The following is a 57671-nucleotide window of genomic DNA, read 5'->3' on the forward strand; positions in this document are numbered from 1 at the left end:
GCGGTCGCCTCCGCATCGATCGGAGCCGCATCGGTGAGATGTCTGCTCAGGAAACGGATCTGGTGTGCGACGGCGGGCTCGAACCAGGGCCGTCCGGGGAACACATCGAAGTGATCGCACGGATAGTGCCGCACCTCGGCGCGCGCCGCGAATGCGACCTTCGCCGCGGCGTGCGGGGGCGCTGCCCGGTCGAAATCGGCGATCTGCACCAGCACCGGGGCGGCGATGCGACTCGCACGCCGCCCGACCCGAAAACCGCCGAGTTCCAGCCCCATCGCGGCGTCCACCTCGTTGCGCCAGGTCGGACCGGCCAGCGCGAGATAACCCTCGTAGTAGCCGTCACCGGTCAGCGCCGCGCGTTCCCCCGGACGGCCGACCAGCGGCATCATCACCGGCCCCCGGCCCACCCGGGACGACAGCGCACTGCGCACGGCCGTCATCGTCGATCCGGCGATCGCCCCGACCCCCGCCTGCTCGAACGCGAGCCTGCCCGCGGCCGCCCCCGACACCAGCGGCACCATCGCGACCACCGCACACACATCCGTGCGATCCGCGGAAACGGTCAACGCGTGTCCCCCTGACATCGACACACCCCACACCACCACCCGCGCCGGATCCACGCCCGGCTGCCGACCGGCAGCCGCGATGGCGGCCCGATAGTCCTGCGCCTGCTCGACCATCGAAACCCGTTGCCGCCGAGCCCCTCCCGACTCCCCGAACCCACGGTAATCGAATACGAACACGGCCAGCCCGGACCGCCTCAGAGCCCGAGCGAACGGCGCGAGACCCGAATCCTTGGTCCCCCCGAAACCATGCGCCATCACCACCACCGGACGCCCCTCGGCCCGATCGAACGGGCCGTTACCCTCGGGTTCGAAAACCCATGCGTCACAGTCCGTTCCGTGCGAATCGAATCCGACCTGCCGAAAATCCGTACTCACCGGTTCGCCTCCTGCGTCGTAGCCTGCTCATCCGTCCGCGACCGGCGCGGCATTCCCACCCCGGCGCACCGCCGCACACCAGCGTCGAATTCTCCCGGCCAGCCACAAAGGGGTCGCGACACTTCCGTCGCAGCGAGTTGCTCGAAACATGATGCATTGCAATACATTTCATTGACGTCATATATCATCTGCGGGAGGCACGCCCTCATCGGCTCACTGCCAGGCTCATGGAGCAATTCGAACGTGGTCACCGGTTCACCTCTTGTGTCGATGCCTGCTCACCGGCGTGCGACCAAGATGGCGGGCCCTGGGTCGCGGCACGGCGGGCTCCGGCGGGTAGTTCGCTGGTGCGCATGTCGTGCTCGTAGAGGAAGTAGTCGACCTGCTGGGTGTGGCGCGGGCGGTCGAGCATGTGGCCGGTGTAGCGCTGCTGGTCGGCGGCGATGACGCGGCGCATTTCGGGCTCGGCGGGTAGGCGGTAGTTGCCGGTGGCGTAGGCGCCGATCAAGCGGGCCTGGCATTCTACGAACGGGAACAGGGTCGGGGTGGACTGTGCGAACCCCGCGAACACCAGATCGTCCATGCCGGGCAGGAACATTCGCTTGTACAGGTCGATCCGGTTGTCCGGCGCGCTGATGAAGGCGGGATCGAAGAACGGGAAGGTGATGTTGTAGCCGGTGGCGTAGATGACGATATCGAACTCGTCACTGCTGCCGTCCTCGAAATGCGCTGTGCGCCCGTCGAATCGGGTGATATCAGGTTTGGGCAGCACATCACCGGAGCCCAGGCGCAGCGGCAACTCCACCGACTGCGTCGGATGCGCCTCGAAGAAGTTGTGATTCGGCGTGGGCAGTCCGTAGTTCTCCGGCCGCCCCGCGGTCAGCGGCTGGCCCCACTGGGCGATCTTGCGCTGCCAGGACAGCGGAATGTGCGGACTCGTGCGGTAGTACTTGTCGGCGGGTCGACCGGCGATGTACTTCGGCACGATCCACGCACCCGAGCGGGTGGACAGGGTGAGCCGGTTGCCCAGCGCCTTCGAGGACAGTTCGACGGCGATATCGGCCGCGCTGTTCCCCAGTCCCACCACCAGGATTCGCTGATCCCGGAAATCCATCGGCGTGCGCGGATCGATGTAATGGTGCGCGTGCATCGTCTCGCCGGTGAACTCACCCGGGAAATTCGGGTAACGCGGATCCCAGTGATGCCCGTTGGCGACCACCAGCAGGTCGAACTGCCGCGTCTCGCCGCGCTGGGTATCGAGTTCCCAGCCACCGCCGGACAGCCGCCGCGCGTGCGTGACGCCGTTGCCGAACTCGATGGCCGACGCGAGATCGAAAGCCGCGCAATAGTCGTCGAGATACTGCTTGATCTGGGTGTGGTGCGGGAAATCCGGATAACTCTCGGGCATCGGGAAGTCGCGGAAGGACAGCTGATGTTTGGAGGTGTCGATGTGCAGCGACCGATATGCGCTGGAGTGGCCGTTCGGATTGCCGAACGCCCAGTTGCCGCCGACCCGGTCCGAGGACTCGAAGCACACGTACGGCACGCCGTAATCGTTGAGCATCTTGCCAGCCGTCAACCCGCTGATACCGGCGCCGATCACGGCCGTCCGCGGTAGGTACATTCTCGATCCCTTCCGAGCAGTAGACAGATGAGGAATTCTGTCTACGGTAGACAGAATCTCAGATCTGTCTACAACTTGCTATGGTTTCGGCGGAACCAGTTGTGATCCGCCCTTCGGCGGACCTTCGACCGGAAGTGAGGCGCGTGACCGAGGCACCGACGACCCAGGTAGTGGACCGGCTCCTCGACGCCGCCCAGATCTTGCTGGCACGCAAGGGCATTCGCGCCACCACCGTCAGCGAAGTGGCCGAGGAGGCCGGGGTGTCGCGCGCCTGGTTGTACCGGCACTTCCCGGACAAGCCGGCGTTGCTGGGCGCGGCGATCGTCCGGCTCAATGATTCCTTCTGGAACGACGCGCACACCGAGCTGGACGCCTTGCCCACCCTTACCGAACAGCTCGTCGCGGGCGTGCGGATCGGGCGCAGCGTGTACGACGACCCCGGCGCACTGCCCCTGCGACTGCGTATGACCGAACCCGAGGAGTTCGCCGCCTGCGCGGGCGCGGGCGTCTCGGGGCTCGTCCCGGATCTGGCCTCGTTCTGGCTGCCCCATATTCAGGCCGCGGCGGATCGCGGCGAGATCCACCGCGACCACGACCTGGCCGAGGTATCCGAGTGGGTTGCGCGCGTCATGATCAGCCTGGGCACCATGCGGGGCGAGACGATCGACGCCGACGACCCGGACTCGGTCCTGCGTCACGTCCGCCGGTTCGTCCTGCCGAGCCTACGAGCCGATCCGTTCCAGGAATCCTGAACCGCCGCAACCGTTCCCACGGGTCAGCACGGAACGCCGTAACCGGATCGGCGACACCGCAGCCATATACACCGCTCCGCGTGCGCGGAACACCTCGGCGATCTCCACAGGTCGGTCTCTGTACATCCGAGCCCTGCAACCGGTCTCGCGAGTCAGCCCAGTGCACCCGGGACGAGATCGTGCACCGCTGCCGCGCTGCGGGCGAGCATGGTGAGGAACATGCGGTCGCCGCGTTCGGTGGGTTGTGATGCGCCGCAACCGAAGACGATGATCAGTGGGGCCTGGATGAGGGAGACGGCGTAGTCACGTCGGCACTGTTCGAGGGAGTAACCGGTGACGCCGTATGCGAGCAGGGCCTTGTGGTAGTCGGCGAGGAGACTTTCCTCCGCGGCCCGGCGGTCATCGGTGGTGAGGCTCGTCGACAGCAGAAAGGCGATGTCACGCAACGGTTGTCCGGGTGTGATGGTCTGCCAGTCGATGACGGTGGCGGTGTCGTCGGGGCCGAACATGACGTTGTCCACGCGCAGATCGCCGTGTAGCAGGGCGAAGTGCTCGATCGGGGCGACCAGCCACTCCCCCGCGGTCGCCTCGAGCCAATCCAGCAGCGCGGATTCCGGTGCGGTGAGGCGATCGGCGAATCGGTCCCGGAAGGCCGAAGCCATCGGAGCGAGAACCGATTCCATCAGCGCGCGGTCCGCGTCGGTCGGCAGGGCGAATCCGGGTTCGTGCAGCAGGGTCTCGTCACACCAGCGCGGGCCGTGCAGTCCGGCTGCGGCGACCGCGACGGCGCGAGCCTGGGTCACCGTGCAACCGGCGATCTGATCACCCTGTTCGGCGGGCGCGAGATCGTCCAGCAGCAGCAGGAATTCGCTCCCCGACTCGGACACCGCAGACGCGTGACAGCGCGGCACCGGCACTCGAACCGTCGCGGAGAGGTCGCGGTAGAAGCGCACCTCGTTGCGAAAGGCGCCGGACGCGAACTCCCGCTGCGTTTTCGGGCCAGTGGCGAGTTTGGCCACCATCCGCGACGGAAGCTCGGTGTCGCCCCGGTACGCCAGGTCCAGGCGGAAGGACCCGGCCATCTGACCCGAGCCGATCGGCGTCGCGGCCACCGACTCCACTACGACGTCCTGCCCCGCGTCGCGCAGTGACGCGGTGAGGCGTTCGGGAGTGAGTTCTGTTGCATCCGTGGGGATGTCGTCTGATTCCGTCATCGAATCTCCTCGCGATCCAGCACACGCCGCCACATAGCCCACGCAGTCCGTGCCCATATCTCCGGCACTACCGCTGAACAGTGCGTCTCTGCCGCCCAGCCGATTCATGCGGGTGACCGTAGCATAAGTCCGAACACTTATATAGACACTAGTCTGTACACTAGATCGATTCTCCTACTGCGATAGCGGTTTCGGCGGCTGCGTCGGCACGGCGGCGGTGATGGCCGCACGGGCGCTCGGCGTCGGCACGATCGTGGCGGTGGATCTGTCGGCCGAACGGCTGGAGATCGCAGTTTCCGCGACGACGACGCACTCCTCGAGCTTCGAGCGCTCACGAGTACTGCTTCAGCAATTACATTGCCCTGCTTGTTGATTCCCTATGCACACAATCCGGGACGCTGCTCCGCGACATCGAGATCGAGGACGCCGGACAGGAACGATTCAGGCGCTTCAGGAGAATTCGGCAGTGCCGACAGGTGAGCGAGAGCGTCCGCGCATGCGATCCCGTCCGGCGGCGCGCCACGGGAAGCATCCCGATGAATGCCGTAAGGCCGTCCACGGCAACCGATTTCGTTCTGGCTATACAAGCGCGGACTCGCTGGGTACCCGAGTTGTGAAAGCCTCCAGAACCCGAAAGCCCCGGCGGTGGTTGCGGTTTACTTGGCCGGGCCGGGCGCTGGTTCGTTGATGGTCGTGAAGTACTGCACCGCGGCCATTACGACGATGGGAGCGGTGACCAGCAGCTGCCCGACCGCGGTGCCCAGGGCTCCTACGGCCACGACGCCGCCGAGGCAGCCGACGACAGCGGCGGGGACGAACGCACCGAACAGGCCGACGATGGTCGCGGCCGCGACGGTCGCGCCAGCGATACCACCCAGGACACAACCCACCCCCGCGCCGGTGAGGCCGCCCACCATGGTTCCGACGGTGGCGCCGGTGGTGATCGTGCTGGCCATGCGGTTCCAGGCGGCCTGCTCACGATCGTACGAATTCTTCCAGGGCGCCTGATCCTCATACGGCAGAGCGACCGGCTTGTAGCTGGCGTGTGCGAGGTCGAACCGGGGGGTGAGTGTGGCGGTGTGGCCATTGATCTTCGCGGCGATGGGGAAGACGAAATCGTCCACCCGGAAAGACAACTCGGAGCCGGCCAGCACGGTTCCGTCGCCGCTCTTGATCTTGAATACGCCGTTGTCGACGCCCATGGTTCCCGCGTCGGTGGTGATGGCGGTCCCGGTCCGGGTAACGGCGGTCTTGTAGTGAACCACCTCCGGCGGCGGGGCGGCCTGCGCGGTTCCCGCGACACTCGTGGCTCCGGCCACCAGCACACAGGTAGCGGCGATTTTCCTCATCATTGTTCCTCTCATCCGACTCCCCGGCTCGCTGTCCGGGGAGGTGTAGCTCCGGCGTGACGCCGGTGTGGATCCACGGCCGACCACCGGCCGGACCTATTCAGGGGAGACGTGCGTCCGTCCACTCGGCGAGCGGTGCGGACTTCCGTTCGGGCGGAACGAGTTCCGGGGTTCCGACGAGCTCGACCGCCGGACGGACAGGTCCACCGTTCGTCCCCCGAGCTGATGGGTCGTCGGGCGACGACGCGTGTGGTTCGGGTGTCAGCGGGCGGCGGCGCGCACCACCGGGGGTGCGAGCAGGTCCTTCGGGATCGGGCAGACGTACGGGGTGGCGGCGGTGCTCGCCGCGTGCTCGGCGCGGGCCGCGGCGAGCAGCTCGGGCCGGGTGATCAGCTCCAGGCCGGTCGCGGCGATCACGGTGGCGGCATGGCTCACCGCCTTGTGCGCCGCGGGCAATTTGCCCTGCGCGACGTACTGCCAGGTATGCCACGGGGTACCGAAAGCGACTGCGCTGCTGAGGATCTGCACGGTTGGGGTGATCCAGCTGACATCGCCGACATCGCTGGAACCTTTGTTGAGCGGTCGATGCGCGGGGTCGCCCAGCTCGGGCACGCCGTCGTGCAGGTATTTGGGATCCTCGGCGGACATCCCGCAGGCCACCCGGGCGCGGCGGATCTCCTCGGCGGCGAAACCGGCGCAGAAGGCCGCGGCGCGCTCCTGATCCGCCGCGTCGAACGGCACACCGCCCACCTCGACAAGCGTGGCGTGCAGGGCCTCTTCCAGGACCCGGTTCGGCAAGATCTCCGCGCTGGCTCCCTCGAGCGTGACCGCTACGGTCGTGGACGTCATCAGCGCGGCGCCCTGCGCGATCGCGGCCACCCGGTCGTACAGCTCCTGCATCTCCGGGACCGTCTCGGCCCGGACCAGGTAGTAGACCTCGGCGGCGGCCGGGACGACGTTCGGAGAGGTGCCGCCGGCATCGGTGAAGGCGTAGTGGATTCGGGAACTGTCGGCCATGTGCTCGCGCAGGAAATTCACCCCGACGTTCATCAACTCGGCAGCGTCGAGCGCGCTACGGCCCAGATGCGGGGACACACCCGCGTGGCTCGCGACACCGGTGAACCGGAACCGGGCCTGCGCGTAGGCCAGGCAGCGGCCCTGGGTGGACTGCGTGCCGGTGCCGCCCGCGGGATGCCAGGTCAGGGCGGCGTCGACGTCGTCGAACGCGCCCGCCGCGGCCATGAACGTCTTGCCCGCGGCGGCCTCCTCGGCGGGGCACCCGTAGTAGCGGATCCGGCCCGGTAGGCCCTTCGCCTCGAGGTGCCGAGCCAGGGCAACGGCCGCGAGCAGCGAGCCCGCGCCCAGCAGGTGGTGTCCGCAGCCGTGGCCGTGGCCGGTGGTGTTGTCCGGGTCCGGTCGGCAGACGGCAGCGCCGGACTCCTGACTCAGCCCGGCCAGCGCGTCGTATTCACCGAGGAACGCGATGAGCGGACCGCCACTGCCCTTCTCGGCCTGGAACGCGGTCGGAATGCCGCCGACGTCCCGGGTGACGGTGAACCCCTCCTGTTCGGCCAGCGCGATGTGCCGACTCGTGGCGTCTTGTTCCTCCCAGCGCAGCTGGGGCAGGTCCCAGATGTCGTCACCGAGCTTGTGGTAGGTCGGCGACAGGGCGTCGATCAGTGGCTTCAGCTCTTGCACGGAGGTCATGGCAACTCCTTTGTCAGTCGTCGAGAGTGGTGCGGGTCGCGCCCGCGGGGCGGGACTTGTGCAGATCGAGAAGTTCGGCGCGCAGACGTTCGTCGAGCGCGACGTCGACGACGGTGAGCGCGAGCGCCTTCGCGCCGGTGAGCACGGCGGCGTCGGCCTCCGGGGTGGCGGCCACCGCGGTGAACGCGGCGTTGTGCGGCACCGCGTCCTGGCCGAGCACGGATACCAGCGGATGGATGGCGGGCAGCACCTGTGAGACGTTGCCCATATCGGTCGAGCCGCCGCCGACAACGTGGTCCGGGTCGAGCTCCCGGCCCAGGCCCACCAGGTTGCGGTCCCAGATCTCGGCGATCCCGGCGTGCGGGGCCAGCGGCGCGTAGGGATGCTCGGTGCGGCGGTGCTGCCATGAGCAGCCGGTCGCGATCGCGCCCGCCTCGAAGCAGGCCAGGACCCGTCGCCGGAGCTCACGCCACTCGTCGAGGTCGTAGGCACGGACCTCGGCCTGCACGATCGCCCGTTCCGGGATGATGTTGGTCGCCTCGCCGCCGTGCGAGACGAAGGCGTTCACGTTGACGTTCGGGCTGAGCTGCTGACGCAGCAGGCCCAGCGCGGTCAGCGCGACAGTCGCCGCTGCACCCGCGTTGACTCCCTTCGTCGGTGCGCCCGCGGCATGCGCGGCGCGGCCGGTGTACTCGATCTCCAGCCGTTCGACGGCGGTGCTGCGCATCGCGTCGGCCGGTGCGTCCGGCCCGGTGCTGCCGTGCGCCATCAGGGAGAACGTGACGTCCTCCCAGGCCCCGGCCAATAGCAGGTCGACCTTGCCGCCGCCGTGCTCCTCGGCGGGCGTGCCCAGCAGCTTGACCCGCAGGCCCAACTCCCCGGACACCTCCGCCAGCGCGCCCGCCGCGCCCACTCCCATCGCGGCGATCATGTTGTGCCCGCAGCCGTGCCCGATGTCGGGCAGGGCGTCGTACTCGGCGCACACGGCGACGGTCAGATCGCCGTCCCCTGCCACCGCCTCCACCGCGGTGGGCACGTCGTAGGCGCCGACCTCGGTCGTGAATCCGGCCTCCTCGGCGGCACGGCCGACCAGTTCGGCGGCGGAGTGCTCGCTGTAGGAGATCTCCGGGTTGGCGTGGATCTCGTGACTCAGGGCAACGAGCCGGTCGGCCCGTTCGTCGATCGCGCGCAGGACGCGGGCGCGCACCTGCTCCGCGAGTGCGGTCCGGTCGGAAACGGTGGTCATGTGCTGGGCTCCTTTGTCAGCAGTAGGGAACGGTCACCGCGAGGCCCCCATCGGAGGTCTCCTTGTAGCGGTGGGACATGTCGTGACCGGTCTGCCGCACGGTCTCGATCGCCACGTCGAGCGAGACGCGGTGCGAGCCGGTGCCGCGCAGGGCGAGCCGGGCGGCGGCCATCGCGGTACCCGCGGCGATGGCGTTGCGTTCGATGCACGGGATCTGGACCAGACCGGCGACGGGATCGCAGGTCAGGCCGAGGTGATGTTCCAGGGCGATCTCGGCGGCGTTCTCGACGACGGCGGGCGAGCCGCCGAGCACCGCGCAGTATCCGGCCGCGGCCATCGCCGCGGCCGAGCCCACCTCGCCCTGACAGCCGATATCAGCGCCCGAGATCGAGGCGTTGCGGGCCATCAGCTGCCCGATCGACGCCGCGGTCAACAGGAATACCCGGACGATTCCGGCAGTGTCGCGCGCAACGGTGCGTCCGGCGCTGTGTTGGCCGCCGCCGACGCGCTCACCGGACACCGTGAGGTGGTGGTGCAGCACCGCCGGAATGATTCCGGCGGCCCCGTTCGTGGGTGCCGTGACCACGCGGTGGCCCGCCGCGTTCTCCTCGTTGACCGCAATCGCATACGCCTGCAACCATTCCGGCGCATCCAAGGCGACACCGTCGGCACGCAGGGAGTCGGCCAGCGCTCCCGCGCGGCGCGGGGTGCCGAGGCCGCGCGGCAATGTCCCGTGCCCGGCGAGCCCCGCGATGAGGCAGTCACGCATCGCGATCCACCGCTCGGCCAGACCGCGCTCCAGCGCCTTCGCGCCGTGCTCGGCCGTCTCGTTGCGACGGACGATCTCGGCGATATCGCACCGCTGGTCCGCGCACAGCTCGAGCAGTTCGGCGGCGGAGGCGTACGGGTGCGGTACCGAGACGGTCCGGACGGCGGGCGCGACGCCCTCCTCGACGATCGCGCCGCCGCCGACCGAGTAGTAGATCCGCTCGATGGGCTCCTGCGCATCGCCGGGCCAGGCCCGCATCCGCAGGGCGTTCGGGTGCCCGGGAAGGCGAACGCCGGGACACAACCGCACATCGGTGGTTCGCAGCCACACCACGGTCCCGGTCGCCAGGGTGATCGGGCTGCCGTCGCCCAGCGTCGCCCAAACGCCGTGCACCTCCGCGGGGTCGCAGGTGCCCGGATCCAGTCCGCGCAGCCCGGCGACGACCGCGTCGGGCGTGCCGTGGCCGACGCCGGTGGAGCCGAGAGACCCGAGCAGTTCGATCTCCAGCCGGGTCACCGGCAGGCCCCGCAGCGACCGGGCGAACGCGATCGCCGCGCGCATGGGCCCCACGGTGTGCGACGACGACGGACCGATCCCGATCGAGAACAGGTCCAGCACGGAACGCAGTCCGGCCACCGCGACGGGGGCGCTCACGCCGGCTCCGCGATTCGGTGCCCGCGACGGGTCACACCGATCGCGAGAACCGCGACAATCAGCGCCAGGACCGCACAGATCAACCAGACCACGACGTAGGCGGACTCCGAGGAAACCGTCACCGTCCGGCCGCCGGGCGAGTGCCGGGTCAGTATCAGCGCCGACATGACGGCGGCGAACACCGCACCCGCGACCGAACCCGCCGCGGTGCGAGCGGTGTTGTACAGCCCGGAGACGATGCCGACCGAATCCGCGGGCGCCCGCGCGACGATGATCGTCGGCAGCGTCGCCCCCACCAGCCCGCCGCCGAGGCCGAGCCCGGCCTGCCAGATCAGGAAAACGGTGAGGTCGTGGTGGAAGGCCGCGGTCGCGAGGTAGCAGACGGCGGACAACAGCGCACCGGTGACCAGCGTGGAAGTCTCACCGATCAGGTCGGTCAGCCGGGACGCGATCGTGGTGCCCAGGAACATCGCGGCGCCGAGCACCAGCAGCGCAGCGCCCAGCGCGGTACCGGCCAGGCTCATCCCGAATCCGCCGACCGCCGGTCGGGTGCCCAGGAAGACTGCGTTGGGGGTCGAACTACCGAACAGGTGCGCCCCGAACACGAATGCGGTCAGCAGCGGCAAGCCCTGGCCGCCGCGGCGGATCGCATCCAGCGGCACGAGCGGATTCTCGGTGCGATCCTCCACGTACACCCAGATGACGAGCAGCACGACGCCGCTGAACAGGCCGCCGAGGATCCACGGATTCAGCCAGCCCCACCGGGTGCCGTTGCCGACCGCGGCGAGGAACAGCAGCAGACCGATGCCGAGCAGCGCCGCTCCCGGCCAGTCGATGCCGCCCGGTTTGCGCACGGTGGTCTCCGGGACGAGCCGGGCGAGGACCGGTGCGACGATGAGCATCATGATGGCGGGCAGCCACAGCGTGGCGGACAGGCTCAGGTACTGCCGGGCGACACCGGCGAGCAGCAGACCGAGGCTGGCGCCCACCGTCAGCGATCCGACCAGCAGGCCGATCGCGCGGCCTGCCCGGTCTCCGGCCCGTTCCCGGACGATCGCGAACTCCAGCGGCAGGAAGGCCGTGATCGCCCCCTGGAAGATCCGCCCGACCAGTAGCACGGGGAACGGCGGGGCAAGTGCGACGATCACCGAACCCAGGGCCACCAGCGTGGCGGCCGCCACCAGCAGCCGCTTGTGGCCGTAGACGTCGCCGAGCTTCGACAGCAGCGGCACGAGGACCACGGTCGCCAGCAGGGCGGAGGCGGTGATCCAGTTCGCATCGGCCGAGGTCAGCCCGTAGCGCTGGATGAAACTGGGCAGCAGGGGCGCGATCCACCCCTGCGTGATTCCCGAGGCCAGCTCGGTGACCACGAGAAACCCGACGATCGAAGTGATTCGCACCGGGGAGGAAGTGGTGAGGGCGATGGAAGGAGGACTGCTGGACATCCTGGCACGCTCCGAAGTAGATCTGACGAATAAGATCGGAGAAGTATCGAAAATCCAGCGACAATGACACATCAATCTGCAGGATCCGGCTGATATAGGCTCGATCGGTGCAGGATCCGATCTCGTTGGACGACCTAGACCGGAGAGTCGTCAACGCCCTCCAGGTAAACCCGCGAGCGTCCTGGGCGCAGGTGGGTGCGGTGCTCGGCATCGATCCGGTCACCGCCGCACGGCGCTGGGAGCGACTACACGCCGACGGAACCGCGTGGATCACCGCCTATGTCGGCTCGCCCGCCGACCGAGGTCCGGCGGCGCTCGTCGAGATCGACAGCGCGGGCCACTCCCTGGAGATCGCCGACCGTCTCATCGACGACGCGCAATGCGCCTCGATCGATATCGCCTCGGGCGGCCGCGACCTCCTGCTGACGGTCACCTCGCGCAGTCTCTCCCGGATCACCGACTACCTGCTGCACCGGCTCGGCAGCCTCGACCACGTGCGCGCCGTGCGCACGCACCCCGTCACCCGGGTGATCGCCGAGGGCGCTGGCTGGCGGCTGACCGCGCTCACCGACGCCGAACAGGCCCGGCTGCGCGAGTCGGTCGTGCCCGTGGATCGCACCCGCCCGCGCGAACTGAGCGACCAGGAGCGGGCCGTGCTGGCCGCACTGGTCGCCGACGGCCGGGCATCCGCCACCGAACTGGCCGCCACCACCGGCCTGAATCCGCGCCGCGTCCGTGACCTGGTCCGCGACCTGCTCGGCTCCGGCCGCCTCACCCTGCGCACCGAACTGCGTGCCGCGGCCAGCGGCTGGCCGATCTACGCCTGGTTCTTCCTGCGCGTCCCGGCGGCGACCGCGAACACGATCAGCCCGCGTCTCGGCTCGCTCCCCGAGATCCGCACGGTCCTGCAGATCGCCGGGCCGAGCAACGTGATCATGGCGGTCTGGTTGCGGGAACTCACCGACGTCAGCGGGCTCGAGGCCGCCATCGAAACCCATCTCCCCGACGTCCAGATCGTCGACCGCGCCGTGGTCCTGCGCACCACCAAACGTGTTGGCGTAGTACTCGATCCGACCGGCCGCAGGGTACGCACGGTGCCGATGGAATCGTAGGCCGTCGCGAGGTTCGCGATATCGACAGGAGAGTTATTCTCGGCCGGCAGAATGAATTCCATTGTGAGGAGGGCTCGTGCTCAGAGTTGTGCAGTGGGCGACCGGTGGCGTCGGCAAGGCCGCGATCGAGGCGGTGCTGCGGCATCCGGAACTCGAACTCGCCGGGTGTTACGTGCATTCGGACGACAAGAACGGCAAGGATGTCGGGGAGATCCTGGGTATCGACCCGCTCGGCGTAACCGCGTCGAACGACATCGACACGATCCTGTCACTCGACGCCGATGCGGTGGTCTACTCCCCGCTGGTGCCGAATCCCGACGAGGTCACGCGAATTCTCCACTCGGGCAAGAACATCGTCACACCGGTGGGCTGGTTCTACCCGGGCGAGCGCGACGCCGCACTCGCCCAGGCGGCCGTGGACGCCGGAGTCACCCTGCACGGCACCGGAATCAATCCCGGCGGCACCACCGAACTGCATCCCCTTGTGCTCTCGGCGATGTCCTCGGCGGTCACTTATGTTCGCGCGGAGGAGTTCTCCGATATGCGCACCTACAACGCACCCGATGTGCTGCGCTGGGTGATGGGTTTCGGCGGCACACCCGACCAGGCGCGCAAGAGCCCGATGCTCGGCCTGCTGTCCGGCGGCTTCACCCAATCGGTGCGAATGTGCCTGGACACACTGGGTTTCGCCGAGGCGGCCATCGGTACCTCGCACGAGGTCGCGGTCGCCACCGCGCCGATCGATTCGCCGATGGGCGTCATCGAGCCGGGAAAGGTTGCCGCCCAACGGTTCCAGTGGACCGCGACGGTCGGCGATCAGGTCGTCGTGCGGATCTCGGTCAACTGGCTGATGGGCGAGGAGAACCTCGAACCGGCGTGGGAGTTCGGCCCGCAGGGCGAGCGCTACGAGATCGAGATCAAGGGCGATCCGGACACCTTCGTGGTCATCCACGGCTGGCAGCCCGCGACCGTCGCCGAGGGCCTGCGCCGCAATCCCGGCATCGTGGCCACCGCCAACCACTGCGTCAATTCGATCCCCTACGTCTGTGCCGCCGAACCCGGTATCAAAACCTGCCTGGACCTGCCGGTGGTCGCCGGACGGGCGCATCCGGATCTGGCCGCCGCCCAAGGCTGATTCACCGCCGTACCCGCAGCGAATCTCACCGCGCCGCATCTGCTCGACCGGGTCGCGCTGATCGGCCCGCACGATCGCGATCGGCTCGTCGAACTCGTGATCGACCGCATAGGCTCATCCGCGACGACGGTCTGCGCGCCGGGCTGCTTACTCACACGCCGCAGTCTGCCGCCGAATTCGCCTACCAGCGCTGGCTTTTCAGCGACGACCCAGCCGGGCCGAACCTGCACCGGCTCACCGAACGCGCGCATTCGAGGGCGTGCGCGACCGATGCTGGCGGTGACGCCCGCTGTGAAGGATCCCAAACTCCCCGTGCCGCAAACACCATTCACACAACATCGGCCGAATAGGCAGCGCGCACAGCGGGCCGGGGTTATTTTCGCCCGATGATGCGCAGCGTGAGACTCTCCCGGCGCGCCGCCCTGCGCTGGGGCGGCGCACTGACCGGCGCGCTGGCGACCGGCCCGTGGACGCGGACGTCCGCGCGGGCCGATCAGCCGCTATGCCCACCCCGCTATCCGGGATACTCCGCGCAGGACTGGGCAAAACCGTTCTCGCGCTTCATGACCGGCCACACCCTCCCGGCTCCCGATCCGGTGCGGGCGGCCTGCGCCGGACCGCCCGTCCCGGCCGCGCGCATTCCCGGCTTCGCCGACCTCACCCGCGATCTCGCGCCGACGGGATACTTCCCGACCGAGACCGGCTACGGGCAGACCGCGACCGGGATCTCCTGGGTGGCATGCCGTACCGAAATGCCCCGGGTGACCGCCCGCATGTGGGACTGGTGGTTCGGCTGGCATTCGAACGATTCGGCCCGCTACAAGCTCTGGCACCCCGACGCGCACATGTACGCCTCGATCGCCGTCGACAAGACCGCCGCGCCGGTCCCCGATCGCAGCAGATACGTCGGAAACACCTCGTACGTCGACGAGTACATCGGCCCGAAACTCCAGCAGCTCGCGATCCGGTTCGACGACCCGGTCCAGCACGGATTCACCGTGCCCGACGGGCACACCGTCGTCTTCGGCCGGGTCGGCAGTTCGGTCGCGCCCGTCGACCTCGGCCGGCTGGCCCACCAGGTCCGCCCGGTGCCCGGCGGCGTGGAGATGCGCAGTCGCTTCTACCTGAACCTGTACGGATTGCACATGCCCGACGCCCGCCAGGCGCTGTGCGCCACCGAGCGCGGCGCCTCGGTCGATCCGCGCGACGTGGTGCTCGGCATGGACGTCGCGCGGAATCTACTGATGCACTGCGGCCAGGAGATGTATCACCTGTCGCGTTTCCTGCCGGAGCTGTACGCGGCATTCGGCCGCTGATCTTCCGAATCCCCCACGCCCGCATCGAGATACGTCTTCAACGCCGACAACGTCGCGGCCAGCAGCGCATCCAGTGAAGAGTCCACATCGGCCAGCCACTGCTCGTAGGCGCTCAATGCCAGCGCCAGTGTCACCTGTCCGGCGGTGCGCGGCAACAGATCCGCTGGATCCAGTCCCAGCCGCCGGGCCACGAAGTTCGTGATCACCGCGCGCCACTGCTGATAGCGCAGCACCGAATGCGCTTGCAGGGCAGGGGTATCCAGAATCAGGCGCATGCGTTGCCGATGCGAGGCGACCGCGCCGGGGTCGAGCCGGTTGAATTCGATGACCGCCCGCTGCACCGCCACGTGCACGGGGACGTCCTCGGGCATGTCGTCCAGATGCCGCGCCAGATGTACGAGGCTGGCGTCGAACTGCCCCCAGGGGATGTCGTTCTTGGACTTGTAATAGCGGAACAGCGTTCGGCGACCCACTCCCACCGCCGCGGCGATGTCGTCCAGTGACGTCGCGTCGAAGCCGCGCTCGGCGAACAGGCGGAAGGCGACCGTCTCGATCGCCGCGTGATCGGTGACGGGCGGCCTGCCCGGTGATTTGCGCACTCGATCGCTCACTCAGCGAAGTTACCAGAAATTCGCGCCGAACCCTTCCATTTTGGCCACCGGTGCCATTAATATCCATGGCACAGATCACAGTCCCCAGAAGGAGCATCATGTCCGAGCAGAACCGCATCGAATACGGCACGACCGCCCACCAGGCCCAGGAGCTCGACCCCGCCGCCGACAGCCTCGTCGAGGACGTCTCGATCGATGGCATGTGCGGTGTCTACTGAGGTGAACGAGAACGCCTGCGCCGAAGGGGCATTCGATGCCCGGTCGGCATGGCAGCTCGCCCCGACGGTCTCGCTTCGCAGCGAGCCCTTCGGGGCCCTGGCCTACGACTTCCACACGCGCAAGCTCTCGTTCCTGAAGTCCGTGCAGCTGGTCGGCGTCGTCGAGCAACTCGCCGAATGCCCCTCCGCGTTGTCCGCGATCGACCGCGCCGGAGTTCCGGCGAATGAGCAGCAACGCTATGTGTCCGCGCTCGCCGCCCTGGCGCGCAGCAAGATGATCACCCCTCGAACGCCGGAGGCCCGCACTCCATGACGACCATGCTTCCCCACCCCGCTCCCGCGCCCGTCCCCCGCCTGATCGAGCAGTTCGAACGCGGCCTCAATGCCCCGATCTGCCTGACCTGGGAGCTGACCTACGCCTGCAACCTGGCCTGCGTGCACTGCCTGTCCTCGTCCGGACGCCGCGACCCGCGCGAGCTGAGCACCGAGCAGTGCAAGGCCGTCATCGACGAACTGCAGCGCATGCAGGTGTTCTACGTCAACATCGGCGGCGGCGAACCCACCGTCCGCAGCGACTTCTGGGAGTTGCTCGACTACGCGGTCTCGCACGACGTCGGCGTCAAATTCTCCACGAACGGTGTGCGCCTGACCCCCGAGCGCGCCGCGAAACTCGCCGCCACCGACTACGTGGACGTGCAGATCTCCCTGGACGGCGCGACCGCGGAGGTCAACGACGCGGTCCGCGGCCCCGGATCGTTCGACATGGCCACGCGCGCACTGCAGAACCTCGCCGACGCCGGATTCCGCGACGCGAAGATCTCGGTCGTGGTGACCAGGCACAACGTCAACCAGCTGGACGAATTCCAGGCGCTGGCCGACAAATACGGCGCGACACTGCGCCTGACCCGCCTGCGTCCGTCCGGCCGCGGCGCGGACACCTGGGACGAACTGCATCCCACCGCCGCCGATCAGCGCGTGCTCTACGACTGGCTGATGGCCAACGGCGAATCGGTGCTCACCGGCGATTCGTTCTTCCACCTGGCCGCCTTCGGCGAGTCACTGCCGGGGCTGAACCTGTGCGGCGCGGGACGCGTGGTGTGCCTCATCGACCCGGTCGGGGACGTCTACGCCTGCCCGTTCGCCATTCACGACACCTTCAAGGCGGGCAATCTGCTCACCGACGGTGGATTCAACCGTGTCTGGCAGGAATCCGCGCTGTTCGAGGAACTGCGCGCGCCCACCGGCGGCGGCGCGTGCGCCTCCTGCAATTTCTACGACTCCTGCCGCGGCGGCTGCATGGCCGCCAAGTTCTTCACCGGCCTGCCCCTGGACGGCCCGGATCCCGAATGCGTGCAGGGATACGGCGAGTCGCTGCTGGCCGACCGCACACCCGGCGAGGCGCCCAAGCCCTCGCAGGACCACTCCCACACGGGCAAGAAGAAAAAGGCGGTAGCGCTCGGCATGCCCATCAGCATGCCCAGCCGCGCCTGCTCCGAAAGCCCCATCTAGACAAGGAATCCCACAGATGGCCAACGCCTGGTTCGAGACCGTCGCCGAAGCACAGCGCCGCGCTCGTAAACGTCTACCGAAATCCGTGTACAGCGCGCTGCTGGCCGGTTCCGAGGCGGGCGTGTCCTATGACGACAACCTCGCCGCATTCCGTGAACTCGGCTTCGCACCGCACGTAGCGGGGTTGTCGGATACCCGTGACCTGTCCACTACAGTTCTGGGACAGGACATTTCGATGCCGGTGCTGATCTCGCCCACGGGTGTGCAGGCCGTGCACCCCGAGGGCGAGGTCGCCGTGGCCCGCGCCGCCGCTGCCCGCGGCACCGCCATCGGGCTGAGTTCGTTTGCGAGCAAACCGCTTTCGGATGTGCTCGAGGCGAATCCGCAGACGTTCTTCCAGTCGTACTGGATGGGCGACCGCGACACCATGTCCCGCCGCCTGGACGAGGCCCGCACGGCCGGTGCGAAGGGGCTGATCGCGACGCTGGACTGGTCGTTCTCCAACGGCCGCGACTGGGGTTCGCCCACCATCCCCGAGAAGCTCGACTTCAAGGCAATGCGGCAGAACGCGCTGAGCGTACTGGCCCGGCCGCGCTGGGCGTACGAATTCGCCAAGGCCGGAACGATTCCCGACCTGACCACGCCGAATCTCACGCCGCCCGGCGGAAAGGCGCCGACCTTCTTCGGCGCGTACTACGAGTGGATGCAGACGCCGCTGGCCACCTGGGAAGACATCGCCTGGATGCGCAAGGAATGGGACGGCCCGTTCATGCTCAAAGGGATCTGCCGCATCGATGACGCCAAGCGCGCCGTCGACGCCGGTGTCACCGCGATCTCGGTGTCCAATCACGGCGGCAACAATCTGGACAGCACCCCGGCCCCGATCCGCTGCCTGCCGGCCATCTCCGGCGCGGTCGGCGATCAGATCGAGGTCGTCCTGGACGGCGGGATCCGGCGCGGCAGCGACGTGGTCAAGGCCGTCGCTCTGGGCGCTCGGGCGGTGATGATCGGGCGCGCATACCTGTGGGGCCTGGCCGCCAACGGGCAGGCCGGTGTGGAGAACGTGCTCGACATCCTCAGGGGCGGAATCGATTCCGCGCTGATGGGCCTGGGGAAGTCCTCCATTCACGAGCTCACCCCCGAGGACGTCATCGTGCAGCCGGGCTTCACCCGGACGCTCGGCGGCTGAACATGCCCCCGCTCGCCGCCGCACGCTATCCTGACCTACCCGAGCGCCCGCGGGTGCTCGTGCCGGTCGGTGCGACCGAGCAGCACGGCCCGCATCTGCCTTTGTCCACCGACACGGACATCGCGACCGCGGTCGCGCGGCGGGCGGGCGAGCGGACCGGCAGTTGGGTGGCCCCCGCGATCGCCTTCGGCGCGAGCGGTGAGCATCAGGGGTTTCCCGGGGTGTTCTCGGTCGGGACGACGGTCCTGACCGAGATGGTCGTCGAACTCACCCGTTCGCTGGCGCTGTGGGCGGGTGAGGTCGTGTTCGTCAACGGGCACGGCGGAAATGTCGCCGCGCTGCGCACGGCCGTGGAAACCCTTCGCGCAGAAGGGCATACCGTGCGCTGGCTACCGTGCGCGGTCGCCGGTGACGCGCACGCGGGATATACCGAGACCTCGATCATGCTGTATCTCTCGCCCGAGGACGTCGCGTTGGACAGGGCGGTCGCGGGAAATGTCCAGCCGCTGCCAGATCTCATGGACCGCTTGCGGCACAGCGGAGTTCGCGCGGTATCGCCCAACGGCGTACTCGGCGATCCGGCCGGCGCGAATGCGCGGGCGGGTGCGGAACTGTTCGATCGGATGGTGCAAAGGATTGTCGATGAGCTCCGATGAGCGGCCCGAACGGGTTGCCCTCGTGACCGGCGCCGCACGCGGCGTCGGTGCGGCCACCGTGCGCGAACTCGTGCGCCGGGGTTACCACGTGACCGCGATCGATTCCTGCGGAACCGGACCGGCCTCGTCCGGTGTGCGGTATTCGCTTGCCTCCCAAGGGGAATTGGACGCGGTGGCGGCGAAGGATCCGGAGCGGATCCTGCCGGTGGTGTGCGATGTGCGTGAGCCCGAACAGCTTCGGGACGCCGTCGCGCAGACCATGTCCCGATTCGGGCGGCTCGATGCGGCCGTCGCCGCGGCCGGAATCATCGCCGGTGGGCAGCCGCAGTGGGAGGCCCCCGAATCCGATGTGCGGGCGTTGCTCGAGGTGAACGCGATGGGGGTGTGGAACACCGCCGCCGCAACGGTTCCGGTGATGCTGGCCGGGCCGGACCCGGCCGGGTGCCGATTCGTGGCGGTCGCGTCGGCGGCGGGTGAGCGGGGGCTGTTCCATCTGGCCGGGTACGCGGCCAGCAAGCACGCGGTCATCGGGATCGTGCGAGGGCTGTCGGCGGATCTGGTCGGCACCGGGATGTCGGCGGTCGCGGTATCGCCCGGCGCGACCCGCACCGAAATGCTCACGGCCACCGCCGCTCTCTACGACGATATCGATGACCCTGCCGAACTCGCCGCGCACCAGGGACTGCGGCGCGTGCTGGAGCCCGAGGAGATCGCCGCGACCATCGCCTTCTGCTGTTCGCCGGAGGGTGCGGTGCTGAACGGGTCGGTGGTACGTGCCGAGGGAGGCTTCGGGACGTGAGCGGCTCCTCCGGGCTCACCGCCGGCACCGGTATCCGGCTCGGCAGGACCGTCCGCAGGTTCGCCGAGGGACGGCTGCTGTTCGGCGGCAGCCCCACGCGGCTGTTGAGGCTGCGCCCGGCCGCCGCTGAAATACTCGGTAGCGCAGGGGAATTCACTGTCTCCGACGCGGTGACACTGAGCCTTGCCAACTCACTGCTCGAACTGGGACTCGCCGAGATCACCTCCACCGGTGAGCCTGCGCCGCTCGAACAGCTCACCGTCGTTGTGCCGGTGCATGATTCGCCCCGGGCCCTGCGGCGGCTGCTGACCGGCCTGACCGGCGTGCGGGTTGTCGTCGTCGACGACGCTTCACCGGACCCGCTCGCGCATGCCGATGTCGCGAAGGAGTTCGGCGCCACACTGCTGCGACTGGAGGTCAACGCCGGACCGGCGGCAGCGCGCAATGCCGGATTACGGTCCATCACAACACCTTTCGTCGCCTTCTGCGATGCGGACACGGTCCTGTCCACCGGCGATCTGCAACGCCTGCTGCCCCAGTTCGCCGACACACGCGTCGCCGCGGTCGCCCCGCGCATCCTGGGCCTGGAAGATCCGAACGACAACTGGATCACCCGCTACGAGAACACCCACTCCTCGCTCGACCTCGGCCCCGTTTCCGGTGTCGTACAACCGCTTTCCCGCGTCGGCTGGGTCCCGGCGGCCTGTCTGCTCGCCCGCGTGGACGCGCTCGGTCCCGGCTTCGACGAATCCATGCGCGTCGGCGAGGACGTGGACCTCATCTGGCGCCTGAGCCGCGACGGCTCACTGGTGCGTTACATCGCCGACGTAACCGTCCGCCACGAACACCGCCGCACCCCCGGCCCCTGGCTCACCCGCAAATACCTCTACGGAACCAGCGCCGCCCCCCTGGCCCACCGCCACGGCGAACGCGTCGCACCAGCGGCACTACCCCCCGCCCTCGCCCTCTCCGCAGCCGCGCTCCTGCTTCAAACCCGTTGGGCCACAATACTATCAGCCACAGCCTTCCTCGCCCACGCCAGACATATCCAGCACCGCCTCCGCCGCATCGAGGCCCCACCCCGTCTGCACGCCGAACTCACCGCCCGCGCCGCCACGGACACCCTCAACCAAATCGCATCCCTGCTGCTACGCCACTGGTTCCCGATAACCGCTCTCGCCCTGCCGTTCTCCCGCCGAGCCCGCCGCGCCGCCACCGCCGCACTCCTGATCGACACCATCTCCGAATACCGCTCACACACCCCCTCGGGCAACATCGCCACCTACCTCGCAGCCCGCCGCCTCGACGACGCCGCCTACGGCCTCGGCGTCTGGCACGGAGTCCTCCACCACCACTCCCCCAAATGCCTCCTCCCCCAAATACTCAGAAACCAACGCGGACCGAATTGACCTCAGGGTGAACAACGCACGCCCTTACCCAGCTCACTTCCGAATCTATGACTCGGCGTCCACCGAGCCATCCCCCGGAATCCAGCGAATCGTTTCCTCCTGCGGCACAGTCGATTCCGATCCGGCAGACCCAGCGACTTCCCCGGTTACGCCGCAACAACCGCGTGACCGAGGGCGCGACGATGAACCGCGCGTGATCGACGGCACCGTCGACATCGAGCAGCGCGCCTGCGCTAGAGACCAACTCATAATCGACCGCAACCCCGGAATCCATTGCCGCACTCGGCGACACCACAATCCGCGCGTGCCCGGCATCGGCACGAACAACACCCCGCACCCGCGGTCCGACAGCCCCGACCGGGACCAGAACAAGCGGAATCGCACGACACAGCAGAAGATCGAAACGACCGTCGGCATCCGCATCGCTCATCAGCCAAATCCTCCTGGGTCAGGGGACCGGATTCACCCATCCGGGACACACGTCCACACCTTCGCAAAACGCCGTGATGACCCCGATGTTCTTGCTGTCCGTAGTCGGCACTGGCCGCCCGAAACGGGCTTGATACTGTTCCGGCAATAAGAACACCAGCTCGAAGCCGGGCTGTGCCGCAACAGCGACACCTGGTATGGCGACTACCAGAATGCATGTGCACAATCCAGTGACCGCGTTTGTTGCTGTGCGACTGTGCCGCCCGAGGCGGAATCCATTCCACGACAATGAAAACAACGCACATATCATCGAGAATCCCCTTGAGAAATCTTCCCCTGCCCCGCTCCCCGCTACGGACACCAACAACGGATGTAACGAGACCTCATCCTACCCCTACGCAGCGAATTATTTTGCAGCCCAAGGGATGCCGGACTGGAATCCGCCAGAACGATGCAGCCGCGCCGCCTCGGGTGGACGACCGCCTACCCAGGAGACCCACGCCACTCGTTACGACGAGTAGTCTGCCCGGCTGACCAAGCGAAAAACATTGCTGCGCAACTCTCTCGGTCGGATCGCATTCGTCAGGAATCGGATGCGGAACCCGGCGGCCAGGCTTCGCCCCATTGCACATCCCTTGCGCGGCGGTAGGTTTCGCCCTGTCGTTTCGAAATCAGGGTCGGGACGACGCCGTCGGCCGGGGTGCAGACCTGCAATGTGACCAATCCCTTGCGCTTGAGGGGGTGGCGCAGGATGCGGCCCTGAGCCCGGGGGTGCGGGGCGCGGGAGGCGATGACGTAGGAGAATTTCTCGTCCTCGTGGCTGAGTTCGCCGCCTTTGAGCCTGCGGTGCAGAGAGGTCCGGTTGATGCGGGCGCTGAAGTGACACCAGTCGGCGCCCTCGGCGAGGGGGCAGGGGGTCTGGTGGGGGCAGGGGGCCACGACCGTGAGACCAGCGGTTATCAGGTTCTCGCGAGCGGCGAGGATTCTGCGGTGGCCGTCGGGGGTGCCCGGCTCGATGACGATCACCACCTCCGCGGCCTCTGACGCGTGGGTGACCACCGCCGCCTGATCCGCCTCCGACAGTTCGCTCAGCACATACGAGACGGCCGCCAGATCCGCTTCGCCCACGGTCCGCTGTGGGTCGGTGACGACCGCCCGGCGCCAGACCGCGGAACGGACGACAGCCGACGCGGCACCGCCCGCCAGACGCCGTCCGAGCTGCAACGCCTCGTCCACCTGATCCAGCACCACGGCCTCGGTCAACGAGGGAAATACCTCCGCCGACGCCCACAGCGCCGCCCCGGTACCACCACCGATATCGAGGAAGGTCCGGGGCCGGAAGCCGGGCACGAGTTCGTGAAACTGCCCGAGCGCGAAGCGAACCGCACCCCACGTCGCCGGCATACGGTAGGCCGCGTACGCGGTCACGTCGGCCGCCGAACCGAGGATCGGCGTCGCGGCCGGCCGAGGATCCCGGTATCGCGAGATCAGCCGATCGACCGCCACGGCCAACTGTCGCTCGGGCACTCCCGCACACGCCTGTTCGAGCCCCTCCACGAGTTCGACAGGCAGGTCCACCCCGAACATCCCTTCATCTGTGCTGACCGGACCGTCATTCTGACATGCGCTCCACGCACACCCTGCCGACGACCCACGTAGCCACCGAGCACCGACACCGCATGCCCGATCGCGGACGCGGTGTCGTGCGATTCCGGGCACAGAGCAAGCACAGGCTCACCCCGCGGAAAGGTGGGCAGCAGCGATCACACCGCCCGGATCGCCGGACGTCTCGGTTTTCCGTTCACCTTCGCCTACGAACTACTGCTGACCGAAATCGCTCACCGCCTGCTATCAGCGGAATGCTGAATCGCTATACGCGCCAGGTCGATTCAGCGATACAGACCGCGCAGCGCGCGGCAGGCGGCCTCGACGATCTCCTCGGGGGTCGCCTCGATGGCGCCGTCCAGCCAGGCGGTGACCAGTTCGGCCATTCCGCCGATGAACAGCAGACCGGAGGTTTCGTCGGCGGCCCGGCTGCGGCCCGAGTCGCCGAGCCAGGAGCGCACTTCGACGGCCGATTCGTGGGCCAGGTGGCGCAGCAATTCGGTTCGCCTGCGCCGCAATTCGGGGATGGCCACCGATTCGACGATCGCGACCCGGCCCTTGCGCGGGTCCGCGACCAGCAGTCGCACGAACGCGCTCATCGAGGCCCGCATGCGGACTTCCGGATCGTCTCCGGCGGCGTCGGCGGCGCTGCGGCTGTTCTCCTCGATCTCGACGGCGATCTCGTTCAGCACGGCCTCGAGCAGGGCGTCCAGGCCGGTGAAACTCTCGTAGAAGTAACGTTCGCTCAGCCCGGCCTCGGCGCAGACGGCGGTCATCGTGGTTCGGGTCGCCGGATCGGCCCACACCGTCAGACCCGCCTCGAGCAGGCGCGATCGGCGTTCGGTGGCCCGTTCGGCGGCGGTGGCTCCGCGATAGACGCCTGATTGCACGGCCATGGGCCCAGCATGCCACAGCGAAATCGACACCAAGGTTGACAGGATGCCCTTCCTGAATCAGGCTTGGCGTGAGCGGCATCACAGAAAGCTGAGGTAGGCGATGACAGGGGACACCCTGGAGACCAGCCCGATCCCGACCCTGCGGCGCGAGGACCGCGGCCTCCCGGTGATCGGGACGTTGCTCGAGTACGCCAAGGATCCACAGTCGGTGTTCCAGCGGGAATGGGATCACTACGGCCCGGTCGCACCGATGTACTCCCTAGGACGGACCTCGGCACTGCTGCTCGGCGCGGACGCGTGCGGCGCGGCGCTGACGAACAAGGACGGCGCACTGGCCAATGAACCGGCCTGGTCGCGGCTGGTCGGGCCGTTCTTCCACGGCGGGCTCATGCTCATCGATTTCGACGAGCACAAGCGACATCGGCGAATCCTGCAGCAGGCGTTCACCCGCCCGCGGTTGCAGGCCTATACCGAGCGTCTGCATCCGGCCATCGAGAAGGGCGTGGCGCATTGGGACGAGAGCGACTCGTTCCCCTCGTACTGGAAACTCAAGCAGCTGACCCTCGACATCGCCGCGGACCTGTTCATGGGCGGCGCACAGGACACCGGCCCGGCCGAGATGGACCGAGTCAACAAGGCATTCATCGCCTGCGTCCAGGCCGCGACCGGAATCGTGCGCGGCAGGGTGCCGTTCACCCGCTGGGGCAGGGCCTATCGCGGCCGCGCGGTGCTCGAGGATTTCCTGCGCCACTACCTGCCGGCCAGACGGGCCGAGCAGACCGACGACATCTTCTCGGTGCTGTGCCACATCGAGGACGAGGACGGCGCCCGCTTCACCGACGACGACGTGGTGAACCACATGATCTTCCTGATGATGGCCGCACACGACACCTCCACCATCACCACCTCCACGATCCTGCAGTATCTGGGCCAGCATCCGCAGTGGCAGGAGCGCTGCCGCACCGAGGCGCTGGCGCTGGGCCCCGCTCCGTCGATGACCGAACTCGAGGGCCTGGAATCCATCGATCTGGTCATGCGCGAGGCACTGCGACTACGCGCTCCGGTCCCGGTCCTGGTCCGCTACGCGGTGAAAGACACTGTGATCCAAGGGGTTCGGATCCCCGCCGGTACCGATGTGGTCATCGGAATCCAGTTCACCCACCTGATGCCGCAGTACTGGACCGACCCGCACACCTTCGACCCCGCCCGCTTCGGCCCCGAGCGCCGCGAGGACAAATCCCACCGCTTCGCGTGGGAGCCCTTCGGCGGCGGCGCGCACAAATGTGTCGGCATGCATTTCGGCGGCCTGGAAGTGAAGTCGATCATGCACCGCCTGCTCCGGGATTACCACTGGCAGGTGGATCCCGGCTACGTCCCGCCGATGGACTATCACTCCCTGCCCTTCCCCAAGGACGGCCTGCCGATATCCTTCACCCGCAACTGAATTCGCCCGAACACCGTCGACGACCCCGTGATGCGAAACCGGATCGCCGATGCCGCGGCGCGCGTAGTCGATGGAGGTCGGCACCGACAGCCATACACCGCCGTCACTGGTCGCGCAGCGAAAACGGTCCGGCGCAGTGTCGGTACGGGACCCGCCGACCCCCGCTGTCGCCGCCAGGGCGAGGCTGACGATCCGATACGGCGACAAGGACTTCCGAACTCGTCGCCGAGCCCGTGGAACGTCATTTACGAGGTAGCCCCATCACCAGAGTGGCGATGGTGTTCAGCTGGATCTCCAGGGTTCCGCCGCCGATCACCCAGGTCGGGATGTCCAGTTCGTGATGGACGACCTCGGAATCCTTCTCGCTCAACGCGGCCGCGGGACCGATCAGTTCGAGGGCGGCGGCCGCGGCGTCGGTGTGCAGCATCGAGGCGGCGGCCTTGGACATGCTCGTCGCTGGGCCGATCGCGTGACCGTCGAGGCGGCGGATGGTCTCGCGCAGGTTCATCGCCGAAATGGCGGCCCCGCGGGCGCTGATCCGGCCCAGGACGCGCAGGGCGTTCTCGCGGCTGCCCACGTATTCGGCACGTTCGATGATGCCGACCAAGCGGGCGTTGTGCCCGGGGTCCCGGACTCCGCCGATGAAAAGCCGTTCCTGGGCAAGGGTTTCCAGAGTCAGCGCCCAGCCCTGGCCCACCTCGCCGAGGACCATGTCGTCGGGCACGAAGGCGTCGTCGAAGAAGACCTCGTTGAATTCGGCGTTACCGCTGGACTGGGTGATCGGGCGGACCGTGACGCCCTCGCCGTGCATGTCCACCAGGAACATGGTCAGGCCCCGATGACGTTCGGACTCGGAATCGGTGCGGGCGAGCAGAAGTCCCCAGTCCGAGCGATGGGCCAGAGTGGTCCAGATCTTCTGCCCGTTGAGCCGCCAGCCGCCGCCGTCCCTGGTGGCGCGCAGGCTCAGCGAGGCCACATCCGATCCGGCTTCCGGTTCGCTCATCAGCTGGCACCAGATCTCCTCGCCGCGCAGGGCGGGACCGGCCAGGCGGGCGAGCTGTTCGGGAGTTCCGCGCTGCAATACGATCGGCACCACCCACTGCCCGATTCCCATGGAGGGCTGGGTGATTCCGTGCCTGTCGTACTCGTCCTGGAGGATCAGCTGTTCCAGCGGCCCGGCCTCGATACCCCACGGCGCGGGCATGGGCGGGGACACCAGTCCGGAGTCGGCGAGCAGCGTGCGGCGCGGGCCGGTGTTGGTGGCGTCGTGGTCACCGATCTTGCCGGGGTACGGATTGTCCAGCGCGGCGGCCCGGTCCAGAATCTCCGAAACCCATTCGCGGAACGTGGAATCGGCCTCCGGCAGCGGCACAGCGAAATTGCGCGGTCCACCGAGCGCGACCTCTCCGAGGCGACGTTCCCAGCTCTCCGGGGAGCCGCCGAGACCGGCCAGCGAGATGGCCCGCCGCCAGTACAGGTGCAGATCGTGCTCCCAGGTGAAACCGATCGCGCCGTGCAGGCCGAGACATTCCACGGCGGCGTGCACGGCATTGCCGAGGGTGGTGATCGCGGCGCCGGCCACGGCGTGCGTGCGCTGAGCGGGATCGTCGGCGAGGCCGCGCACCGCGTCCCAGGCCGCCGACGTGGCCAGTTCACTGGTGATCAGCAGTTGCGCGGTGCGATGCTGAACCGCCTGGAAGGAGCCGATCGGACGACCGAATTGCTTGCGGGCCTTCACATATTCGGTGGCCGTATCCGAGCACCAGCGGATCACCCCGGCGGCCTCGACGGCCATGAACGCGGTGGCCACGGCCTCGGCATAATCGGCGTCGATGCCGTCGAGTTCGGTTCCGGAAGCATCCCGCAACCTGACGACGCCGAGGTCGCGGCCGAGATCGGATCCGGCGCGCGCCTCGATCTCCACTCCCGGCGCGGTCCGTTCCACCAGGAACCAGCGGGTCCCGGCGGCCCCGGCCGCGGCGACCAGCAGCACTTCGGCGGCGGCCGCGCCCAGAACCGGGCCGGTCTCACCGGTCAAACCCGCATCGGCCGCCCGCACCCCGTGTGTGGGCGCCACGGTGGCGCCGGTTCCGCCCTCGGCGAATCGGCGAAGCGTATCACCAACCAGCTCAGCGGATTTCGCCGAAGCGACGACGGCGCTCGTGAGCACCGACGGCAGGAGCGGACCGGGGAGCAGAGCCCGCCCGGCCTCGGCGAGCACCACCGCGATCTCGTCCAGGGTGCCGCCCTGCCCGCCCACGTCCTCGGGCAGATGCACACCGGGCAGTCCGAGTGCGACCAGATCCGCCCAGAAGGTCGGCAGCTCACCGGCGGCGAGCCGATCGGTGTTCCGGCGGGTGTATTCCCGCGTGCTGTGGCGGTCGGCGAATCCGCTGACGGCCTCCGCCAGCGCCGTCTGGTCCGCGGTCAAGGCAACAGGCACGGTCTCTCACTTCGGTCGGCATTCAGTTCGTTCCCGGCTCTGATCCGGATGCTTCCGATTAGAACAGGTTCTATGACGTTACATGGTCGAACAGGACCTGCGCCGCATTCCCCGAGGGTGGCGAAGGTCCTGTTCGACAGGCACCGCTACACCGCCCTGCTCGCGATCCGGGCGGACGTTCCGGTGAGGCTCGCCAGAGCCTGCGGCAGCGCGCCACGATGCAGAACGCCCAGGCGCTGGGTGGCGCGAGTGAGGGCGACGTAGAGTTCGGCGGCCCCGCGCGGACCGTCAGCGAGGATTCGTGCGGGCTCGACGACCAGGACGGCGTCGAATTCGAGGCCCTTGGTCTCCGACGCGGCCACCACCCCGGGAACATCCGGTGGCCCGATGACGATGCTGGTTCCCTCGAGATCCGCTTCCTCGCGGACGAATTCCTCGATGGCCGAGGATAATTCGTCCTCATCGACCTGCCGGGCCCAGGGCCGCACACCGGCTGCACGGACCGACTCCGGCGGCCGGACGCCGGGCGCGAACTCCGCGAGCAGGGCCGCGGCGACGCTCATGATCTCCGCCGGGGTGCGGTAGTTCACCGACAGCGACCGGTAGGCCCAGCGATCGGGAACATAGGGCGCGAGCATCGCGTCCCACGAGCGCGCGCCCGCGGGCGAACGACGTTGCGCCAGATCGCCTACCACCGTGAAGGACCTACCGGGACAGCGGCGCATGAGCACCCGCCAATCCATCTCCGACAGCTCCTGCGCCTCGTCGACGACGACGTGCCGGTACGTCCAATCACGGTCCGCCGCAGCGCGTTCGGCGAGCTCGCGGGTGTCGCGCTCGATGAAGCGGTCCGCGAGATCCTCGGCGTAGAGCAGATCGGTCGCGTACAGGTGGTCCTCGTCGTCCATCGAATCCTCGCGGCCGACCATGAGATCCAGTACGCCCGAGGCATATTCGGCCTGCGCACGACGCTCGCGTTCGGCCGAGTCGTCCTTCGGTTGGTGCGAGCCGAGCAGATCGACCAGCTCGTCCAGCAGCGGCACGTCCGAGACCGTCCAGGCCGCACCGTCGGCACGCCACAGCGCGTCGTCCGCGCCTGCGGCACAAAGCCTTTCGGAGGAGCTGTACAGTGAGGCCAGCAACTCCCGCGGCGTCAGAACCGGCCAGAGCTCGTCCAGGGCGGCGAGATATTCGCGATTCTCCGCCAGCTCGGCGAGCAGATCGCCGCGCAGTTGTTCCCAGGCTTCACGATCCCCGCGAGTCAACCAGCCCTTGCCGATCCGGGCGATCGCGCGTTCGGTGAGCACCCATTCGACGATGTCCCGGAACACCCGGCGAGCCTCGTTGTGCGGCAACCCGCTCTCGCGCGCCTCCTGGATCGCCCACTGGGCGGTCTCGGCATCGATCCGTACCGTCACATCCGTCAGCTCGATCGTCATCGGATCCCGCGGCAGCCGCTGCCGGTCGGCGATCGCGGCGGCGAGCACGTCCAGGATCTTCAGCGAACCCTTGAGCCGGGCGGCGTCCGGGGTGTCCTCGGCGGTGACGTGCAGGCCGGGCACGAGATCGCCGGTCGTGGTGAACACCACATCCGATTCGCCCAGGGACGGCAGCACCCGGCCGATGTGGTTCAGGAACGCCGAATTGGGCCCGACCACCAGCACACCGTGACGCTCGATCTGCTCGCGCTGGGTGTAGAGCAGATAGGCGACGCGATGCAGCGCGACCACGGTCTTACCGGTTCCCGGGCCGCCCTCGATCACCAGCACGCCCGCATGATCGAGCCGGATGATCTCGTCCTGTTCGGCCTGGATCGTGGCCACGATGTCGCGCATACCCTCGCCGCGCGGCGCGTTCACCGCCGCGAGCAGCGCCGCGTCCCCGCGCTCACCCGCGCCGGGCCGACCGAACACCTCGTCGGTGAATTCGACCAGTTGCCGCCCGCGGGTGTGAAACTGGCGACGACGGCGCATATTCTCCGGGCTCGCCGCGGTGGCGACATAGAACGCCCGTGACGCGGGCGCACGCCAATCGAGCAGCACGGGTTCGTAGTCGTTGTCCGCGTCCAGCAGACCGATCCGCCCGATGTACGCGTGCTCGCCCGATACGGTGTCCAATCGGCCGAAACACAGTTTGTTGTCCGCCACGTCCAGCCGTTTCACCTGGGTGGCGAGTGTGCGCACCGCCACGTCGCGTTCCACCGGGGACAGGCCGTTGCCACGCAGCGCCGCACTGTAGCGCTGCTTGGTCTGCGCACGTTCGGCGTCCAGGCGCGCGTACAGCCCGTCCACATATTCCCGTTCGGCCCGCAATTCCTCGTCGTACTCGTGTGACGCCACACGCCCCTCACTTTCCCTGACCCGACCTGCAGGTTGTCGCCTCGGCCAGCGATTGTGCAGCATGGACGGGGCCTTGCCGCAAGCCCCGGTATGCGTTATAAAGTTGAAGGGGAAGAAATACAGGATCTTTCAACTCATTGATTCGTGTGGCCCACACCACGAAATTCCGATTACCGAGAATTCTTCCCACTGCCGCGAGATAATTCGCGAATCTCCTTGCCGAACAGATGTTCCTGGGTGCTGCACGCTGAGTAGGCAACGGGCACAACCACATCCGGGCATTGGATGATCGGCCCGCTCGCGGATGCGGCGGGCCGATCACCGTGCGCAGTCCCTGAGGCGGCCTCGGAGGGAACCTCACCCAGGACGAGCGCCGGATCGTCGGGCAGCCAGTTGCCGTGGAATCCCGCGGGCACCCGCTGCGGCAGATGAATCTCCGCCACCGGCCCCGCCGCGAGATCCTCCGCATCCAGGATCACCAGATCGCTGCGATCGGTCGCCGGATCGAAGACATAGGACAGCAGCCATCCCGGACCGCCGGGCCGATCGTCGGCCGGAGCGAAGGACGCCTCGGACGGGTTGCGTCCGCCGGGGAACACGCAACTGGTCGTGTCGCCGGTCCGCAGATCGTAGCGGTGCAGTGCGCCGAGCCCCTCGGATTCACCGGTCCATGCCGACGAAACCGTACTGGTCACATGCCCGTACCGTGCGGGCAGACCGGCCAGCCGGTCATCTATACGTGGGAATTCGGCATGACGATCGTCGATCTGCCGCTCGGTCACCGTGCCGGTGTTCAGATCGATCGTCCAGCTCCACAGATTCCCCGGGACGTCGACGTCGACGCCGTCACCGAGACGGTCGTATCGGATGACCTGCAGAGTCAGCACCTGCCCACTCGGATCCTCGTACGCGTTGAGGCCGTGGAAGACGTAGCAGGGCTCGATCTCGAACCAGCGCACCGCAGCGCCGGGATCGGTTCGGTCCAGAACCCCCAGGCGCGCACCGTATTCGGGCTGCCAACCGAAAGACATTCCGGGCGCGCCCGACCTCATCCGCGTCGGCTGGAAAACCACTGGGAGATCCATGAATACGACATGTCCGGAGGTGAGGTGGAAATCGTGCATCATCGTCGGAGCCGCCACATCGATCGGCTGGGTGAAGACCAGATTCCCGTTCGCATCCGCCCGGTGATAGGTCAGATATGGCCGTTCACGAGCACCGTAACCGAAGAAGTGCAGTTCACCGGTGATCGGGCAGATCTTCGGATGGGCCGTCATCGCGGTGTGCAACCGGCCGCCGAAGTCGTAGGCGCCCAGGGTGTCGAGTTCATGTCCCGCACGCATGTCGAGTTCGTACGGGAGCGAGGACTCCACCAGCGCGAACGTGCGTCCGGCATGCCGGACGACATGCGTATTGGCCTGGCCGAAAGCCAGATCGCGGGGGCCGGTTCCATTGTCCCGCTGCGGATCCGCGGTGAACATAGCGGTGCGAACCCAGCGATTGCGATACGCGACCGCACGACCGCCTTCGAGCCGCACGCCGTGCACCATGCCGTCGCCGACGAACCAGTGCGGCGAAACGCCCGTGCGCGGATTCGGACCGTTTCGCAGATACCAGCCGGTCAGATCGGGCGGGATGGCACCGGATACCGGCAGTTCGGTCGCGCTGAGTTCGGTGGTGACCGGCGCGAAACCGCCGAGCAGATGAGGAGCCGTGGCGGTCATCGAAATCAGTTCCTTCACAAGCGATTCGGGATGAAGCGGGACCAGGCGATCGACGGATTCGCGGCCTTGGCGGCGGCCTGTGCGCGTGCGGTGTAGCGGACGGTGAACAGCGCCGGGATCGCGAACGCGGCGACCTGCACCACGGTGCGCGGAGTATCGGTGTGCGCCAGGATCGCCAGCAGGACGCAGCCGATGGTGAAGCTCGTGGCCCAGACACTGGTGATGATGTAGTTGACCCGGATGAACGCCGGATTCGACCACAGCTCCGGCGGCGTGGACTGCTTGGCGATCGGCAGCGTGAACGGCGTGCGGACCAGCAGGGAGATTCCCGCGACGATCATCAGCACGCCACTCGAGATGGCCGGCGAGTACGGGTGCAGCGGGGTGTTCGGATCGACGAAAGCCAGAACGGTCAGAGCGATGAAGAATGCGGCCGAACCGAGGTCGATCACCATTCCGGTCACGCCGCGACCGGACCTGACCAGCCGGAATATCTCGATCAGCGACAGGCAGGCAGCGATCAGCGCGGCCCACTGCCAGTAGTGCGACGGCACGACCGCGTACACGACCCAGGGGGCGAAGGTGCGCAGGAAGGACATGATGGAAATCTCCGAATAGTTCGTGTCGGACATGTTGGTTGCGAATATTCCGGTACCGGAATGTGAGCTCATCTTGATACTCCGGTGCCGACATGTCAAGACCGTAATGTAGGCTGCCGTCATGAGCCTCAGACACGCTTTGCTGGGTCTGCTGGCGGACCGCCCCGCCAGCGGCTACGACCTGCTGCAACGGTTCGCCGGATCGCTCGCGAACGTATGGTCCGCATCGCAGACCCAGGTGTATACCGAGCTGACGAAACTCGCCGGTGAGGGGTTGATCGCCGCCGCCGAGGAGGGCCCGCGGCGACGCAAGGAGTACGAACTCACCCCGGCGGGCGATGCCGAACTGAAGGATTGGCTCCGCGCGGCCCCCGCCAGCCCACCCGCCCGAAACGACATGCTCCTGCGCGTGTTCTTCCTGGGACGGCTCCCCCGTCAGGAGGCCCTGGACCACCTGGCCGCCATCGAGGAACGCGCCCGCGCCCAGTACGAGGACCTCGTAGCCCTGGAGAAGTCGACCGAATGGAGCGGGAACGACTTCTCCGAATACGGCCGCCTCGCCCTGGAGTGGGGTCAGCGCTACTGGACGATGAACCAGGAGTGGGCGCAGTGGGCCCGCAAACAGATCACCGACCGGCATCGGACGACCTCGACGTAGTTCGGCGCCGGAATACGGTGTGCCAGCTGCGATTCGGCGGATGCTTCCACCTGGACGAGAACGGTCTTTCGGCCGTAGAATGAGCTACGGTGCCACGCCGATCCCTCTACGACCCAATCGGGATGCACTCCCCCACAGCAATCGCCTTCGGCGCGAACAGTGCCCGCACCTCCTGAACGCCCGAATCATCCAGGTAGACAGATAAATTCCGGCTCACACAGCTGTGCCGTGTGCACCCTGCCGATCGGGTCGACGCGCCGCGTCGTCGCGCTCCACCGCTTCTCGCCCGCAGATACCTCCCGGCCGGGCCGCACTCGACGCCGCATCCGCCGGAACTCAGATCGCGGAGACTCGCCATGCCATCGGAAATCGAAGAGTACCAAGGGGCTTCGCCGGATGCGGTCCGGCAGCACTACGACGTCGGCACCGAATTCTATCGACTCTGGCTGGACAGCGGCCTGACCTATTCGTGCGCGCTGTGGGCCGAGGGCGACGATCTCGACCGCGCACAGCGGCGCAAACTCGACTACCTCATCGCCCAGGCCCACATCACCGGCGCCGAACGGGTGCTGGACGTCGGCTGCGGCTGGGGCAGCCTGATGCGCGCGATCGCCGATCGGCACCCGCGGGCCCACATCACCGGACTCACCCTCAGCCGCGACCAATACGACTATGCCCGAACGCATCCCGCGAATCGGATCGATGTCCACCTGGAGCACTGGAACGCGCATGGCCCCGCGCAGCCGTACGACGCGATCTTCTGCGTCGGCGCGCTGGAACACTTCGTGCGATTCGGGTTGTCGCGCAAGGAACGCACCGATGCCTACCGCGCGTTTCTCGCGCACTGTCACAGCATCCTGCACCCCGGCGGCACGCTGGTGATCCAGACGATCGGCAAGGGCAACCGGCCGTTGAGTCCGGAATCGCTCACCGATGTGCGATTCCTGGCGAACGAGATATTCCCGGAGTCCGAACCTCCGCGCCTGGCCGAACTCGCCCATGCCACAGAGAAACTCTTCGAATTCCGTTCGCTGGTCAACGATCGTTCCGACTACGCGCGGACCTGCGCGGAATGGCTGCGCCGGCTCCAAGCGCGGCGCGCCGAGGCGGAGCTGGTCGCCGGAGCGACCGTCACCGAGGCGTACGAACGGTATCTGGAGGCGTCCATCCGGCAGTTCGACGCCGAACATCTGGTGCTCTACCGCATCGCGCTCCGCAAGGTGCCCGCCTGATCGGCCCGCCCTCACACTCCCGCTGAATCATCCTGTTCCAGAAGCCTTTTCGGGTGCATACCATCGACCGCACCCATGAACGGCGGATGAATGCTGTAGCCCAGCATGCGGCGCATATCCTCCGAAACGGTGCGCGCCGTATGCCGCCGCACACCCAGCGTATAAGCCTCCTGCGGCCGTAGCCAGGGCTCGCAGTACTGCACCGTCAGGCCCAGACGTGCAGCGGCCGAACGATTCTCGCCACCGTTGTGCCACAAGGTGCCCAGATAGAAGGCACACGATCCGGCGGGCATCCGCGCGACGACCCGGGCATCGGATCTCGCCGGTTGCCGTTCGCCGTCCCAGCGATGACTGCCCGGCAGCAGCACCGTGCCGCCGTTGTCCTCGGTGAACTCGTCGATCGCCCACATCGTCGCCGCGCTCAGCGCCGGACGCGGACGCGGCACCGGATAGAAACCGTCATCGTGATGCGGCAGCTGGGCCCGCTCGCCGGGCAGGATCTGGATCGCCTGTAGCTGGGAGAGAAGGTAATTCGGCAGCAGCAACCGGTCGAGCAGGGCCAGCACCCGGGGATGTGCGACGAGTCCGTCGCAGGCGCGCGTCTTGTCGGCCAGGTTGTACACCCGCCTGGTCCGCTCCCCCTCGAACGTATTGCGGCCCGTCCGGCCCAGCAGCGGCAGCAGCGCCGCACGTAGACGCTCGCATTCCGCCGGGCTGATCAGGCTTTCCCAGATGACGTACCCGTCCCGCTCGACGGCCGCCAGATCCGCCTCGACCGTCGCCGGATCGATGGTCCGGGCCACGCTGGCCGTCGCCCGATGACGCCGGGCCAGGTCGACCCGCAGATCGTCCAGGCCGGTGATCACGTCGACGGAAGGCGGTGGATGTGGGGAGTTCATGGGTTGCCCCTCACGCAATGCAGGCGGACCGATCGGCCGCACTTCATTGTGAATTCCCTTGCCCCCGTTGCGCAAGACGCGCCGCTACTGTCCGGTACCCGCCCGGGAGCCGGTCAGCAGCGATGCTCAGCGGTATATGAGACTCCTCGCGCCCACCATGCGGACCATGCTGAGGATCGGCAGGCCGATCACCAGATGTTCGATCGCCGTGGAGATGCCGATCCACACGTCGCTGGACAGGACCAAGGGAATGATCACCGCTGCGGCCGTGAGGATTCCGACGATCCAGGTGAAGAACAACCCCGGTGTCGGTGTGCCCAGGCGCAGCAGATACCACAGTGCTCCGGCGAGTATCGCGCAGAGGAACGCCACCACCGCGAACCAGTACGCATCCTCGGCCATCGGATTCCAGATGCCGAATTTCCCGCTCTGCGTGACCTTGGTCGCGATGGTCTGGATGATCCACGCACACAGCCAGGCCGCGAGCGCGGTCACCACCGCCGCGGCGAGCACGCCCCCGATGAACTTGCCGGGATCGAGATCGGGCCCCCGCCGCTGCGGAGGACGCCGATCGGGATACTCCCCCGGATACTCGGCGTATTCCGGCTGACGATCCCGATACTCGGGCGGCCGATCCCGATATTCGGACGGCCGATTCGGATATTCGGGCTGCTGATATCCGTACTCGGGCTGTTGCTGGGCGTCGTATCCGCGATCCCGTCCGTAGCCGGGCTCACGATAATTCCCCGGCTGATAGCCGGGCTCGTACCGTGCGGTGTGCTGGTCGCGCGGATCCCTGGGATTCAACCGCCGATCACCTCCGTAGAAAAGCATCCGTGTGCGTCGAGTGTAGGTGCTGACCCGGCCCCCCGCCGGGCACTTCGGCCCGCCATCGAACATTGCCACATCCCATCCAGAACAATAGCCATACCCGAACGGATGAAACCGGTTCCGGCATACCGAATCCGGAAGCACATTCCCGCGCGGACGAAAATAACTTGCCGAACGGGGCCTCTGCTGTCACATTTTCGATCGAGACGATGCCGAGCAGGAGGGTTGACATGCGCCGATTCTTCGAAACACCCCAGATCCTTCATCGGACGGCAACCTTCGAGGACTTCGGCATCCATGCACACTCATCGCACTCTCGCCATCGGCATTGTCGCTCATGTCGACGCGGGTAAAACCAGCCTGACCGAGCGTCTGCTGTTCGACACCGGCACAATCGAGACTCTCGGTCGTGTGGACGACGGCACAACCAGGACCGACACCGACGCGATCGAGCGTCGACGCGGCATACCTACTTGTCCACACTGACCGCCGCAATCGAGGACGTGAAGCCTGCTCCCGAAGGTTGGCTGATCCGCGGCACACTACCGGCGCAACATGTGCACGCCGTACAGCTCGAGCTGCCGACTCTCACCCGCGGCGAGGGCATGTGGTGGTCCGAACATGCAGGTTATCGCCCGAGCACTACCGGACAGCCGATACGCGACCAGACCGGCGCCGCCCGCAGGGAATGAATCCGATAGCCGTAAGCACAGCGAGCTTGTCTGCTGCAACCACTCTCACGAACATCGGTCTCCCCGGCGATGATCCGCAGAACACGCGCACGTTGCCCGTCCGTCGACCGAATGCGAGACGAGTGCGGCGATCAGTGGATGACGTCGAAGATGTTCTTCTGCACGCCGTTGGCATACGCCTCGTATTCGACCAGCTTCAGTCTGCGCGCGTCCCGATCCGCAACGGAGAACAGGCGTTTACCAGCACCCAGCAGGACCGGGAAGACCAGCAGGTGGTAGCGGTCGATCAGGTCCGCGTCGGACAGGCTCCGGCTCAGCGACGCGCTGCCATGCACGATGATCGGGCCGCCCTCGGTCTGTTTCAGGGCCGCGACATCCGCGAGTGAACGCAGGATCGTGGTCGGCCCCCAGTCCGAGACCAGGGCGTCGTCGGTGAGGGTGGTGGAGACGACGTACTTGGGCATCACCTTGTAATCGGCGAATTCGTCCATCCCGGGCCACACCGGGCTGAACGCCTCATAACTCACCCGGCCGAGCAACATCGCGGCGGCTTCCTGCTGCTCCCGCCCTTTGATTTCGTACGCCTCGGGCACGAATTCGATCTCTTCGAAGGTCCATCCCGAATTGCGGTAACCGGGCTCGCCACCCGGCCCTTCCACGACGCCGTCGAGGGATATGAAGGCCGTACTGATCAGAGTTCGCATGGTCTCTCCTGGGTGATGTGGTTTCGAATCGCCGGAAAAGCGTTGTCGTGGAGGCGGAATCAGCCGAGTACGTCGGTGAGCCACCGCTGCCACGCGGGCTCCGCCCCGGCGACGTCCGGTCCGAACAGGTGATGCAACAGCAGTGCCAGACCGGTGGGCCCGTGGTGCAGGGTGTAGAGGCCGTCGACGCTGCGGATCGCGAGACGCTCGTCGTCGGCCCAGACCACAACACCGTCCAGAGGCGGCAGATCAGTCGGTTCGGCATGAGCCCGCATACCCACGCGCACCTGCTCCTGCAGCGACAGCCCACGCCTGAACGCCTCCCGAACCTGCGCCACCGAGCCACCGTTCGCCACGGCGAACACGGGAACACCGGTGCGCCCGGGAAAGTGCGTCAAATACTCGCGCAGCGTGTGCAGATGGAACGGCCAGCCGCGGCGGAGGGCATCGTACTCGTCCTGCCAATCGTCGCCGAGCATTCCGCTGTGCACGACGCGCAGCACCGTACTGCCGCCCTCGCGCCCCTCGATCAGATATTCGAAGGCCATGAACCGGCCGTCCTCGGCTGGAGCCGTACGGGTCGCGAAGCGCTTACCCGGCTCGTAGGCCGTGATGGTCGCCTCCTCGCGTCGCCCGCCGGTGTCCATGGCGGCCACGCCGCCCTCGCGAGGCTCGACCTCGTTGCGTCCCATGAACCAGGAATCGATTCCGGGACCCGTCGCGATGGCCTCCCAGACCTGCTGCGGGCTCGCCGCGAGACTGGTTTCCAGCTCGATCTCGAACGGATGCGTCATCGTGAATTCTCCTGCGCTGCTTCGGATCTGCCGGACCCGGGAATCTGATGCAGGCCGACCACCACCCGGTAGGGCCGGCCACCCGGCGCGGATTCGTCGTGATAACGGCCGACGATGGCCGTGACGGCCTGCGCGAGTTCCTCGGCGAAGGCAGCCCGATCACTCGCCGAGGAGAACCTCACCTCGGCATCGATGCCGAACGTGGCGACCCGGCGCTGAGCCCGCGCCGCGCCGGTCAGCAACGCCCCGACTTCCTGCACCAGCCGCGCCCCCAGTGCGAGCAGCCACCGCGCCGAGAGTTGATCGGGAGAACGCGAGGGATCGGGACCGACCGCGGCCAGCACGCTCGGGGAGATCACATACGACGCGGCGGTCGCGCGGAACACCCGTTCGGTGACGTTCCCCTTGCGCCGTTCCTCCACGAGCTCGACCAGGCCGTGCCGCTCCAGCTCCTTGAGGTGATAGTTGATCTTCTGCCTCGGCAACCCGAACCGGGCGGCGAGCATGGCCGCCGAGCCCGGCTCGGCCAGCGCCGCGAGGATCCTGGATCGGATCGGATCCAGTGACGCCCCAGCGGCGGCGGGCTCTTCGATGATGGCGATGTCCAGCACCAGCACAGCATGCTGCCGACAAATATTTTTGTCAAGACAACTCGAGTTGTCGGCTGCGGCTATCGGTAGAGGTTGAGCCCGAGCAGCGCCAGCCAGAGCACGACCACCCAGGCGTCGGTGCCGATTCGCAGCCATCGTGGTGCGGCACGAACCTCCATGAAGTGCCGGATGATCAAGCGGGACTTGATCATTCCGAGTACGACGATGACGGATACCAGCATGCTGTCCAGCGTGGAACCGTCTCCCCGGTTCTCGGGGGTGAGGCACCACGCGAGGATGGTGATCGCCACGAGCACGATCCATACCAGCAGGATGTTGCGGATTTCCGGCCGCAACCGCCGTGCGAGCGCGGTGGTCTGGGAGTACACGTGTCACCTCATGAGATAGAGAATGGCGAAGATGACGACCCACAGCAGGTCCACCATGTGCCAGTAGGTCGCGCCCTGCTCGACCATGTGCGGTCGCCGCAGATCCGGATTCCGCAGTTCGCGCACGACGATTCCGAGAATCAGCAGGCCCAGGACCAGATGGGCGAGATGGATCCCGGTCAGCACGAAATAGAAGCTGAAGAATTCATCGGAGACGGTGAATCCGTGCGTGATCTCCTGATGCCATTCGAAGACCTTGAGCCCGACGAAGAGCACGCCGCACCCGCCCGCCGCCCAGATCAGCCGTTCCGCCGTGCGGGCAGCGCCCCGCCGAACCTCCTGCACCGCCATCGCCACGAACATCGAACTGGTCAGCAACGCGACCGTATTGGCAACGCCCACACCGAGATTCAGATGACGCTGCGCCTCGGCGAACTGATCCGGCGCGCGGTCCCGGAAAACCATGTAGACCACGAAATAGCAGCCGAAGAAGAACAGGTCCCCCAGCACGAGCACCCACATGTCCAGGTCACCGGGAAGTCGTCCGGTGACCTCGGCCCGCGATTCCGCCGTGGCTTCGTCTCGATCCGATAGCGTCATCGCACGTCCTCGCGGGCGTAGAGAGCGGGGGCATTCGGGGTTTCGGCGCGGCCCGCGTTCCACATCAGGGGCAGCAGGCAGCCGACCCAGACCCCGAATATCACCACCGCGATATAGAAGGTGATCATGCCGTTCCAGGCGAACGCGCCGGAATGGAATACCCACATCTGGGTGGCCAGCACCTCGGTGACGATCTGCCAGACCGAGATATAGGCGAACCACTTGGGGAATACGCGATTTCGGTCGTACAGGATGGCGATGGCGATCATCGCATAGGCGGCGGTGAAACATCCCAGCGAGCCGTTGTAGGACAACATGCCCAGGTCGTAGAGCAGATGCAGGATCCGGGGCTCGCGGTCCGGCCGGAACGTCGCGGTGAGCCAGCAGACCAGCAGAACGTGGAATCCGGGAACGGCGCCCACCCCCATACTGGCGATATAGGCGTAGGACAGCACCGATCCCGACGACATCCGTTTCATGAAATATCCGATGATGCCGTTGGAGATCGCCGCGCCTCCGGCGATCACCAGCAGTATCGCGAAACCGATTCGAATAGTCGTGTGATGCTGTGTAAACCAATGCGCCACTTGCATATCGGTGACGTCCGGCCGCGGCGGCGGCGTGGCCCGGCCCATGAAGACCACCCCGGCCGAGAGCGCGCCGTAGAAGATCGCGAAGATCCAATAGCTGATGTACACGTCCGGGCGCATTCCGCGTGCGGGCGTCGCGCTCTCGGCCGAGCCGCCCGAGGCGATGGAACTCACGGTGGTCATGCCGACTCCCGGGCCTCGCGACGATAGGACGAGCGCAGCACGAAGAACATCACCACGACGAATACCGCGAACGCGATATTGCGCAGCCAGAACGACACCAGACCGTTCCACGCCAGCGGACCGTCGCGGAACACCGCCGCCCCCGCCGACGGAGCCATGACCACCGCCGTCACCAGCGAGTAGTGCGCGACCCAGCGGGGGAAGACCGGATCGCGATCGTCGTCGAAGTAGATCGCCAGCGCCAGCAGGACGAACTGAGCGACCAGCATGCCGATCGGAGCGATGAAGAAGATCCAGGCCAGATCGTTGAGCAGTTGGATCAGATCGGCGGACCGGTCCGTGCGGAACGCGGCCACGGCGAACAGGATGTCCGACAGCGCGAACAGGGTCGCCCCGGCCACCACCGCGGACAGATACGAGAAGGCGAAGATGTGGCTCTGCCCCCGCATCCGCTGCATCCGGGCCAGGATCAGCACGAAGAACGGGACGATCAGAATCCCGCAGAGATTGAATCCGACCATGCTGAACCGGATCATCGCGGTGTGGTCGCGATAGAAGCCGGCCACCTGCGCAGCGGTCATATTCGGCGACATCGGGGGGAAGAAACCCGGGAACGCGGCGAACAGCACCAGCAGTACGGCCGCGACTGCGGGGGTCGACCAGAGGATCACCTCCTGAGCCCGCAGATTCGTTGCCGCCGAGCGGTTCTCGTCTTCGAGGAGGACTTGCATACCCGCATTCCTTTCCGCCGGGCACGCCGCCGCATCCGGATGTGGACGCTCCGCATGTCCGTGGCGGTAGCATTCCATCAATCCTGACGGTAGTCAATATTTACTTCAGCTGTATGCTGCTGCTATGCCCACAGTTTCGCGAGGATCGAATTCTGACCATGGTCAGTCGAGAGCGGTTCCGACGCAGGCCCGCTCACAGGCCAGCCGGAATGCGATCATGCAGGCGGCGCTGGCGCTGTGGCGCACGAAAGGCTTCGCCGACACCACCGTCACCGATATCTGCAAGGCAGCCGGTGTGTCGAAAGCGCTGTTCTACGTGTACTTCTCGCGCCGCGAGGACGTCCTGCTCGCGGTGGAGGTGTTCACCGTGCGCGATGCGCAGCTGGCCGCCGAGGCGGTCCTCGCCCGCCCTTACGAGCTGGTCGAGGTCATCGCCGCGATCATCGAGACACTCGAGGGGCAGATGCGCGACTATCCGCCGGAGCTGGTCTTCGAGACCATCCTGGAGACGTACCGGCTCGAGCGCCGCGCCCTGGCCGACGGCGCCGCACAGGATCAGCTCACCGTCCTGTTCCTGCAGCCGTTCCGGCAGGCCGAGCGAGACGGGCGACTCCCCGAAGGAACGGATGTCGTGCGGGCCGCGCGCATCGCGCAGACATTGCTGACCGACAGCGTCAGGCGTTGGGCCGCAAGCGAATTCGACGGTGGCCCGCTCGCCGAACCATTGTCCCGGGAGATCGCCGAACTCCTCCTCGGGACAGATCACCCTGCCCACCCTGCGCGGTGAGCACGATCCACCGCGTCACCGAGCCGGTGTTCCCCACATCGGCAACGCGCGACCAACCGACGATCGCGGTTGACGCACACCACGACGCCGAGGGCCTCCCGCATCGCCCGGTCCGGTGCGGCCCGCGTCAGACGCGGGCGGGCATGCTGTCCCAGCCGCGCACCGCGGAGGAGGACGAGAACACCGCGCGATCCAGGTCGACCTCCCAGTCCGGGAAGCGATACATGATCTCCTCCAAGGCGATTCGCGTCTCGAGCCGCGCGAGGGCGTTGCCGAGGCAGAAGTGCGCACCGACGCCGAAGGACAGGTGTTGGCGCGCCTCGCGGGTTACGTCGAAGGTTTCGGCGTCGGGCCCGAAATGGCGCTCGTCGCGGTTGGCCGCGCCGATCAGCGTGAGGATCGCGCTGCCCTCCGGCACGGTCCGGCCGTGGAATTCCACATCGCCGGTGACATAGCGCGCGGCCTGCAGCGCGGGAGATTCGAACCGCAGGATCTCCTCGATGGCACCGGGCAGCAACGCGTGATCGGCCGCCAACCGACGGCGCTGATCGGGATGTTCGGACAGCAGTTTGCCCGACCAGCCGATCAGCCGGGTGGTGGTCTCGGCCCCGGCCACCGCGACGACGTTCATGAACATCAGCAGTTCGTCGCGCCGTAGTTTGCGCTGCACGCCGGTCTCGTCCTCGAATTCGACGGTGAGCAGCTCGGTGGTGAGATCGTCCGCGGGATGGGCGATTCGCGAGTCCAGGAAATCGGCGAACACCTGGCCGTCGGTGATCGGGCCGTCCGGATTGTCGGTCATCTGGCCGCCACGCTCGGTGCGCACGAAGCGCTCACCGTCCTGCTGGACCCGGGTCTGATAGTCCTCGGGAATGCCGAACAGCATGCCCACGACCCGCAACGGCATCACCGCACCCAGATCCTTGACGAAGTCCAGCGAGTCACCACCCACCAGCGGGTCCAGGCAGCGCACGGTGAACTCGCGGATCCGGGACTCGAGTGCGCGGATCTTGCGCGGGGTGAACGCCCGCGACAGCAGTTTGCGGTGGATGTCGTGGATCGGCGGATCCTCGAAGATCAGTGTGCCCGACGGAATCTCCATGCCGGATTTGAGGATCTCCAGTACGACGCCCCGCGCGGAGCTGAAACCCCGGTAATCGACCAGGACGCGATTGACGTCCTCGAAGCGGCTCAGCGCATAGAAGTCGTGAATTTCGTTGTAGTACAGGGGCGATTCGTCACGGAACCGCTTGAACATCGGGTACGGATCGGCGTTGAGCTCGGTGTTCCAGGGGTCGTAGTACAGCTCGTCGGTACTGCTCGTGGTCATCGAAAGTCCTTGTCGGCGGGCCCGCTCAGATCGCCGGGCCGTGCTTCTCCGAACCGGCGGCCAGGTCGAAGGAGGTGGCCGCCTCGTCGAGCTTCATCGCGGACTCCTCCCGATCTCCCTGCGGCGGTGGATGTTTCGGAATATACACAACTGTATATGAAATACGTGTCTGTATTCGATATTCGGCACGTAGCCGCCACCGCCGATCCGCGACCTGGGAAGATGGGATCGTGGCAGAACGATGGACACGACAACGACGCGTCGAGCACACCCGAACCGTGCTGCTGGACGCCGCCGAGGAGGTCTTCGCCAAGCAGGGGTTCGGCGGAGCGGCCCTGGAGGACATCGCGGAGGTCGCGGGCTACACCCGCGGCGCCATCTACTCGCATTTCGGGGCCAAGGAAGAGCTCTTCCTGGTCGTCATCGAGCGGCACCTGCAACGCTTTCTGGACGGGTTCGCCGATGTGATCACCTCCTTCGACAACCTGCGTGATCTGGACGTCGCCAAGATCGCCCAGCGGTGGCGGGAGCTGACCATCGCCGCGCCGGACGCCGCCGCACTGGGCCTGGAATTCTCGCTGTTCCTGCTGCGCAATCCGGATGCCCGGCACCGGCTCGCGATCAAGCGCGAGGAGACCGCGCGATCACTGGCCGGGTACATCACCGACCATGTGCAACGCCTCGGCGGCACATTGGCGATGCCCGCGCAGACGCTCGCGCATCTGCTCATCGCGATCAACCACGGCATCACCATCAATGGACGTATCGACGGTGTCGACCTGTTCGAACCCTGCCTGCGGATGGTGCTGGCCAATGTCGTTCCCGGACAAGCCGATCCTGATCAGTCCGCGGCGGCCGAGGCAGGCATCACACCCCCGCGCTCACATCAGCCCGGGTAGCGGCCGATCTCCGAGCGATCGCGGCGACGACGATCTCCCGCTCGGCGAAAAAAGGTTGTCGGTGCCTGTCGTTAGAGTGGTCGCACGCTCGGCTCTCGGCGGGGAAGGACGGCGATGACGAAGACGGATTTCCGGAAGACACTGGACACCTATCGGGCCAGGTCCGGGCAGTTCCGCGTGGTCGAGGTCCCGCCGATGCGGTACGTCATGGTCGACGGCCGGGGCGATCCGAACACCTCACGGGAGTTCACCGAGGCGGTCGAGGCGCTGTATCCGGTGGCGTACAAGTTGAAGTTCGCCAGCAAACAGGATCTCGGCCGCGACTACGTCGTGATGCCGCTGGAGGGGCTGTGGTGGTCCGAGCGGATGGAGACGTTCACCTCGGCCAGAGACAAGTCGCGCTGGAACTGGACGATCATGTCCATGGTCCCGGACTGGATCACCGACGAGATGTTCGAGGCTGCCGTCACCAAGGCCGGCGCGAAGAATCCTGCCGTCCCCGATCTGGTGCGACTGGAAAACCTCGACGAACGCCGGTGCGTCCAGACGCTGCACATCGGCTCGTTCGACGACGAGGCCGAAACCCTGGCCCGGATGCACCACGAGTTCATCCCCGAATCGGGCCTCACCATGACCGGCCGACACCACGAGATCTATCTGAACGACTTCCGCAGAACGACCCCCGCCAGACTGCGCACCATCCTGCGCCAACCGGTCGAGGCCGTCGCCCACTCCGAACCCTGACCAATGATTCGAACTGACAACGACTTTCATTCGAGGGGAAGCAATGTCGATCACCGAACCCACCCGATCGTCCGCCTCGGCGACCATTGACGCACTGCGCGCGGCAGGCGAACGAGGCGACGCCGATGCGGTCGCCGAACTGCTGGCGCCCGATGTCGTCTTCCACTCGCCGATGACGACGCGGGTGACATTCACCGGCGCACAGGAGGTCACCGCGCTGCACCGCGATATCTTCGCGGTCCTGGACGATGTCGTCACCGCCGAGCCGATCGTCTCCGGCGATGCGGGTACGTTCACGTTCTCCGCCCGCGTGCGCGGGGCGGAACTCGAGGCGATGAATCTGGTGCGCTGCAACGAATTCGGGCGGATCACCGAGTGCACGGTCTACATCCGGCCGCTCCCGGGTCTGGCCACCTTGTTCGCAACGCTGCCACCACGCGTCTCGGTGAGACGTCGCGGGCCACTCACCGGCGCGCTGGTGGCCGTGCTGACCCGCCCGCTCGCCTTCGTTCTGCGCACCGCGGATCGCTGTGCGCCCGCGTTCCTCTGAGCGCCGCACACCACGGACAACCGTGCCCGCAACATCGAGATGAGCGAAATCGGCTGGTGCTCAACCGAACCGGCCTCGGCACCGAGAACGTCGGCGGTGGTGTCGACCGCACCCGGTGCGGCGGGAGCGGGTCAGGCGGCTGACGCGATATGTTCGGCGGAGCCGCCGATGACGGCCGACTCCGCGCCGGTCAGGGTGCGGATGAATCCCAGCTGTGCGGTGCGACCGCGGGCGGCGGCGCGCTCGAATTGTCCTGGCACGGCACGCGTCCAGACGGTCCGGACGAGGTTGAAAGGTATGCGCAGCAACGGATACCACGGCAGGGCGACCGGGGGCAGACCCAGTTTCCGCATCGCGCCGGACCCCAGGAACATGGTGGCGATCGATAGATGCTGGGAGCGCGCGATGCGGCGGCGCGGTCCCGTGAGATGGCGAAAGTGCCAGCCCAGCGGCTCGTCGAGCATCGGCATGGCGAGTTGCGCGGAGGTCTCGTCCGGGTTGGTGATCGCGGTCATCGTGTGGAACAGGATGCGCACACTGTCCCGGAAGTCGTTGGGCAGGAAGCGTTCCTGCACACCCATCACCCAGCCGACGTACCGCGTGAAGTGCGCCATCGCGTCGGCCTCGCGCGGAGTCACCAGCATGCCCAGGCCGATCGCGCCCACCGTGGGTGCGATCAGCGCACCGACCATGGTGGCGGCCATATCGGTCTGATTGATCGGCAGTCCCCACTCCTGGTCGCGCCAATCCGGCATGGCCGCGACATGTCGCCGAACCATCGAGTGGATCATCCGCACGCGGACCGTGGAGCGATAGCCGAGACCTCGCGGCAGCATGCCGCCCTCGGAAGAGACGTCCAGCGCCCACTGCGTCGTCTCGGCGAAGCGCTTGGCCGGGCCCTTCTCCAAAGCGCCTGTACGCAAGAGGGTTTTGTTGAAACCCGAGGCCAGGTAGCCACCCAGGAACGACATGTCCCGCGCGACGTAGAGCGCGTCGCGGCCGCTGAGGCTCATCACCTGCTCGGCGAGCCGGATCTTGTCCCAGTCCACCCAGTCCGGCACGGCCTCGACATAGTCGAAGAACTCGCGCAACGGACCGGGTGCGTCCGGTACTGCCGCGATCCCCTCGCGCAATGCCTGCTCGAATATCGGCCGCGTGGTCGACATCCCCTCGCGGTACATCCAGTCCACCAGCTCGTCCATCGGCTCGTCACCGACGCTCAATGCCTCCCCGAGCTCCCGGAACTGGGCGGGAGTCGGCTCGCGCAGTCCGAGCACCCGCGCGAACGGGCCGAGTCCGGCACCGGGGACGGTCTGCGGCGTGGCGGGATGCCGAGTCGGAATCGTCGAATCCATGATCTCTCCTTCGCAGCGGATACCGGCACGTCGATCGGGGCTGCGCGCTGTGCCCGCCGTCTTTCTGGCAAGATCCTCTACCAGAATAGCGAATTTGGCAAGACCGGTTTCCAAACGTGCGCACACGAGTACAACCAGTCCGCGAGGAGAGGGAGGGGCCATCGCCGCGATTCCGGCGGGCATGGCGAGTCACAATGGCCGAACACCGCTGAGAACACGGTGAGAACACGGTGAGATCGCGCTGCGCGATGCTCCGCGACCTCACCGGATTTCTCAGCGGAGCCATAGGACCGGATGATTACCGTCGCGCACCGTGACGGTAATCGAGACCGTTCAGCAGGTCCGGCGCGCTCGCATCGAGCGCACCGTCACCGATAATCTCGGAAAAACCTCAGCCGGCGTTCTTGTACGCCTCGACGACCTCGGCCTGAATCCGGCCGCGGGTGGACACCGAGTAACCGTTCTTCCGGGCCCAATCCCGGATCGCCGCGGTCTGCTCCCGCTCGGCCGACGAGCGAGAGAGCTTGTGTCCCTTGCCCTTCGAGGTTCTTCCGGCCTTGCGCGCGTGCGGCGTCCACTGGTCGAAAATACCGCGCAGCGCGGCAGCATTGAGCACCGACAGATCGATCTCGTACTCCACGCCGTCCAGCGAGAACAGCACGGATTCCTCTGCCGGTGACTTTCCGTCGTAGTCGTCCACGAGCTCGACTATGACCTTGCGGGCCATCGAAAAAATTCCCTTCCGTCGTGGTGAATCAACCAGAGCGGCAACCTTATCCCAGCGCCGATCATGCGGGACAACGGCATACGGCGGCCGGGGCGGGCAACGACCGAGCACGCATTGTGCTGATCACCTAACCGATCGAGTTCCCTCCCGAGACGACGCGCTCAACGGGATCTCACCGGGCATCGCGCGGCGCTGGCCGCGCGGATCCGGGACAGCGATCAGGTCGCGCGGTTCAGCGGTCCGTGGACCGCGCAGACGGTGTGGCGCGGCGGTTTCCGGGTCGAGGCGCGAGCACGCACGCATACCGTCGTCTTCGACGAGCCCGCGGATCTGACCGCCGAGGATTCCGCACCGACGCCCGGGTTCTCGATCCGCCCGCATCCGCCGTGCCCCGAACGTTATCGGATCACCGCCCGCGGCCGAAGCCGCCGGTAGGTCACGCGCGTTCTACGGACGCGGTGCGCGCGCTGAGGGGGATCAGCTCACCGCGCCCCGAACAGGTCCGGCAGGCCGTCCGAGACACGGTCCGGGAACTCCGGAACCCGTTTGGCCAGAAAGGATTCCACACCTTCACTCGCGTCTCCGGACGCGCCGCGCAGGTAGATCGCGAGGGATTCGGCGCGATGCGCGACCTGCGGGCTGTCCGCGCCGAGCGCGAGGTATCGGTCAGCGTACGACGGAACGAGGGATGTTGACACAGCGCCAATTGCAATTCAGCCGATCAGCGCGAGATCCTCCTCGGTGAGCCGCAGGTTCGCCGCGGCGATGTTCTGCTCGAGATGCGCCGGATCCGAGGTACCCGGGATCAGCAGGATCGACGGCGACCGGGCCAGCAGCCAGGCCAGCGCGATCTGCTGCACCGACGCGCCGTGACGGGCGGCGACGGTGTCCAGGTGTTCGGCCAGCAGCGGCTGGAACCCACCCACCGGGAAGAACGGGACGAAGGCGATTCCAGCCTCGGCACAGGCGTCGACCAGCGGATCCGCCTCGCGCATCGCGACGTTGTAGGCGTTCTGCACGCAGACGATCGGCGCGAGATCGCGAGCCTGATCGAACTGCGCCCGGGTAACGTTCGAGATGCCCAGATGCGCGATCAGGCCCTCCTCCTGGAGTTTCGCCAGCGCGGTCAGCGGCTGCTCGAGCGAGCCCTCCGCCGGGGCGACCGCCTCGCCCAGACGCAGATTCACCACGTCCAGCCGGTCCACGCCGAGGGTGCGCAGATTCGCCTCGACGTTCTGCCGCAGGCCGTCGGGGGTCAGGCCCGGCGGGATCCCGGCGAACTTGGTGACCAGCACCAGATCCTCCGGATATGGATGCAGTGCCGCCCGGAGCAGTTCGTTGGCGTTCATTCCCTCGCGGTCGTAGAACTGCGAGGTGTCGAAGTGATTCACGCCCAGTTCCACCGCGCGGCGCAGCAGCGCGATCGCGGTCTCGCGGGTCGGTTGCTTACCCTCCGGCCAGCCCGTCAGCTTCATGGTGCCGAATCCCATCCGGTTCACCCGGAAGGATCCCAAATGCCCCTCGCCTGCCGCGCGGGCCGAAATCGTCTGTGTCTCAGTCATGTTCCCCAGCATGCCGATCGACGCGGGAGAAGTCCGCATTCGGCAACAAGCTGCCACGCGTTGACGACCGGAGCGAACCTCACGACACTCGAACCATGGCCCAGACACAATCGGTCACCGTCGTGCGCGGTCACCAGGAACTCTCCGACCGCGCCGGGCACCTGTTCGAGGCCACCGCGATCAGCTTCGACTGCGCCGCCAAGGAGCACGCGACCTGGCACAACGGCCGACATCAGAGGCTGAGTCCCACCGTCGCGCTGCGCAAGCTCTACCGGCCCTCGGCACTGCTGGACCCGTCGCTGTCGCAACACCTGCACACCATGGTCGAGCGCGGCGCGGGTGTGCGGATCAGCGACGAGGAGATCAGCGAGACCATCATCCTGGACCGGCGGGTGGCCATTCTCGCCGGGGACACCTCCCACGGCCTGCGCAGCTACAGTATCGTCACGGTGCCGGAGGTGGTGCACGGCGTGGCGTCGCTGTTCGACGCGACCTGGCGCGCGGCAACGGAATTCGCCGTCTACGACCGCGATCTGGACGAATTGCGGCGGCTCGCACCGCGCATCCTGGATCAGCTCAACACCGGAGCCACCGACGAGACCGCCGCACGCGCGCTCGGGTTGTCGGTGCGCACCTACCGTCGCCGGGTCGCCGAACTCATGAGTGCGCTCGGTGCGAGCTCGCGTTTCCAGGCCGGAGCCCGTGCCCAGGAGCTCGGCCTCATCTGAGATTAGAAAGACAAACTTGCAAGTTTTAACTGTGCAACCTAGGCTTCAAATATGCGAGGCGAAGAGGAGTTGCTGACCACGGCCACCGCGGTGCGCCGTGCGATCAGCCTGCTCAAGCGTCGCACCCGGGAAACACAGACCCACGACCTGAGCCTGCCCGAGACCGCGGTCATGTCCCGCCTGGATCGCCATGGGCCGGACAGCATTTCGGGTCTGGCCCGCTGGGAGCAGATCACTCCCCAGGCCATGGGCGCGACGGTCGGCGGCCTCGAGTCCCGGGGCCTGCTGCACCGCATCCCCGATCCGCACGACAAGCGCCGCGGTCTGCTGTCCCTCACCGAAGCGGGCGCCGACCTGTTGCGCACCGCCCGCGACAACCGGACCGAGCAGATCGCCCACGCACTGGCCGACAACTTCACCCCCGAGGAGATCGCGGAAATCCGCCGGGCAGCGACGCTGTTCGAGCGGATCGCCCAATTCCTCTGACCCCCTTACCCTTTCACCGCATCGGCATATCCCGCCGATGCCTGCCCATGGCGTGGCCAGCACGCCGTGCCGAGGTACCAGCATGCCCGAAACCCTGTCGGCGACAACATCTCTCGCCGAACGCCCGTTCACCTGGCGGTTCACCGCACCGCTGTTCGTCGGATCGGCCCTGAACCCGGTCAACACCTCCCTGATCGCGACCGCACTCGTACCCATCGCCGCGGGTGTGCACGTCTCGATCGGGCAGACCGCGGCGCTGGTGTCCGCGCTGTACGTGGCCAGCGCGATCGCACAGCCTACCGCGGGCAAGGCGGCCGATGTGTTCGGCCCGCGCCGCGTCTTCCTCACCGGAATCCTGCTCGTGCTGCTCGGCGGGCTGGTCGGCGGATTCGCCCCGACGCTGTCGCTGCTGCTGGTCAGCCGAATCCTCATCGGACTCGGCACATCCTGCGCGTATCCGACGGCCATGGTGCTCATTCGCCGCCGCGCCCAGAGCGCCGGACTGGCCCAACCGCCCGGCGGCGTGCTGGGCGGCCTGCAGATCGCGGGCATCGCCACCGCCTCCCTCGGACTGCCCCTGGGCGGCGTCCTGGTCCAGCTCGCCGGATGGCGGTCGGTGTTCTTCGTCAACGTGCCCGTCGCGTTGATCGCCCTGGTGTGCACGCTGCTGTGGGTGCCGAAGGACGAGCGCGACCGCACGCGGCGCTCCGCACGCGAGATCGCATCGCTGCTGGACGTCAGCGGGATCATCGGGTTCGCTGCCGCGATGTGCGCGCTGCTGCTGTTCCTGTCGCGTCTGCCGACGGTGAACTGGGCGCTGCTGGCCACCACCGCAGCGCTCTGGATCGCCGAGGTGCTCTGGGAACTGCGGGCGCGCACACCATTCCTGGATATCCGGCTGCTGGTCCGGAACATGGCGCTGACCCGCACCTACATTCGATTCAGCATGGTGCTGTTCTCCTCCTACCTGGTGCTCTACGGCATCACGCAGTGGCTCGAGGCCGACCGTCATCTCTCGGAACTGGCCGCGGGACTGCTGCTGTTGCCGATGACGGTGATCGCCGGAGTGGTCATCGTGCCGATCTCACGCCGCAATCTCGTTCGCGGACCGGTGACCTGGGCGGCGCTGTCCTGCGTACTCGCCGCGGTAGCCGCGCTGTTCCTGGGCTCACCGGCCTGGCTGATCCTGGTCGTGGTGATCACCATTCTGCTGGGCTTCGCCCAGGGCACGGCCAGCAGCAATCAGCTCGTCCTCTACGCCCAGGCTCCGCAGGAGCTGCTGGGCACCGCCTCGGGACTGATGCGCTCGTTCGGTTATCTCGGTTCCATCGCCTCCTCGGCGATCACCGGAATCGTGTTCCGCGACAACGTCTCCGACTCCGGCGTCTCGGTGATCGCGTGGATCATGATCGGCGTCAGCACCGTCCTGCTCGTACTCACCGTGCTGGATCGCCGCCTGCCCCGCACCGCGACCAACTGAATCCGCGCCCGAATACAACCGCACCCCAACATATCCGAACCGATCATCGAAGGAAGTCCATGCCCATCACGACCATCGACCCCACCTCCGCCCTGCTCGTCATCGACCTGCAGAACGGGCTCGCCGATGCGCCGACCATCGAACCCGTCGCCGATATCGCCACTCGCACAGGACAACTCGCGGATGCGTTCCGCCGCGACGGACAGCACGTCGTACTGGTCAACGCCGTCGGCCGCGCCCCCGGACGCACCGAGCAGGGCGCGCGCCACGACGGGCAGTTCCCCGACGGCTGGGCCGACCTGATGCCCGCACTGGGCCGGACCGAGCGCGACCACGTCGTCTCCAAGTCCCGCTGGGGCGCGTTCCACGACACCGGCCTGCACGAACACCTCACCGCTCTCGGGGTCACCCAGGTCGTCATCGCCGGTGTGGCAACGAGTTTCGGCGTCGAATCCACCGCGCGGGCCGCCTACGACCACGGCTACCACGTCACCATCGCCACCGATGCGGTCACCGACCTGGACGCCGCGGCCCACGCCCACGCCCTCACCCACGTCTTCCCCCGCCTCGGCGAAACCGGCACCGTAGCCGAGATCACCGCAGCGCTGGCGCGATAACAGCCCAACCGACCTTCCTGCGCGAACCACATTGCGCCACAACCCGCCCCGGCCCCCCGCATGCCGATTCGCGCGGGCCGGGCGAATTCGCTACCCTGGCCGTCCGCTACCCGCTCACCGCACGCCGCGGCGAACGACCGCCGGCACACGGGATCTCGGTATCGGGTGGGGTCAGTTTGGGCGCCAGCTGGCGAAGGGCTGGGACGGGGCGAAGGTGACCGGGAGGGTGGCCAGGGCGCGGTGGAAAGGTCCTGGGCGCCAGATCAAATCGTTGGGGTCGACCGATAGCTCGATCTCGGGCAGGGCATCGAGAAGTTGGTCGACGCCGTCCTGGGCGATCAGGTAGGCCGACTGGCTGGCCGGACAGGCGTGCGGACCGGCGCCCCAGGCCAGGTGGGATCGGTTGCCGGTGTAGTTGCCGCCGCTGACGGCCGGGTCGTTGTTGCACGCCGCGATGCTGATGATCACCGGCTGGTGGGCGGGCAGCCACACGTCGTCGAGCAGGACCGGCTGGCGCGGATAGGTCATACAGAAATTCGCGATCGGCGGGTCCAGGAACAGCACCTCGTCGAGCGCGTCGCGGGTGGACAGGCTGCCACCGAGCAGGCTGCCCGCGAAACGGTCATTGGTCAGGATCACCAGCAGCGTATTGGCGATGAGGTTGTGCACCGGCTCGACGCCCGCGCCGTACAGCGGCACGAGTTGCTCGATCACCTCCTGATCGGCGAATCCGGCCGGATGCTGCACCAATCGGGTGGTGACGTCGTCGCCCGGGTCGGCGCGTTTGCCCGCGACGAGTTCGCTCAGCGCCTCGACGACCATCGTGTTCCCGGCCGCGGCGTCCTCGCCCTCGAAGATGGTCATGACGCCCGTCGCGACCCGCTGCCCGATCTCGGGTGAGCAGCCGAGCATCGCGTTGACCACCTGAAAGGCCAGCGGCCGTGCGTAATCCGCGATCAGATCGGCCGACCCGGCCTCACAGAACTGGCCGATCAGCGGCACCGCGATCCGCTCCACCACCGCGTGCAGACCGTGCAGATCGACCGCCTGCAGGGCCGCGACGTTGGCATCCCGGTAGCGCCGATGTTCCTCGCCCGAACTGCGCATCGCGTTGGGCCGCCACGCCAGCATCGGTTTCACGGGACATTCATCAGGAATATCCTTTTCCCACGAACGCGGATCGACCGGAAAATGTGCGGGATCGTGCAGAATCTGCACCGCGGTGCGGTAGCCGATCACCAGGGTGGCGGGAACTCCCGGCGACAGTTCGACCGGAACCAGCGACCCGTACCGCTTGCGCATGTCCCGGTAACTGTCATGCGGCATGGCGGCGAATTCCGGGCTGTACAGGGCGATGCGATCGCCATCGGTGTACGTCGGCGGATTGATCATTCAGGCTTCACCTCGACCTCGGTCCGGTCGTGCAGACCGACGGCACGGCATGTGAAGCCCGTCCGTCGGCGCGGATTCTGTGTTCGTGCGTGCCGTGTGCGACATATCCTCGATCAGGGTTGTAATCGGTTGAGCACGAGAGGGAACGGAGCACGACCATCTACCACGACCTCGAAAGACATTGCTCCTCACCCCATTCCTGAGCCAGCAGCATAGCAGTGGTGATCAACTTCGCATCGATGGCCACGGGGCGATGTCGGCGACCATCGGCCATTGTTCTTCCCGCCGAACCGGATTCGCTGTGGTAACGGTGTCATAAAGTATGAGGGCGGGTCGGCGGTCGGATGAGACAGGGCGGGTGATTGCGATGGTGGACGGTCGCGTCGCCATCGCCGACCGCTTCCGGCGGCTGGCCGGTCGCATCGTCGCCGTCGGCTATCTCATCGGTCTCGTGCTCGTCGTCCCCGATATGAGCGATCAGGCCGCAATGGCGGCCGCGTGGTGGACCCCGTTCGCCGTCGCCGTGGTGTTCGGGCCCGGAATTACCATGGGCGCGTTGAGCTTTCATCCCGATTCGGAGTGGATGCGGTGGGCCGCGGCGCTCGCGGCGGTGGGTTATCCGGTGGCGGCCGGGGCCTGGCTCATCGCCTGGCAGCGCAATCCGCTGCACGCCGATCAATGGCTCGCGGATGTGCCCGCGCTGGCCGGACTGGCCGCCGCGGTCGTCTGGCCCGCGTGGGCGAGCCTGCTGGTGCTCGGCATCGCGGCGTTCACCGCAACGGTGGTCAATCACACCGGCCGTGCGCCGGAGGTCAACGTGCCCTTCGTGCCGGATCTGCTCTACGCCGGCGGTTTCAGCGCCCTGTTCGTGGCCGCCCTGCTGATGTTCGTGCGCACCGGCCGTCAGTTGCAGACGATCCAGACCGGCGCACTCCGGGGCGCGGCATCGGCCGCGGCCATGCGCGGTCGCGCGGACGAGCGCGCGCGATTCGCCGCGCTGACCCACGACTGGGTGATGTCCACTCTGTTGACCGCCGCGCGCGGCGGTGAGCGGGACACCGTGCGGCGGCAGGCCCTGCGCACGCTGAACTACCTCGACGATCTCGAACATCCGTTCGGGCGGGTGCTCGATGCGCGCGATACCGCGGTCCGGTTGCGTGCGGCGATAACGCACATCGATCCGAACCTGCCGATCACCGTCGAGGTCTCGCCCGAGGTCGAGCGGTGGGCGTTCCCCGCCGCACCGGTGAGCGTGACCGCGGCGGCCGCCGGCGAAGCGGTTCGAAACAGCTTGCGGCACGCGGGATCCGGTGCATACCGCCACGTCGGCATTCACCTCGGCAGTGCCGGATTCCAGGTGATCGTGAGCGACGACGGCGTCGGCTTCGACACCGACGCCGAGCGGCCGGACCGGCTCGGCATCACGCTCAGCATCCGGGCCAGAATGCGGCAGCTGGGCGGTGGCAGCGCCACGATAACGTCCACTCCCGGCGCGGGAACCACCGTCCGGCTGGCCTGGGCGGGCCCGCTCATCGATCGTCGCGCCGCGGTGGACGAGTACGGCGGTCCGGTCGCGAAATCCCTTGCGCCGCTGAGTATGCGGACACTGCTCGGCATGCGCGCGCCCGCGGCGAGACTGCTCGTCGCGTGCTATCTCCTCGCCTACGCCGTCTCGATCGCCACCACCTCGGCGCTGTTCTCCGACCCGTGGCCCACCCTGGCCTGCCTGGTTCTCACCACGGTAGCGACGGCCGCGGTCCTGGCCGTGCCGGGCGACCCGCCGTCGCCGGCAGCCTCGCTGGCCATCCTCGTCGCGGGCGGTCCGGCCCAGTTCGCGATCGTCTCCGCCGTGGGCTCGATGTGGCACGACACGACTGTGCAGGAATGGTCCCTCGGCTCCGCCGGGGCGATGTGCACCTTCATGTGCCTGCGCGGCCGCGTCGCGCCGGGCTGGCTCGCGATGGTGCTCGTCTTCGCTGAATTCGCGTTCCGGACCGGCCTGCCCGCCGACGGGGCCCGCGGATTCACCGTCCCGTTCCTCTATCTCGCACCGCTGATCGCCGCGACGTTCTTCGCCCGGATCATCCGCCCGGTCGCGGACACGGTCCTGGATCTGCGCGCGGAGACCCTGCACCGGGTCTCCGCCGAAGCCGCCGAAGCGGCCGCGATCGCCGAGCGGGACCGGCAACTGCATCGCCTGGGCCGGCTCACCCGGCCGCTGCTGGAACGGCTCGCCGGTTCCGAACCCATCGACGACGTCCGAGACGAGTGCGCTTTGCAGGAAGCCGAACTGCGCGATGCACTTCGGGCTCCCCAACTCGCGCATTCACCCGTCGTGGCGGCCGCCCGCGCGGCACGCAGCCGCGGCGTCGAGGTGCTGCTCTACGACGAACACGGACTCGACGACGTCGCCGAGCAGGTCATCCAGCGTCTGCGCAGGGTGGCCGTCGCCGAACTCGATTGCGCCCGAGACGGTTCCGTCGTCGTCCGCATCCAACGCCCCGGCCGGCGCCCGTTGGTCACCATCGTCGCCGATGGTTCGGGCGGCACGCGCCGCACCGAACTCGACCAGGAGGCGCGAGGGATGACCTGAGGGGATCGGTCACCCGCCCGCAGATTCGGAACCGTGTTGCGTACCAACGGCGTTGGTGACGAGATGCAGCCGACGCTGCCGTGGATGGGTCAGCGCGGGAACCAACAGGGTGGGCATCCCGACCTCGATCGCGACGCCGTCCCGGGACGCGCGATCGCCGACCATGAGCGTCTGCTCGGCGTGAGTGCCGAGAAATTCCAGGGCCAGCCGGAATATGGCGGGGTCGGGCTTCTGAATTCCCTGCTCGCCGGACAATACGAAGGTATCGATCGAATCGAGCAGACCCGCCTCCCCGAACATGGGACGGATATCGAAGTGGATATTGCTCAGCACACCGATCCGGCAATTCCGCTGGCGGAGAGATGCGATGGTTTCGGCGGCGTCGACAGCGAAG

General features: G+C 67.3%; 54 protein-coding genes and 2 pseudogenes (1 of these 56 running past the window's edge). 24 read left to right on the forward strand and 32 right to left on the reverse strand.

The window, feature by feature from the left end; translation table 11 throughout:
- Positions 1 to 941: alpha/beta hydrolase (locus NM2_RS37840; RefSeq protein ID WP_067679711.1), on the reverse strand; the 941-nt coding region annotated here is incomplete at its 3' end.
- Between the two features lie 247 nt (positions 942 to 1188).
- Positions 1189 to 2565: a flavin-containing monooxygenase gene (locus NM2_RS37850; RefSeq protein ID WP_067679717.1), complete on the reverse strand. Its 1377-nt coding sequence runs from the start codon at positions 2563 to 2565 to the stop codon at positions 1189 to 1191.
- A gap of 143 nt (positions 2566 to 2708) precedes the next feature.
- Here NM2_RS37850 and NM2_RS37855 point away from each other — a divergent pair, with 143 nt between their 5' ends.
- Positions 2709 to 3317, forward strand: coding sequence for a TetR/AcrR family transcriptional regulator (locus NM2_RS37855; RefSeq protein ID WP_067679720.1), 609 nt, complete (start codon positions 2709 to 2711; stop codon positions 3315 to 3317).
- Between the two features lie 152 nt (positions 3318 to 3469).
- On the opposite strand, the gene NM2_RS37860 is transcribed toward NM2_RS37855, so the two are convergent.
- The 6 genes from NM2_RS37860 to NM2_RS37885 form a co-directional block, all read right to left on the reverse strand.
- Complete coding sequence (locus NM2_RS37860) at positions 3470 to 4531, reverse strand: phosphotransferase family protein (protein WP_067679724.1); 1062 nt, start codon at positions 4529 to 4531, stop codon at positions 3470 to 3472.
- Between the two features lie 656 nt (positions 4532 to 5187).
- Positions 5188 to 5880 carry a DUF8020 domain-containing protein gene (locus tag NM2_RS37865; RefSeq protein WP_169816318.1) on the reverse strand — a complete coding sequence of 231 codons (693 nt, stop codon included), beginning with the start codon at positions 5878 to 5880 and terminating at the stop codon, positions 5188 to 5190.
- Positions 5881 to 6141: 261 nt separating this feature from the next.
- Entirely contained in the window at positions 6142 to 7587 is a 1446-nt protein-coding gene (locus NM2_RS37870) for an amidohydrolase (RefSeq protein WP_067679730.1), read from the reverse strand.
- 13 nt (positions 7588 to 7600) lie between these two features.
- Positions 7601 to 8833, reverse strand: coding sequence for an amidohydrolase (locus tag NM2_RS37875; protein ID WP_067679733.1), 1233 nt, complete (start codon positions 8831 to 8833; stop codon positions 7601 to 7603).
- Positions 8834 to 8849: 16 nt separating this feature from the next.
- Entirely contained in the window at positions 8850 to 10256 is a 1407-nt protein-coding gene (locus NM2_RS37880) for an L-serine ammonia-lyase (RefSeq protein WP_245718409.1), read from the reverse strand.
- Entirely contained in the window at positions 10253 to 11701 is a 1449-nt protein-coding gene (locus NM2_RS37885) for an MFS transporter (RefSeq protein WP_067679736.1), read from the reverse strand. The genes NM2_RS37880 and NM2_RS37885 overlap by 4 nt, the downstream gene beginning before the upstream one ends.
- Before the next feature lie 107 nt (positions 11702 to 11808).
- On the opposite strand from NM2_RS37885, the gene NM2_RS37890 reads away from it, so the two are divergent.
- The 3 genes from NM2_RS37890 (at position 11809) to NM2_RS37900 (ending at position 15264) form a co-directional block, all read left to right on the forward strand.
- Positions 11809 to 12813 carry an Lrp/AsnC family transcriptional regulator gene (locus tag NM2_RS37890; protein WP_067679739.1) on the forward strand — a complete coding sequence of 335 codons (1005 nt, stop codon included), beginning with the start codon at positions 11809 to 11811 and terminating at the stop codon, positions 12811 to 12813.
- A 76-nt stretch (positions 12814 to 12889) separates the two neighbouring features.
- Positions 12890 to 13948: an NAD(P)H-dependent amine dehydrogenase family protein gene (locus NM2_RS37895; protein ID WP_067679742.1), complete on the forward strand. Its 1059-nt coding sequence runs from the start codon at positions 12890 to 12892 to the stop codon at positions 13946 to 13948.
- A gap of 389 nt (positions 13949 to 14337) precedes the next feature.
- Entirely contained in the window at positions 14338 to 15264 is a 927-nt protein-coding gene (locus NM2_RS37900) for a DAPG hydrolase family protein (protein ID WP_067679852.1), read from the forward strand.
- On the opposite strand, the gene mftR is transcribed toward NM2_RS37900, so the two are convergent.
- Positions 15216 to 15875: a mycofactocin system transcriptional regulator MftR gene (gene mftR, locus NM2_RS37905; RefSeq protein WP_067679745.1), complete on the reverse strand. Its 660-nt coding sequence runs from the start codon at positions 15873 to 15875 to the stop codon at positions 15216 to 15218. The genes NM2_RS37900 and mftR overlap by 49 nt on opposite strands.
- Positions 15876 to 15973: 98 nt before the next feature.
- On the opposite strand from mftR, the gene mftA reads away from it, so the two are divergent.
- The 7 genes from mftA to mftF are packed head-to-tail and all read left to right on the forward strand — an operon-like array spanning position 15974 to position 21655.
- A complete protein-coding gene (mftA, locus tag NM2_RS37910) occupies positions 15974 to 16093 on the forward strand; it encodes a mycofactocin precursor MftA (protein WP_157121636.1) in 120 nt (39 codons plus the stop codon).
- A gap of 1 nt (position 16094) precedes the next feature.
- Positions 16095 to 16406 carry a mycofactocin biosynthesis chaperone MftB gene (gene mftB, locus NM2_RS37915; RefSeq protein ID WP_245718410.1) on the forward strand — a complete coding sequence of 104 codons (312 nt, stop codon included), beginning with the start codon at positions 16095 to 16097 and terminating at the stop codon, positions 16404 to 16406.
- Positions 16403 to 17602 carry a mycofactocin radical SAM maturase gene (mftC, locus tag NM2_RS37920; RefSeq protein ID WP_067679752.1) on the forward strand — a complete coding sequence of 400 codons (1200 nt, stop codon included), beginning with the start codon at positions 16403 to 16405 and terminating at the stop codon, positions 17600 to 17602. The genes mftB and mftC overlap by 4 nt, the downstream gene beginning before the upstream one ends.
- 16 nt (positions 17603 to 17618) lie before the next feature.
- Positions 17619 to 18791, forward strand: a complete 1173-nt coding sequence (mftD, locus tag NM2_RS37925; protein ID WP_067679758.1) for a pre-mycofactocin synthase MftD — start codon at positions 17619 to 17621, stop codon at positions 18789 to 18791.
- A 2-nt stretch (positions 18792 to 18793) separates the two neighbouring features.
- Positions 18794 to 19447 (forward strand): mycofactocin biosynthesis peptidyl-dipeptidase MftE, encoded by a 654-nt coding sequence (mftE, locus tag NM2_RS37930; protein ID WP_067679760.1) that lies wholly within the window; start codon positions 18794 to 18796, stop codon positions 19445 to 19447.
- A complete protein-coding gene (locus NM2_RS37935) occupies positions 19434 to 20246 on the forward strand; it encodes a mycofactocin-coupled SDR family oxidoreductase (RefSeq protein ID WP_067679763.1) in 813 nt (270 codons plus the stop codon). The genes mftE and NM2_RS37935 overlap by 14 nt, the downstream gene beginning before the upstream one ends.
- The gene (mftF, locus tag NM2_RS37940; protein WP_067679766.1) at positions 20243 to 21655 is read left to right on the forward strand and encodes a mycofactocin biosynthesis glycosyltransferase MftF; all 1413 of its coding nucleotides are present in this window, start codon (positions 20243 to 20245) and stop codon (positions 21653 to 21655) included. Before NM2_RS37935 ends, mftF begins: the two co-directional genes overlap by 4 nt.
- A 1011-nt stretch (positions 21656 to 22666) precedes the next feature.
- Here mftF and NM2_RS37945 read toward each other — a convergent pair.
- Together NM2_RS37945 and NM2_RS37950 are read right to left on the reverse strand one after the other, a co-directional pair.
- Positions 22667 to 23662: a small ribosomal subunit Rsm22 family protein gene (locus NM2_RS37945; RefSeq protein WP_218026076.1), complete on the reverse strand. Its 996-nt coding sequence runs from the start codon at positions 23660 to 23662 to the stop codon at positions 22667 to 22669.
- A gap of 311 nt (positions 23663 to 23973) precedes the next feature.
- Positions 23974 to 24585, reverse strand: coding sequence for a TetR/AcrR family transcriptional regulator (locus NM2_RS37950; protein ID WP_067679771.1), 612 nt, complete (start codon positions 24583 to 24585; stop codon positions 23974 to 23976).
- A 100-nt stretch (positions 24586 to 24685) separates the two neighbouring features.
- On the opposite strand from NM2_RS37950, the gene NM2_RS37955 reads away from it, so the two are divergent.
- Positions 24686 to 26029, forward strand: a complete 1344-nt coding sequence (locus NM2_RS37955; protein WP_067679773.1) for a cytochrome P450 — start codon at positions 24686 to 24688, stop codon at positions 26027 to 26029.
- 241 nt (positions 26030 to 26270) lie between these two features.
- Here the strand turns inward: NM2_RS37955 and NM2_RS37960 are convergent, their stop codons facing one another.
- From NM2_RS37960 to NM2_RS37975, 4 genes are all read right to left on the reverse strand, one after another.
- Positions 26271 to 28472: an acyl-CoA dehydrogenase family protein gene (locus tag NM2_RS37960; RefSeq protein ID WP_067679776.1), complete on the reverse strand. Its 2202-nt coding sequence runs from the start codon at positions 28470 to 28472 to the stop codon at positions 26271 to 26273.
- Between the two features lie 146 nt (positions 28473 to 28618).
- A complete protein-coding gene (gene helR / locus NM2_RS37965) occupies positions 28619 to 30811 on the reverse strand; it encodes an RNA polymerase recycling motor ATPase HelR (protein WP_174575733.1) in 2193 nt (730 codons plus the stop codon).
- Between the two features lie 170 nt (positions 30812 to 30981).
- Positions 30982 to 32535, reverse strand: a complete 1554-nt coding sequence (locus NM2_RS37970; RefSeq protein WP_084531988.1) for a carotenoid oxygenase family protein — start codon at positions 32533 to 32535, stop codon at positions 30982 to 30984.
- Positions 32536 to 32549: 14 nt separating this feature from the next.
- The gene (locus NM2_RS37975) at positions 32550 to 33206 is read right to left on the reverse strand and encodes a DUF3159 domain-containing protein (RefSeq protein WP_218026077.1); all 657 of its coding nucleotides are present in this window, start codon (positions 33204 to 33206) and stop codon (positions 32550 to 32552) included.
- A 49-nt stretch (positions 33207 to 33255) separates the two neighbouring features.
- Between NM2_RS37975 and NM2_RS37980 the strand changes: the two genes are divergently transcribed.
- Complete coding sequence (locus NM2_RS37980) at positions 33256 to 33792, forward strand: PadR family transcriptional regulator (protein WP_067679779.1); 537 nt, start codon at positions 33256 to 33258, stop codon at positions 33790 to 33792.
- 356 nt (positions 33793 to 34148) lie between these two features.
- The gene (locus NM2_RS37985; protein ID WP_067679782.1) at positions 34149 to 35024 is read left to right on the forward strand and encodes a class I SAM-dependent methyltransferase; all 876 of its coding nucleotides are present in this window, start codon (positions 34149 to 34151) and stop codon (positions 35022 to 35024) included.
- An 11-nt stretch (positions 35025 to 35035) separates the two neighbouring features.
- Here NM2_RS37985 and NM2_RS37990 read toward each other — a convergent pair whose 3' ends face one another.
- Both NM2_RS37990 and NM2_RS37995 read right to left on the reverse strand, forming a co-directional pair.
- Positions 35036 to 35923, reverse strand: coding sequence for a phytanoyl-CoA dioxygenase family protein (locus NM2_RS37990; protein ID WP_067679785.1), 888 nt, complete (start codon positions 35921 to 35923; stop codon positions 35036 to 35038).
- A gap of 126 nt (positions 35924 to 36049) precedes the next feature.
- Positions 36050 to 36757, reverse strand: coding sequence for a DUF6069 family protein (locus NM2_RS37995; RefSeq protein WP_067679859.1), 708 nt, complete (start codon positions 36755 to 36757; stop codon positions 36050 to 36052).
- Positions 36758 to 37051: 294 nt separating this feature from the next.
- Between NM2_RS37995 and NM2_RS38000 the strand changes: the two are divergent.
- A pseudogene (locus tag NM2_RS38000) lies at positions 37052 to 37222 on the forward strand (GTP-binding protein); the annotation flags it as partial.
- Between the two features lie 355 nt (positions 37223 to 37577).
- Here NM2_RS38000 and NM2_RS38010 read toward each other — a convergent pair.
- The 7 genes from NM2_RS38010 to NM2_RS38040 are packed head-to-tail and all read right to left on the reverse strand — an operon-like array spanning position 37578 to position 42027.
- The gene (locus tag NM2_RS38010; RefSeq protein WP_067679796.1) at positions 37578 to 38150 is read right to left on the reverse strand and encodes a dihydrofolate reductase family protein; all 573 of its coding nucleotides are present in this window, start codon (positions 38148 to 38150) and stop codon (positions 37578 to 37580) included.
- A gap of 59 nt (positions 38151 to 38209) precedes the next feature.
- A complete protein-coding gene (locus NM2_RS38015; RefSeq protein ID WP_067679799.1) occupies positions 38210 to 38944 on the reverse strand; it encodes an SRPBCC family protein in 735 nt (244 codons plus the stop codon).
- The gene (locus NM2_RS38020; RefSeq protein ID WP_067679861.1) at positions 38941 to 39555 is read right to left on the reverse strand and encodes a winged helix-turn-helix domain-containing protein; all 615 of its coding nucleotides are present in this window, start codon (positions 39553 to 39555) and stop codon (positions 38941 to 38943) included. Before NM2_RS38020 ends, NM2_RS38015 begins: the two co-directional genes overlap by 4 nt.
- Before the next feature lie 59 nt (positions 39556 to 39614).
- Positions 39615 to 39923 (reverse strand): cytochrome C oxidase subunit IV family protein, encoded by a 309-nt coding sequence (locus NM2_RS38025; RefSeq protein WP_245718411.1) that lies wholly within the window; start codon positions 39921 to 39923, stop codon positions 39615 to 39617.
- Positions 39924 to 39926: 3 nt separating this feature from the next.
- A complete protein-coding gene (locus tag NM2_RS38030; protein ID WP_067679806.1) occupies positions 39927 to 40523 on the reverse strand; it encodes a cytochrome c oxidase subunit 3 in 597 nt (198 codons plus the stop codon).
- Positions 40520 to 41296 carry a hypothetical protein gene (locus tag NM2_RS38035; RefSeq protein WP_067679809.1) on the reverse strand — a complete coding sequence of 259 codons (777 nt, stop codon included), beginning with the start codon at positions 41294 to 41296 and terminating at the stop codon, positions 40520 to 40522. The genes NM2_RS38030 and NM2_RS38035 overlap by 4 nt, the downstream gene beginning before the upstream one ends.
- Positions 41293 to 42027, reverse strand: coding sequence for a hypothetical protein (locus NM2_RS38040; RefSeq protein WP_067679813.1), 735 nt, complete (start codon positions 42025 to 42027; stop codon positions 41293 to 41295). The genes NM2_RS38035 and NM2_RS38040 overlap by 4 nt, the downstream gene beginning before the upstream one ends.
- A 217-nt stretch (positions 42028 to 42244) precedes the next feature.
- On the opposite strand from NM2_RS38040, the gene NM2_RS38045 reads away from it, so the two are divergent.
- Complete coding sequence (locus NM2_RS38045; protein ID WP_067679814.1) at positions 42245 to 42814, forward strand: TetR/AcrR family transcriptional regulator; 570 nt, start codon at positions 42245 to 42247, stop codon at positions 42812 to 42814.
- A 127-nt stretch (positions 42815 to 42941) separates the two neighbouring features.
- Here the strand turns inward: NM2_RS38045 and NM2_RS38050 are convergent, their stop codons facing one another.
- Both NM2_RS38050 and NM2_RS52710 read right to left on the reverse strand, forming a co-directional pair.
- On the reverse strand, positions 42942 to 44144 hold the full coding sequence (locus NM2_RS38050; RefSeq protein ID WP_067679817.1) for a cytochrome P450: 1203 nt from the start codon (positions 44142 to 44144) through the stop codon (positions 42942 to 42944).
- A 25-nt stretch (positions 44145 to 44169) separates the two neighbouring features.
- Positions 44170 to 44292 (reverse strand): hypothetical protein, encoded by a 123-nt coding sequence (locus tag NM2_RS52710; RefSeq protein WP_281182730.1) that lies wholly within the window; start codon positions 44290 to 44292, stop codon positions 44170 to 44172.
- A gap of 82 nt (positions 44293 to 44374) precedes the next feature.
- On the opposite strand from NM2_RS52710, the gene NM2_RS38055 reads away from it, so the two are divergent.
- From NM2_RS38055 to NM2_RS38065, 3 genes are all read left to right on the forward strand, one after another.
- Positions 44375 to 45043 carry a TetR/AcrR family transcriptional regulator gene (locus NM2_RS38055; protein ID WP_067679818.1) on the forward strand — a complete coding sequence of 223 codons (669 nt, stop codon included), beginning with the start codon at positions 44375 to 44377 and terminating at the stop codon, positions 45041 to 45043.
- 114 nt (positions 45044 to 45157) lie between these two features.
- The gene (locus NM2_RS38060) at positions 45158 to 45787 is read left to right on the forward strand and encodes a GyrI-like domain-containing protein (RefSeq protein ID WP_067679821.1); all 630 of its coding nucleotides are present in this window, start codon (positions 45158 to 45160) and stop codon (positions 45785 to 45787) included.
- A gap of 43 nt (positions 45788 to 45830) precedes the next feature.
- Positions 45831 to 46337 (forward strand): nuclear transport factor 2 family protein, encoded by a 507-nt coding sequence (locus tag NM2_RS38065; RefSeq protein ID WP_067679823.1) that lies wholly within the window; start codon positions 45831 to 45833, stop codon positions 46335 to 46337.
- A 131-nt stretch (positions 46338 to 46468) separates the two neighbouring features.
- Here NM2_RS38065 and NM2_RS38070 read toward each other — a convergent pair whose 3' ends face one another.
- The 4 genes and pseudogenes from NM2_RS38070 to NM2_RS38085 all read right to left on the reverse strand — a co-directional run bounded on the left by NM2_RS38070 (position 46469) and on the right by NM2_RS38085 (position 49981).
- Complete coding sequence (locus NM2_RS38070) at positions 46469 to 47692, reverse strand: oxygenase MpaB family protein (RefSeq protein ID WP_067679826.1); 1224 nt, start codon at positions 47690 to 47692, stop codon at positions 46469 to 46471.
- A gap of 391 nt (positions 47693 to 48083) precedes the next feature.
- On the reverse strand, positions 48084 to 48419 hold the full coding sequence (locus NM2_RS38075; protein WP_067679828.1) for a histone-like nucleoid-structuring protein Lsr2: 336 nt from the start codon (positions 48417 to 48419) through the stop codon (positions 48084 to 48086).
- A gap of 482 nt (positions 48420 to 48901) precedes the next feature.
- Positions 48902 to 49072: pseudogene (locus tag NM2_RS38080) on the reverse strand (enoyl-CoA hydratase); the annotation flags it as partial.
- Between the two features lie 60 nt (positions 49073 to 49132).
- A complete protein-coding gene (locus NM2_RS38085; RefSeq protein WP_157121638.1) occupies positions 49133 to 49981 on the reverse strand; it encodes an oxidoreductase in 849 nt (282 codons plus the stop codon).
- Between the two features lie 95 nt (positions 49982 to 50076).
- Between NM2_RS38085 and NM2_RS38090 the strand changes: the two genes are divergently transcribed.
- The 4 genes from NM2_RS38090 to NM2_RS38105 all read left to right on the forward strand — a co-directional run bounded on the left by NM2_RS38090 (position 50077) and on the right by NM2_RS38105 (position 53292).
- A complete protein-coding gene (locus tag NM2_RS38090; RefSeq protein ID WP_067679833.1) occupies positions 50077 to 50709 on the forward strand; it encodes a helix-turn-helix transcriptional regulator in 633 nt (210 codons plus the stop codon).
- Positions 50710 to 50760: 51 nt separating this feature from the next.
- On the forward strand, positions 50761 to 51195 hold the full coding sequence (locus NM2_RS38095; RefSeq protein WP_067679834.1) for a MarR family winged helix-turn-helix transcriptional regulator: 435 nt from the start codon (positions 50761 to 50763) through the stop codon (positions 51193 to 51195).
- A gap of 82 nt (positions 51196 to 51277) precedes the next feature.
- Positions 51278 to 52675 carry an MFS transporter gene (locus NM2_RS38100; RefSeq protein WP_067679835.1) on the forward strand — a complete coding sequence of 466 codons (1398 nt, stop codon included), beginning with the start codon at positions 51278 to 51280 and terminating at the stop codon, positions 52673 to 52675.
- 59 nt (positions 52676 to 52734) lie between these two features.
- Positions 52735 to 53292 carry a cysteine hydrolase family protein gene (locus NM2_RS38105; RefSeq protein ID WP_067679840.1) on the forward strand — a complete coding sequence of 186 codons (558 nt, stop codon included), beginning with the start codon at positions 52735 to 52737 and terminating at the stop codon, positions 53290 to 53292.
- 171 nt (positions 53293 to 53463) lie between these two features.
- Here NM2_RS38105 and NM2_RS38110 read toward each other — a convergent pair whose 3' ends face one another.
- Positions 53464 to 54684: a cytochrome P450 gene (locus tag NM2_RS38110; RefSeq protein WP_067679842.1), complete on the reverse strand. Its 1221-nt coding sequence runs from the start codon at positions 54682 to 54684 to the stop codon at positions 53464 to 53466.
- Positions 54685 to 55051: 367 nt separating this feature from the next.
- Here NM2_RS38110 and NM2_RS38115 point away from each other — a divergent pair, with 367 nt between their 5' ends.
- Positions 55052 to 57277 (forward strand): sensor histidine kinase, encoded by a 2226-nt coding sequence (locus NM2_RS38115; RefSeq protein WP_067679844.1) that lies wholly within the window; start codon positions 55052 to 55054, stop codon positions 57275 to 57277.
- A 9-nt stretch (positions 57278 to 57286) separates the two neighbouring features.
- Here NM2_RS38115 and NM2_RS38120 read toward each other — a convergent pair whose 3' ends face one another.
- Positions 57287 to 57671, reverse strand: the 3' portion of a protein-coding gene (locus tag NM2_RS38120; protein WP_218026078.1) for an HAD family hydrolase. Its footprint extends 329 nt past the window's final position; 385 of the gene's 714 nt are visible here — the last part of the coding sequence; the start codon falls outside the window, past its right edge — the gene reads right to left on this strand; its stop codon occupies positions 57287 to 57289.

This window comes from Nocardia miyunensis NBRC 108239 (assembly GCF_001613065.1).
In the GTDB taxonomy this organism is placed as follows: Bacteria; Actinomycetota; Actinomycetes; order Mycobacteriales; family Mycobacteriaceae; genus Nocardia; species Nocardia miyunensis.

Coding starts and splice junctions, on each gene's coding strand:
- NM2_RS37850 (WP_067679717.1), bottom strand. CDS start 2,565: ATGTACCTACCGCGGACGGCCGTGATCGGCGCCGGTATCAGCGGGTTG.
- NM2_RS37860 (WP_067679724.1), bottom strand. CDS start 4,531: ATGACGGAATCAGACGACATCCCCACGGATGCAACAGAACTCACTCCC.
- NM2_RS37865 (WP_169816318.1), bottom strand. CDS start 5,880: ATGAGGAAAATCGCCGCTACCTGTGTGCTGGTGGCCGGAGCCACGAGT.
- NM2_RS37870 (WP_067679730.1), bottom strand. CDS start 7,587: ATGACCTCCGTGCAAGAGCTGAAGCCACTGATCGACGCCCTGTCGCCG.
- NM2_RS37875 (WP_067679733.1), bottom strand. CDS start 8,833: ATGACCACCGTTTCCGACCGGACCGCACTCGCGGAGCAGGTGCGCGCC.
- NM2_RS37885 (WP_067679736.1), bottom strand. CDS start 11,701: ATGTCCAGCAGTCCTCCTTCCATCGCCCTCACCACTTCCTCCCCGGTG.
- NM2_RS37900 (WP_067679852.1), top strand. CDS start 14,338: ATGCGCAGCGTGAGACTCTCCCGGCGCGCCGCCCTGCGCTGGGGCGGC.
- mftA (WP_157121636.1), top strand. CDS start 15,974: ATGTCCGAGCAGAACCGCATCGAATACGGCACGACCGCCCACCAGGCC.
- mftC (WP_067679752.1), top strand. CDS start 16,403: ATGACGACCATGCTTCCCCACCCCGCTCCCGCGCCCGTCCCCCGCCTG.
- mftD (WP_067679758.1), top strand. CDS start 17,619: ATGGCCAACGCCTGGTTCGAGACCGTCGCCGAAGCACAGCGCCGCGCT.
- mftE (WP_067679760.1), top strand. CDS start 18,794: ATGCCCCCGCTCGCCGCCGCACGCTATCCTGACCTACCCGAGCGCCCG.
- NM2_RS37935 (WP_067679763.1), top strand. CDS start 19,434: ATGAGCTCCGATGAGCGGCCCGAACGGGTTGCCCTCGTGACCGGCGCC.
- NM2_RS37950 (WP_067679771.1), bottom strand. CDS start 24,585: ATGGCCGTGCAATCAGGCGTCTATCGCGGAGCCACCGCCGCCGAACGG.
- NM2_RS37955 (WP_067679773.1), top strand. CDS start 24,686: ATGACAGGGGACACCCTGGAGACCAGCCCGATCCCGACCCTGCGGCGC.
- NM2_RS37970 (WP_084531988.1), bottom strand. CDS start 32,535: ATGACCGCCACGGCTCCTCATCTGCTCGGCGGTTTCGCGCCGGTCACC.
- NM2_RS37975 (WP_218026077.1), bottom strand. CDS start 33,206: ATGAGCTCACATTCCGGTACCGGAATATTCGCAACCAACATGTCCGAC.
- NM2_RS37980 (WP_067679779.1), top strand. CDS start 33,256: ATGAGCCTCAGACACGCTTTGCTGGGTCTGCTGGCGGACCGCCCCGCC.
- NM2_RS37985 (WP_067679782.1), top strand. CDS start 34,149: ATGCCATCGGAAATCGAAGAGTACCAAGGGGCTTCGCCGGATGCGGTC.
- NM2_RS37990 (WP_067679785.1), bottom strand. CDS start 35,923: ATGAACTCCCCACATCCACCGCCTTCCGTCGACGTGATCACCGGCCTG.
- NM2_RS37995 (WP_067679859.1), bottom strand. CDS start 36,757: ATGCTTTTCTACGGAGGTGATCGGCGGTTGAATCCCAGGGATCCGCGC.
- NM2_RS38010 (WP_067679796.1), bottom strand. CDS start 38,150: ATGCGAACTCTGATCAGTACGGCCTTCATATCCCTCGACGGCGTCGTG.
- NM2_RS38015 (WP_067679799.1), bottom strand. CDS start 38,944: ATGACGCATCCGTTCGAGATCGAGCTGGAAACCAGTCTCGCGGCGAGC.
- NM2_RS38030 (WP_067679806.1), bottom strand. CDS start 40,523: ATGACGCTATCGGATCGAGACGAAGCCACGGCGGAATCGCGGGCCGAG.
- NM2_RS38035 (WP_067679809.1), bottom strand. CDS start 41,296: ATGACCACCGTGAGTTCCATCGCCTCGGGCGGCTCGGCCGAGAGCGCG.
- NM2_RS38040 (WP_067679813.1), bottom strand. CDS start 42,027: ATGCAAGTCCTCCTCGAAGACGAGAACCGCTCGGCGGCAACGAATCTG.
- NM2_RS38045 (WP_067679814.1), top strand. CDS start 42,245: ATGCAGGCGGCGCTGGCGCTGTGGCGCACGAAAGGCTTCGCCGACACC.
- NM2_RS38050 (WP_067679817.1), bottom strand. CDS start 44,144: ATGACCACGAGCAGTACCGACGAGCTGTACTACGACCCCTGGAACACC.
- NM2_RS38060 (WP_067679821.1), top strand. CDS start 45,158: ATGACGAAGACGGATTTCCGGAAGACACTGGACACCTATCGGGCCAGG.
- NM2_RS38065 (WP_067679823.1), top strand. CDS start 45,831: ATGTCGATCACCGAACCCACCCGATCGTCCGCCTCGGCGACCATTGAC.
- NM2_RS38070 (WP_067679826.1), bottom strand. CDS start 47,692: ATGGATTCGACGATTCCGACTCGGCATCCCGCCACGCCGCAGACCGTC.
- NM2_RS38075 (WP_067679828.1), bottom strand. CDS start 48,419: ATGGCCCGCAAGGTCATAGTCGAGCTCGTGGACGACTACGACGGAAAG.
- NM2_RS38085 (WP_157121638.1), bottom strand. CDS start 49,981: ATGACTGAGACACAGACGATTTCGGCCCGCGCGGCAGGCGAGGGGCAT.
- NM2_RS38090 (WP_067679833.1), top strand. CDS start 50,077: ATGGCCCAGACACAATCGGTCACCGTCGTGCGCGGTCACCAGGAACTC.
- NM2_RS38095 (WP_067679834.1), top strand. CDS start 50,761: ATGCGAGGCGAAGAGGAGTTGCTGACCACGGCCACCGCGGTGCGCCGT.
- NM2_RS38100 (WP_067679835.1), top strand. CDS start 51,278: ATGCCCGAAACCCTGTCGGCGACAACATCTCTCGCCGAACGCCCGTTC.
- NM2_RS38105 (WP_067679840.1), top strand. CDS start 52,735: ATGCCCATCACGACCATCGACCCCACCTCCGCCCTGCTCGTCATCGAC.
- NM2_RS38110 (WP_067679842.1), bottom strand. CDS start 54,684: ATGATCAATCCGCCGACGTACACCGATGGCGATCGCATCGCCCTGTAC.
- NM2_RS38115 (WP_067679844.1), top strand. CDS start 55,052: ATGGTGGACGGTCGCGTCGCCATCGCCGACCGCTTCCGGCGGCTGGCC.